General features: G+C 46.4%; 54 protein-coding genes and 1 pseudogene. 27 read left to right on the top strand and 28 right to left on the bottom strand.

Features of this window, described 5'->3' with window-relative positions; translation table 11 throughout:
- Positions 1-32: 32 nt before the first annotated feature.
- A complete protein-coding gene (pflB, locus tag Q9R23_RS10425; RefSeq protein ID WP_214856475.1) occupies positions 33-2282 on the bottom strand; it encodes a formate C-acetyltransferase in 2250 nt (749 codons plus the stop codon).
- Positions 2283-2621: 339 nt separating this feature from the next.
- Between pflB and Q9R23_RS10420 the strand changes: the two genes are divergently transcribed.
- From Q9R23_RS10420 to Q9R23_RS10410, 3 genes are read left to right on the top strand one after another with little or no spacing between them, the layout of a single operon-like run.
- On the top strand, positions 2622-3050 hold the full coding sequence (locus Q9R23_RS10420) for a hypothetical protein (RefSeq protein WP_214856477.1): 429 nt from the start codon (positions 2622-2624) through the stop codon (positions 3048-3050).
- Between the two features lie 28 nt (positions 3051-3078).
- Entirely contained in the window at positions 3079-4251 is a 1173-nt protein-coding gene (locus Q9R23_RS10415) for a DEAD/DEAH box helicase (RefSeq protein WP_214856478.1), read from the top strand.
- Positions 4248-4892, top strand: coding sequence for a hypothetical protein (locus tag Q9R23_RS10410; protein ID WP_035412639.1), 645 nt, complete (start codon positions 4248-4250; stop codon positions 4890-4892). Before Q9R23_RS10415 ends, Q9R23_RS10410 begins: the two co-directional genes overlap by 4 nt.
- Before the next feature lie 53 nt (positions 4893-4945).
- Here Q9R23_RS10410 and Q9R23_RS10405 read toward each other — a convergent pair whose 3' ends face one another.
- From Q9R23_RS10405 to Q9R23_RS10375, 7 genes are all read right to left on the bottom strand, one after another.
- Entirely contained in the window at positions 4946-6733 is a 1788-nt protein-coding gene (locus Q9R23_RS10405; RefSeq protein ID WP_290758052.1) for a GGDEF domain-containing protein, read from the bottom strand.
- 10 nt (positions 6734-6743) lie between these two features.
- Positions 6744-8576 carry a GGDEF domain-containing protein gene (locus Q9R23_RS10400; protein WP_290758218.1) on the bottom strand — a complete coding sequence of 611 codons (1833 nt, stop codon included), beginning with the start codon at positions 8574-8576 and terminating at the stop codon, positions 6744-6746.
- 180 nt (positions 8577-8756) lie between these two features.
- Positions 8757-10658, bottom strand: coding sequence for an ABC-F family ATP-binding cassette domain-containing protein (locus Q9R23_RS10395; RefSeq protein WP_214856481.1), 1902 nt, complete (start codon positions 10656-10658; stop codon positions 8757-8759).
- Between the two features lies 1 nt (position 10659).
- A complete protein-coding gene (locus Q9R23_RS10390; RefSeq protein ID WP_214856482.1) occupies positions 10660-11358 on the bottom strand; it encodes a lysophospholipid acyltransferase family protein in 699 nt (232 codons plus the stop codon).
- A gap of 78 nt (positions 11359-11436) precedes the next feature.
- Positions 11437-11694 (bottom strand): hypothetical protein, encoded by a 258-nt coding sequence (locus Q9R23_RS10385; RefSeq protein WP_023467272.1) that lies wholly within the window; start codon positions 11692-11694, stop codon positions 11437-11439.
- 38 nt (positions 11695-11732) lie between these two features.
- Positions 11733-12038, bottom strand: coding sequence for a hypothetical protein (locus Q9R23_RS10380; protein WP_214856484.1), 306 nt, complete (start codon positions 12036-12038; stop codon positions 11733-11735).
- Between the two features lie 125 nt (positions 12039-12163).
- Positions 12164-12331, bottom strand: coding sequence for a hypothetical protein (locus Q9R23_RS10375; RefSeq protein WP_023467274.1), 168 nt, complete (start codon positions 12329-12331; stop codon positions 12164-12166).
- A gap of 233 nt (positions 12332-12564) precedes the next feature.
- Between Q9R23_RS10375 and Q9R23_RS10370 the strand changes: the two genes are divergently transcribed.
- The 5 genes from Q9R23_RS10370 (at position 12565) to map (ending at position 17722) form a co-directional block, all read left to right on the top strand.
- Positions 12565-13419 carry a CvfB family protein gene (locus tag Q9R23_RS10370; RefSeq protein ID WP_214856486.1) on the top strand — a complete coding sequence of 285 codons (855 nt, stop codon included), beginning with the start codon at positions 12565-12567 and terminating at the stop codon, positions 13417-13419.
- Positions 13420-13751: 332 nt separating this feature from the next.
- Positions 13752-15311 carry a degradosome RNA helicase CshA gene (gene cshA / locus Q9R23_RS10365; RefSeq protein ID WP_214856487.1) on the top strand — a complete coding sequence of 520 codons (1560 nt, stop codon included), beginning with the start codon at positions 13752-13754 and terminating at the stop codon, positions 15309-15311.
- A 106-nt stretch (positions 15312-15417) separates the two neighbouring features.
- Entirely contained in the window at positions 15418-15684 is a 267-nt protein-coding gene (locus tag Q9R23_RS10360) for a hypothetical protein (RefSeq protein WP_311247005.1), read from the top strand.
- Positions 15685-15756: 72 nt separating this feature from the next.
- Positions 15757-16947 (top strand): EAL-associated domain-containing protein, encoded by a 1191-nt coding sequence (locus Q9R23_RS10355; protein WP_311247004.1) that lies wholly within the window; start codon positions 15757-15759, stop codon positions 16945-16947.
- Positions 16948-16960: 13 nt separating this feature from the next.
- Positions 16961-17722 carry a type I methionyl aminopeptidase gene (gene map / locus Q9R23_RS10350; protein WP_023467279.1) on the top strand — a complete coding sequence of 254 codons (762 nt, stop codon included), beginning with the start codon at positions 16961-16963 and terminating at the stop codon, positions 17720-17722.
- Between the two features lie 293 nt (positions 17723-18015).
- On the opposite strand, the gene menC is transcribed toward map, so the two are convergent.
- From menC to Q9R23_RS10320, 6 genes are all read right to left on the bottom strand, one after another.
- Positions 18016-19086: an o-succinylbenzoate synthase gene (gene menC, locus Q9R23_RS10345; RefSeq protein WP_290758036.1), complete on the bottom strand. Its 1071-nt coding sequence runs from the start codon at positions 19084-19086 to the stop codon at positions 18016-18018.
- A complete protein-coding gene (menE, locus tag Q9R23_RS10340; protein WP_311247003.1) occupies positions 19083-20465 on the bottom strand; it encodes an o-succinylbenzoate--CoA ligase in 1383 nt (460 codons plus the stop codon). The genes menC and menE overlap by 4 nt, the downstream gene beginning before the upstream one ends.
- 62 nt (positions 20466-20527) lie before the next feature.
- Positions 20528-21352 (bottom strand): 1,4-dihydroxy-2-naphthoyl-CoA synthase, encoded by an 825-nt coding sequence (gene menB, locus Q9R23_RS10335; protein ID WP_023469886.1) that lies wholly within the window; start codon positions 21350-21352, stop codon positions 20528-20530.
- Positions 21353-21370: 18 nt separating this feature from the next.
- On the bottom strand, positions 21371-22147 hold the full coding sequence (gene menH, locus Q9R23_RS10330) for a 2-succinyl-6-hydroxy-2,4-cyclohexadiene-1-carboxylate synthase (RefSeq protein WP_290784216.1): 777 nt from the start codon (positions 22145-22147) through the stop codon (positions 21371-21373).
- Positions 22144-23787 (bottom strand): 2-succinyl-5-enolpyruvyl-6-hydroxy-3-cyclohexene-1-carboxylic-acid synthase, encoded by a 1644-nt coding sequence (menD, locus tag Q9R23_RS10325; protein WP_214856493.1) that lies wholly within the window; start codon positions 23785-23787, stop codon positions 22144-22146. Before menD ends, menH begins: the two co-directional genes overlap by 4 nt.
- Complete coding sequence (locus tag Q9R23_RS10320) at positions 23777-25162, bottom strand: isochorismate synthase (RefSeq protein ID WP_035412678.1); 1386 nt, start codon at positions 25160-25162, stop codon at positions 23777-23779. Before Q9R23_RS10320 ends, menD begins: the two co-directional genes overlap by 11 nt.
- Before the next feature lie 159 nt (positions 25163-25321).
- On the opposite strand from Q9R23_RS10320, the gene Q9R23_RS10315 reads away from it, so the two are divergent.
- The 4 genes from Q9R23_RS10315 (at position 25322) to Q9R23_RS10300 (ending at position 28755) form a co-directional block, all read left to right on the top strand.
- Positions 25322-26215: a 1,4-dihydroxy-2-naphthoate polyprenyltransferase gene (locus Q9R23_RS10315; RefSeq protein ID WP_214856494.1), complete on the top strand. Its 894-nt coding sequence runs from the start codon at positions 25322-25324 to the stop codon at positions 26213-26215.
- A 179-nt stretch (positions 26216-26394) separates the two neighbouring features.
- A complete protein-coding gene (locus Q9R23_RS10310; RefSeq protein WP_035412684.1) occupies positions 26395-27306 on the top strand; it encodes a guanosine-inosine kinase in 912 nt (303 codons plus the stop codon).
- Positions 27307-27331: 25 nt separating this feature from the next.
- A complete protein-coding gene (locus Q9R23_RS10305) occupies positions 27332-27760 on the top strand; it encodes an NUDIX hydrolase (RefSeq protein WP_035412687.1) in 429 nt (142 codons plus the stop codon).
- Between the two features lie 86 nt (positions 27761-27846).
- Complete coding sequence (locus Q9R23_RS10300) at positions 27847-28755, top strand: YihY/virulence factor BrkB family protein (protein ID WP_035412690.1); 909 nt, start codon at positions 27847-27849, stop codon at positions 28753-28755.
- 54 nt (positions 28756-28809) lie between these two features.
- On the opposite strand, the gene Q9R23_RS10295 is transcribed toward Q9R23_RS10300, so the two are convergent.
- Positions 28810-30759, bottom strand: coding sequence for a heavy metal translocating P-type ATPase (locus Q9R23_RS10295; RefSeq protein WP_311247002.1), 1950 nt, complete (start codon positions 30757-30759; stop codon positions 28810-28812).
- A gap of 185 nt (positions 30760-30944) precedes the next feature.
- On the opposite strand from Q9R23_RS10295, the gene Q9R23_RS10290 reads away from it, so the two are divergent.
- Together Q9R23_RS10290 and Q9R23_RS10285 are read left to right on the top strand one after the other, a co-directional pair.
- Positions 30945-31874 carry a DMT family transporter gene (locus Q9R23_RS10290; RefSeq protein ID WP_311247001.1) on the top strand — a complete coding sequence of 310 codons (930 nt, stop codon included), beginning with the start codon at positions 30945-30947 and terminating at the stop codon, positions 31872-31874.
- Between the two features lie 163 nt (positions 31875-32037).
- The gene (locus Q9R23_RS10285) at positions 32038-32325 is read left to right on the top strand and encodes a hypothetical protein (RefSeq protein WP_023467290.1); all 288 of its coding nucleotides are present in this window, start codon (positions 32038-32040) and stop codon (positions 32323-32325) included.
- A gap of 41 nt (positions 32326-32366) precedes the next feature.
- Here Q9R23_RS10285 and Q9R23_RS10280 read toward each other — a convergent pair.
- The 3 genes and pseudogenes from Q9R23_RS10280 to yfkAB all read right to left on the bottom strand — a co-directional run.
- Positions 32367-33521, bottom strand: a pseudogene (locus tag Q9R23_RS10280) (MFS transporter); the annotation flags it as partial.
- A 68-nt stretch (positions 33522-33589) separates the two neighbouring features.
- Positions 33590-33772, bottom strand: a complete 183-nt coding sequence (locus tag Q9R23_RS10275) for a hypothetical protein (RefSeq protein WP_023467292.1) — start codon at positions 33770-33772, stop codon at positions 33590-33592.
- Between the two features lie 88 nt (positions 33773-33860).
- Positions 33861-34973, bottom strand: coding sequence for a radical SAM/CxCxxxxC motif protein YfkAB (yfkAB, locus tag Q9R23_RS10270; RefSeq protein WP_056063645.1), 1113 nt, complete (start codon positions 34971-34973; stop codon positions 33861-33863).
- A gap of 84 nt (positions 34974-35057) precedes the next feature.
- Here yfkAB and Q9R23_RS10265 point away from each other — a divergent pair, with 84 nt between their 5' ends.
- Both Q9R23_RS10265 and rlmD read left to right on the top strand, forming a co-directional pair.
- Positions 35058-35270 (top strand): SE1561 family protein, encoded by a 213-nt coding sequence (locus tag Q9R23_RS10265; RefSeq protein ID WP_214856501.1) that lies wholly within the window; start codon positions 35058-35060, stop codon positions 35268-35270.
- A gap of 40 nt (positions 35271-35310) precedes the next feature.
- A complete protein-coding gene (rlmD, locus tag Q9R23_RS10260; RefSeq protein ID WP_214856502.1) occupies positions 35311-36696 on the top strand; it encodes a 23S rRNA (uracil(1939)-C(5))-methyltransferase RlmD in 1386 nt (461 codons plus the stop codon).
- A 69-nt stretch (positions 36697-36765) separates the two neighbouring features.
- Here the strand turns inward: rlmD and Q9R23_RS10255 are convergent, their stop codons facing one another.
- From Q9R23_RS10255 to Q9R23_RS10225, 7 genes are all read right to left on the bottom strand, one after another.
- Entirely contained in the window at positions 36766-37644 is an 879-nt protein-coding gene (locus Q9R23_RS10255; protein ID WP_214856503.1) for an aldo/keto reductase, read from the bottom strand.
- Between the two features lie 32 nt (positions 37645-37676).
- Positions 37677-38243: a TVP38/TMEM64 family protein gene (locus tag Q9R23_RS10250; protein ID WP_214856504.1), complete on the bottom strand. Its 567-nt coding sequence runs from the start codon at positions 38241-38243 to the stop codon at positions 37677-37679.
- A complete protein-coding gene (locus Q9R23_RS10245) occupies positions 38240-39634 on the bottom strand; it encodes a sensor histidine kinase (protein ID WP_214856505.1) in 1395 nt (464 codons plus the stop codon). The genes Q9R23_RS10250 and Q9R23_RS10245 overlap by 4 nt, the downstream gene beginning before the upstream one ends.
- Positions 39631-40314 carry a response regulator transcription factor gene (locus Q9R23_RS10240; RefSeq protein ID WP_023467299.1) on the bottom strand — a complete coding sequence of 228 codons (684 nt, stop codon included), beginning with the start codon at positions 40312-40314 and terminating at the stop codon, positions 39631-39633. The genes Q9R23_RS10245 and Q9R23_RS10240 overlap by 4 nt, the downstream gene beginning before the upstream one ends.
- 127 nt (positions 40315-40441) lie before the next feature.
- The gene (locus Q9R23_RS10235) at positions 40442-41002 is read right to left on the bottom strand and encodes a GNAT family N-acetyltransferase (RefSeq protein ID WP_214856508.1); all 561 of its coding nucleotides are present in this window, start codon (positions 41000-41002) and stop codon (positions 40442-40444) included.
- A gap of 230 nt (positions 41003-41232) precedes the next feature.
- Complete coding sequence (locus Q9R23_RS10230; RefSeq protein WP_290758000.1) at positions 41233-42372, bottom strand: amidohydrolase; 1140 nt, start codon at positions 42370-42372, stop codon at positions 41233-41235.
- Positions 42373-42390: 18 nt separating this feature from the next.
- Positions 42391-43299 (bottom strand): TIGR01777 family oxidoreductase, encoded by a 909-nt coding sequence (locus tag Q9R23_RS10225; RefSeq protein WP_311247000.1) that lies wholly within the window; start codon positions 43297-43299, stop codon positions 42391-42393.
- Between the two features lie 133 nt (positions 43300-43432).
- Between Q9R23_RS10225 and Q9R23_RS10220 the strand changes: the two genes are divergently transcribed.
- The 5 genes from Q9R23_RS10220 (at position 43433) to Q9R23_RS10200 (ending at position 49022) form a co-directional block, all read left to right on the top strand.
- Positions 43433-44248, top strand: coding sequence for a RecX family transcriptional regulator (locus Q9R23_RS10220; protein ID WP_214856511.1), 816 nt, complete (start codon positions 43433-43435; stop codon positions 44246-44248).
- A gap of 321 nt (positions 44249-44569) precedes the next feature.
- Positions 44570-46297 (top strand): ABC transporter ATP-binding protein, encoded by a 1728-nt coding sequence (locus Q9R23_RS10215; protein ID WP_214856512.1) that lies wholly within the window; start codon positions 44570-44572, stop codon positions 46295-46297.
- Positions 46298-46311: 14 nt separating this feature from the next.
- Positions 46312-48372, top strand: coding sequence for an ABC transporter ATP-binding protein (locus tag Q9R23_RS10210; RefSeq protein ID WP_214856513.1), 2061 nt, complete (start codon positions 46312-46314; stop codon positions 48370-48372).
- A gap of 60 nt (positions 48373-48432) precedes the next feature.
- Positions 48433-48753, top strand: a complete 321-nt coding sequence (locus tag Q9R23_RS10205; protein WP_056063669.1) for a DUF1811 family protein — start codon at positions 48433-48435, stop codon at positions 48751-48753.
- Positions 48750-49022: a YfhJ family protein gene (locus Q9R23_RS10200; RefSeq protein WP_311246999.1), complete on the top strand. Its 273-nt coding sequence runs from the start codon at positions 48750-48752 to the stop codon at positions 49020-49022. The genes Q9R23_RS10205 and Q9R23_RS10200 overlap by 4 nt, the downstream gene beginning before the upstream one ends.
- A 45-nt stretch (positions 49023-49067) precedes the next feature.
- Here the strand turns inward: Q9R23_RS10200 and Q9R23_RS10195 are convergent, their stop codons facing one another.
- Positions 49068-50051 (bottom strand): metal-dependent hydrolase, encoded by a 984-nt coding sequence (locus tag Q9R23_RS10195; RefSeq protein WP_311246998.1) that lies wholly within the window; start codon positions 50049-50051, stop codon positions 49068-49070.
- Between the two features lie 103 nt (positions 50052-50154).
- Here Q9R23_RS10195 and mutY point away from each other — a divergent pair, with 103 nt between their 5' ends.
- The 4 genes from mutY to Q9R23_RS10175 all read left to right on the top strand — a co-directional run bounded on the left by mutY (position 50155) and on the right by Q9R23_RS10175 (position 54079).
- Entirely contained in the window at positions 50155-51171 is a 1017-nt protein-coding gene (gene mutY, locus Q9R23_RS10190) for an A/G-specific adenine glycosylase (protein ID WP_311246997.1), read from the top strand.
- Complete coding sequence (locus Q9R23_RS10185; RefSeq protein ID WP_035412732.1) at positions 51171-51596, top strand: SRPBCC family protein; 426 nt, start codon at positions 51171-51173, stop codon at positions 51594-51596. Before mutY ends, Q9R23_RS10185 begins: the two co-directional genes overlap by 1 nt.
- Before the next feature lie 116 nt (positions 51597-51712).
- A complete protein-coding gene (gene ntdP, locus Q9R23_RS10180; protein ID WP_023467311.1) occupies positions 51713-52255 on the top strand; it encodes a nucleoside tri-diphosphate phosphatase in 543 nt (180 codons plus the stop codon).
- A gap of 90 nt (positions 52256-52345) precedes the next feature.
- A complete protein-coding gene (locus tag Q9R23_RS10175; protein ID WP_214856525.1) occupies positions 52346-54079 on the top strand; it encodes an ABC transporter ATP-binding protein in 1734 nt (577 codons plus the stop codon).
- 48 nt (positions 54080-54127) lie between these two features.
- Here the strand turns inward: Q9R23_RS10175 and Q9R23_RS10170 are convergent, their stop codons facing one another.
- Positions 54128-55426, bottom strand: coding sequence for a glutamate-1-semialdehyde 2,1-aminomutase (locus Q9R23_RS10170; protein ID WP_214856518.1), 1299 nt, complete (start codon positions 55424-55426; stop codon positions 54128-54130).
- A 175-nt stretch (positions 55427-55601) separates the two neighbouring features.
- On the opposite strand from Q9R23_RS10170, the gene perR reads away from it, so the two are divergent.
- Complete coding sequence (gene perR, locus Q9R23_RS10165; RefSeq protein WP_369792039.1) at positions 55602-56024, top strand: peroxide-responsive transcriptional repressor PerR; 423 nt, start codon at positions 55602-55604, stop codon at positions 56022-56024.
- A gap of 14 nt (positions 56025-56038) precedes the next feature.
- Here the strand turns inward: perR and Q9R23_RS10160 are convergent, their stop codons facing one another.
- Entirely contained in the window at positions 56039-56401 is a 363-nt protein-coding gene (locus Q9R23_RS10160; RefSeq protein ID WP_029340912.1) for a DUF2614 family zinc ribbon-containing protein, read from the bottom strand.
- Positions 56402-56515: 114 nt separating this feature from the next.
- Here Q9R23_RS10160 and Q9R23_RS10155 point away from each other — a divergent pair, with 114 nt between their 5' ends.
- Entirely contained in the window at positions 56516-57385 is an 870-nt protein-coding gene (locus tag Q9R23_RS10155; RefSeq protein WP_311246996.1) for a nucleotidyltransferase-like protein, read from the top strand.
- Positions 57386-57671: the final 286 nt, after the last annotated feature.

The raw sequence follows: 57671 nt of genomic DNA, 5'->3' as shown, positions 1-57671 counted from the left end.
TGCTCACTTCCTTTCACATACTACACATCATTTTAGAGAGAACCGTGGAACGTACGATTGATGACATCAATCTGTTGTTCACGCGTCAGTTTAATGAAGTTGACGGCATAACCGGAAACCCGAATCGTTAACTGTGGATATTGTTCTGGATGCTCCATGGCATCGAGTAACGTCTCACGGTCGAAGACGTTGACATTCAAGTGATGACCTTTTGAAGTCGTACCACCCATATATCCGTCAAGTAATCCGACCGTATTGCGAATACGTGTTGCTTCATCCTTACCAAGTGCTTTTGGAACGATCGAGAACGTGTAGGAGATACCATCGAGCGCATGTTCATATGGTAGTTTCCCGACAGATGTCAGAGCAGCGACAGCACCACGGGTATCACGTCCATGCATCGGGTTAGCACCCGGTGCAAATGGTTCACCCGCACGGCGTCCATCGGGTGTATTTCCTGTCTTCTTACCATAGACAACGTTTGAAGTAATCGTCAGGACAGACTGTGTCGGGAGCGCATTTCGATACGTTGGATGTTTACGGATTTTCTCCATGAACAATGTCACGAGATCAACAGCCATCTGATCGACCCGTTCATCGTTATTCCCGAACTTTGGAAACTCACCTTCGATCTTGAAATCAACTGCAATCCCATCCGCATCTCGGATCGGGCGGACTGTTGCATAACGAATAGCGGATAGACTGTCGGCGACGACCGATAAACCAGCGATGCCGCATGCCATCGTCCGTAAGATTTCCGGATCGTGTAAAGCCATTTCAATCCGTTCGTAACTGTACTTATCATGCATGTAGTGGATGACATTCAGTGTGTTGACGTACAGTTCTGCGAGCCAATCGAGTTGACGATCGTAAGCCGCCATGACTGTCTCGTAATCGAGTACTTCATCGAGCATCAATGGTGTGACTGGGGCGACTTGAATTTTGAGCTTCTCGTCCATTCCGCCATTGATTGTATAAAGTAATGCTTTTGCAAGGTTTGCTCGAGCACCGAAGAACTGCATCTGTTTCCCGATCCGCATCGCGGAGACACAACAAGCGATGCCGTAATCATCCCCATAAACCGGCAACATCAAATCATCGTTCTCATACTGAATCGAGCTTGATATGATCGACATCTTCGCGCAGAATTCCTTGAATCCGCGTGGAAGCTGAGTGGACCAGAGAACAGTTAGATTTGGTTCAGGTGCCGGACCGAGTGTCGAGAGCGTATGCAGGAACCGGAATGAACTTTTCGTGACATTTGATCGACCATCTTCACTCATCCCGCCAATCGATTCCGTTACCCACGTCGGGTCGCCAGAGAAGAGATCGTTATAGTCCGGTGTTCGTAAGAATTTGACGATCCGAAGTTTCATGACAAAATGATCGACGAGCTCTTGTGCTGTTTCTTCCGTCAAGCGGCCGGTCGCAAGATCACGTTCGACATAAATATCGAGGAACGTCGAGACTCGACCGAGTGACATAGCTGCACCATTTTGTTCTTTGATCGCAGCAAGATAAGCAAGATAGACCCACTGGAATGCTTCTTGTGCTGTTTCTGCAGGGCGGGAGAGATCAAAACCATAGCGAGTTCCAAGCTCGGTCAATTCCGTTAATGCGCGCAATTGTTCATTCATCTCTTCGCGGTCGCGGATCATCGATTCAGAGAGGAAGCCGCCACGTGCCTTCAAGTCTCGCTTACGTTCTTCAATCAAGCGTGCTGTTCCGTACAAAGCGACACGACGATAGTCGCCAATGATCCGCCCACGTCCATAGGCGTCTGGTAATCCTGTGATGATACCGGCTTTACGTGCAGCGCGCATCTCAGGGGTATAGGCATCGAAAACCCCTTGGTTATGTGTCTTCCGGTACTCGCTGAAAATTTTCGTGACGGTCTCGTCTGCTTCAAAGCCATACGCAGCTAAGGCATCATTCACCATCCGAATCCCGCCGTTCGGATGAATTGAACGTTTGAACGGTTCATCTGTCTGTAAGCCGACGATTTTTTCAAGAGAGGGATCAAGATACCCTGCATCATGCGAGAGAATCGTTGATGGTGTCTTGGCATCGACGGCATACACACCACCACGTTGTCGTTCTTCATTCGTCAACTGTAGAATTTGTTGCCAAAGCCGTTGCGTCGCTTGCGTCGGACCGACTAAAAAGTGATCATCACCTGTATATTCCGTGCGATTGAGCCGGATGAAGTCTGCAACATCGATTGTCTTGATCCATTCGCCAGACGTAAAGTTTGTCCAGGCACTCGTTTTTTCTAATAACATGGATACCACTCCTTTAAAATTGAGCTAATGATCAGTTCCTTATGTGAATAGTGTAACAAAAGGAGATAGAGATTCCCTTTACGTTCATGTGAATAATTTAACAAGTGAACAAACGTTGATATGAGGGGTTTTCTTTATTTCTGTACTTATGAAAGAGTGAAGATTAAAAAACAGTTGAAGTCTGGTAAATCAAGATTTTCACGAAACTGTATGAGCTGATTTGAAAAAGATCCACTAGCACAGTTGAAACTGTGAGGAATGTCACGTTACGGTATCTTGTGTTTTTAGGACGTATCGTTGACAATGAAAAAGGGAATATAGAACGTGGAGGTGTGCCAAATGGAGTATGTGTCATTAACGCAACAAGGAGATTATCAGTCGGGAGACTGGGTCTCGCTGAAAATCGGATCGGAAGGTTCGACGCGAACTGGGATGATCACAGAATTTGAAGGTGATGGATTCTGGATTCGGTTTGAAGATGATTTTGATTATGAAGACTTTATCGGCTATGATGAATCGTACTGGATTGCGCTTGTTCGCCGTCCCGTGGACGTAAAAGCGATGTATGCGAGTCTTGCCGTGTATCCGGCACTCGCTGCAGAATTACAGGATCGTGTCATCCAAGGCTTCGAGATTTTAAAGGAAGAAGCCGGTGAAGAAGAAGTCCGGTTCCACATCCGATTGCTCGACGCAGGAAATGAATATACACAGACATTACGGGGATACCGTGATGCATCAGGAGATCATGTCGAATACGTAACGGCATGATGGAATTAAGAGAGTAGGAGAAATCGTTATGAAATTTACAAAACCATTTTTACAGGAAGCATGGGAACGGGCGCGCTTTACAGAGTTGATGCCTGTTCAAGAACAAGCGATTCCGTTGTTGCGCGAAGGAAAAGATGTCCTAGCTGAAGCGCCGACAGGTACAGGGAAGACGCTTGCTTATGTCATTCCAGCTTTAGAAAAGATTGAAGTGGAAGAGCCACACGTGCAAGTCGTCATCACGGCACCAACACGGGAACTCGTCATGCAAATTCATCAAGTCATTCAATTATTTGCTCAAGGAAGTGGTATCAAATCCGGTGCATTCATTGGTGGTGTTGAATTAAAGCGACAATATGAACGATTGAAGAAAAAGCCGCAAATCATCGTCGGAACACCGGGACGTCTCGTCGAGTTGATTGATTCGAAGAAGCTGAAGATGCATAAGGTGAAATTGATCGTTTTAGATGAAGCGGATCAAATTTATGAAAGTGGCATGAGTGACTCGGCGACGCGAATCGCAAATAGTGCGCTACGCGATCGACAACTGGCATTCGTCTCAGCGACATTGCCGGAACGGACAGCAGAATGGGGACGGACGCTTGCGAATGATCCTGAGACGATTCGTGTTGAGCGTGTCGTCAGCACACAAGTGACATTCGGTTATTTGGAGACTTCACGTCGTCAGAAACCGGAATTGTTACGTCGTCTGGCGAACATGCAAGGATCAAAAGTGCTGACATTCATCAACAATCGCTCATTCCTTGGACCATTGAATGGCGAGTTGAGTAAATTCTCACTGAAATACCGGATTTTAGACGCTGAAAAAGGAAAACGAGAGCGGATGGAGACCTTGCGTTCTTATAAAAAGGGAGAGTTTCCTTTACTCGTCACGACAGGTCTTGCGGCGCGTGGGCTTGATATCGAAGCGGTCACACACGTCGTCCATTACGATTTACCGGAGTCGCTTGACGATTTCGTACACCGTTCAGGTCGGACGGGACGCGGAAACGCAAATGGGATGGTACTTGCACTTGTCACGGATCAAGATTTAAAACACTTAAAAACACTTGCAAAGCAAATGGGCGTCGAGATGGAGCCAATGGAAATTTACCGCGGAGAAGTCATTCCGAAACGTGAATTCACAGCTCCTCAGACGATTAAGCGACCGGCTACTCCTCACCGGAAAGGGCGATCGAAATGAAGAACGATCGAAAAGTAATTCCATTTCCGACGACGGTTTCTGAAGCGGAAATGAATGCAGCCTTGAAGAAAATGTATCAGGAAGCAGCAACAGCACGCAGTACGGACTGGGTCGCTTTCATTGAAGAGATTGCGACAGAAGGACGTTGGTATTTAAAAGATGCTGAATTGTTCCGGGACTTATTCGTTGACTGGGCGATCTTCTATGAAACGGATGATCAAGGAAAAACACCGCACGGTCGTTTTCTCGAGCAGATAAAAGACGAGCTATCACCTAGTCTCTATCGCGCCTTGCGTGGATTAGCTGACCCGATGCCGTCGCTGTTTCAAGTCGATGCAGATGGTGTTGTTGATTTAATGTCGAAACAGACGTATCAAACGGATTTGGCTGAGATTGAAGTCGAACCGGGGGATCTGTTGATTGGGAAACTGCTCTATATTTCTGGTAAGTGGCGCTTTGCGATTGCCTACATGAAGGTAGCGCGCGCATTAGTACCAGAAGTCCTCGCTTTGTTGACGGACTTCGTGGATGAAGTGGGAGAAGACGCGTTACTTCGTCAATATCCAGAGTTTTGTGCGGAATTAATCGACTTGCTCCTCGATATCGAAGAAGGTAACATTGCACCAAGACCAGAAGAATAACTCAAAAAACCTAGGACACGTTGACTACAAAAAGTCATATGTCCTAGGTTTTTTCATGGGTCCGCTCGATATAAAGCGACATCATTCTTATCCCGATGTTTCACGCGATACATGGCAAGATCGGCTTGCTTTAAACATGTATCAAGATCGGCCTCATGACACGCTGTCACTCCGATGCTTGCGGAAACGAATAAAGATTGTCCTTTGTAGACATAGGGACGTCTTAAAAATTGTAAAAAGGATTTACATTTTCGGCGTAAGGAGAGTTCATCATCGGCTTGTAAAAGGATCGCGAATTCATCTCCACCGAGTCGATACACGGATTCCGAAGAACTTGTATGTTCGCTCAATCGCTTCGCAACTTCAATTAATACATAATCTCCTGCCTCGTGACCATACGTATCATTTACTTGCTTAAATCCATCTAAATCGACTAAGGCAAGATAATTCTTATCGGAGAGTCGATTTGAGAAATCTCGTTCTAAGGAACGACGGTTTCCGATATTAGTCAAAGCATCATGATAGGCATGGTATTCGATTCTCTTTTGACGAATTTTGCTTTCCGTGACATCATGTAAAATCGTGAATCGTCCCATCGAGGTAGCGGCAATTTGAATTGGAATATCAATGATTTCATAGCGTCGACTTTGTTCATCCTCATACTCATCAACGTTCGTTTCGAGCATCTCTAACAAATGACGCATCGTACGAGGAACATGTTCAATCGTCATATCTGGCAAATGAAACAGACGTTGGGCAGCTAAATTCGCGTACAGCGCAGTGCCGGACTGATCGAGTCGAATCATCGGATCAGGATGACCGAGGAAGAGTGGAATGACCTGTTGTTCACTATCTTGGATTTGTTGTTTTCGATGTTCGATGCGTGAAGCGAGTTGTTCATTTCGTTCATGTAATTGTGCGACAATCAACCCATGTTGACGGGCGATCAAGATTTGTCGAACGATTAGTAGGAATAAGATGATAAAGATGTCGAGTTTTCCACCTTCTTGTTCCACCATGTAGTGGATGAACAAAGGGATGGCCAGTAAAGGAAGCCACGAACGGGGAATGACCGTCGTCCGAGCAGTTCCTTCTTCAATATGATCAACATGCCATAGAATAGCTGCGCTTTGCGCCAAACGAATCAATATCGGGAAGAACACCAGATAATTCGCTGAAAAATCAGGGAAGTAGACACTAGAGACTTCATAGATACCACGAATGAAAATGGATAAGAATAATAGAAATAAGGCCATCCGTGATACCCAATGTATTTCTTGGATGAACGTAAAATAGAAAAAAACGAACAAACCGAGTGATGTGTTCGTAATGACGATGATGGCATAAGGAACAGTCTGAAGCCCAGGGTTCGTCAGTTCATTGAGGACATGGAATGCGACAAGTCCAATGAAAATGACGATAATCGCGGCATCAACGAAAGCAAGTACATGTTGTCCGAGTGTTCGTTTTGTGATGATTCGGTAAAAAATCGCGTATAAGAATACGTAATGGGATATTGAAAATAAAATCAGGCTATAAATAGATGGAATTGGAAAGTCTGAATAGACAAAACGTAATGTCTCAAAAATGGAACCGATATAGGATAAAACCAGTGATCCTAAAGCAATCAGCCAGAAATTTCGTCTGGGTACGACTAATATTTGTTCCTTACGATAAGCCGTAAGGATGAAGTAAGCGATCAACCCAAGTGATACATACTGAAGTACCTGTTCGACAATCCCATTAGAGATGGAAGGAGTCCATGTAGTAAGGATCATTAGAATAAAAGAGATGACGAGCATGGCAGGGAACCAACGGATGAAGTAGTTTGATTTAAGCACGGGATCCCTCCTAACGTTTGATGTGGACAGCGAACATATAGTTATTTTTCTCGTTCTTCTTGATCTGGTACATGGCTTCGTCTGCCCGAATCAATAACTGTTCTGAACTCTTACCGTCTTCAGGGTATAAGGAAATTCCGATAGATGGTGTGATACGAAGCGTATACGTGTTGATATAGAATGGATAATTTAGGATTTCGAGAACGTGTTCGGCAAACTGTCGAGTTTCCGAGGCAGATGCCTGAATGAAGATCAAGAATTCATCTCCACCAAGGCGTGCGACGAGATCAGTTGACGTCATCATTGATTGAAGACGCGTTGCTGTTTCTTGTAGCAGTAAATCACCGACATCATGTCCATAAGTGTCATTGATTTGTTTGAATCCGTCCAAATCTATGAATAATAAGGAGCCATAATCTAGCGTTGGCAGAGTTAGATAGAGTTGCTCCTCGAAGTAACGCCGGTTTGGTAAACGAGTGAGTGAGTCATGGTATCCCATACGTTCTAGCCATACTTCCTGTTGATAGTCTTCTGTGACATCCGCTAAGACGACGAAATAGCGTTGCTGATGTGGAATATCGATGATTGTCGTATTCAAAAAGGTTTCTGGATGTTCCTCCGTAGCAGGTACATGTAGGAGGTGAGCAGGATAGGTCGACTGCTTTTGTTGAAGCAACGGGATGAGCCGATCAAGTTGACGGCGTTGACTCGGTCCGAGCGGTAAATCATTCCATCCTGCTTCTGCAGCGGCTGGATTGACGGATCGAATCTGATACATGTCATCGATTTCAAAAACGATTTCTGGATAAGACAAAAAAAGTGACGTCAGTTCTTTTTCACGCAACTGTAGCAACTCTGTTTTTTGATGAACGATGTCTTCTAGATTCGTTTGTAATGCCGTTGTTTCCTGTAACAACCGAAGATTTTCCCGGTATGAAAAAAGCTGTCGTGTTAAAAATAATAAAAACGTAATACCAATAGACAATAAGAAGAAGGTTCGAGAGACAGGGAAAAACGTAATATAAAGAATTAGCGCAGATAATAAGATGTAAACCAACAGAGAACGCGTAAGTGTCTCGACTCGAATGAGATTTGCTTGCTCCTCACGACTAATGGGAAGTGTACGTGTGTTCAGAAAGGCGATGAGGAACAGACCGCTAAGTGGATATAGCGGAAGCAATAGACCCGATATTTGCGGTTCACCGTTTAATAACAAGGTATAAAACACGAAGTTCGTCATGCCGAGAATGAATGTTCCGAGGACAAGAAAGATAAATCCTGATCGTGATACGTTCCGTCTTAACCCAGACGCGTAGAGTAAAAAAAAGAAAAGCGTCAACAAAATTGTCAAGAAGGCATAAAGTGTCCAACTGATTTGCTCGAGTGTCGTTCGCGTATAAGAGGGAACAAAGCGGAAAATAGCGATATATCCAGCAATCATTGAAACAGCGAATAAAGTCAAGGAATCAAGAATCAATAACTTTTGTTTTTTGAATAATGTCAAATCTAATTGTCGGAAAAAGAAAAGGACCATCATTGTCAAATGAATCGTATAAGGTAAATCCAGCAAGACGTTCAAATTGACATCGTTCCATTGAAAGAAACGTCCAATCATATTCAGGAAATCGCCCAAAAAATAAGAGAAGAAAGCGATGGATAACCACTTGTACGGAAGGGAAGGTTGTTTGAAAGCCGTCGATCGACTAAATAAGAAAATCATGAAAGAACCGCTTAAACTAATGACTGCCGAGAGTTGTAACGAAAGATCTTGTGGCAATAGCCAGAGCAGTATGTAAGTAATGACTAAGTAGAATGCGACGATAGGGTAGATGTTTTGAACCATCCGTTTCACCGAAACTCCTCCTTTCGCAAGCCTTCCTCCAAAACGAAATATGCTATAACATTACCCGATATCTAATATGAATTCACATTTATTTTCATAATTAAAAATAAAAGTAAGAGATGTTTTCTATTTCATAAAAAAAGCGGAGCTCTTCTAAGTGAAGAACTCCGTTTATCGGATTTATTGATGAGATTGGCGATGATTTTCAAATGCCTCGATTTTTTCAGAAAGATATGTCCAATATTCCATTCGCTCGTCAAGCGTCGCTTTGGTCTTTTCGATGGCTTGATACAATTCATTGACCTTTCCGAGATCACTTCCTGCTGAAGCGAGATCAGCCTCTAATTGCTCTAGTTCAACTTCACTCTCTTCAATTTGTTGCTCAATGATAGCCCAATCTTGTTGTTCCTGATAACTTAGTTTCTTTGGCGTCTCTGTTTTTGGTGCTGTAGCAACCTCTGCCGTTTTTTCAACGACGATTGAGGGAACGGATGCTGCCATTTGCTCAAGATAGTCTGTATATTGTCCGTAATAAAAAATGATTTTTCCATCTTCAAATGCAATCAGGCGATCGACGACCCGATCGAGGAAGTAGCGATCATGACTGACTGTGATGACAGTACCTGGGAATGATTCTAAATAATCTTCTAGTACGGATAAGGTCTCGGTATCCAAGTCGTTCGTCGGCTCATCAAGGAAGAGGACGTTCGGTTCTTCCATCAAAATCGTTAACAATTTCAGACGTCGCTTTTCGCCACCAGAAAGCTTGCCGATTTGTTTATATTGTGCTTCCGGTTTAAAGAGAAATTGTTCGAGCATCTGACTTGCTGTGATCTCCTCACCGGCGAGTGTCGTAATGACTTTTGCGATCCGTTCGACCTCATCGATGACGCGGCGTTCGGGATGCGTGAATTCGGCGAATTGACCGTAAAAACCAATCTTCACCGTTTCGCCGTGAATGATCTCACCCGTTGTTGGCTCTAAGCGTTTCGCGAGAATTGAAAGAAGTGTCGATTTTCCACTACCGTTTCGACCAACGATGCCATACCGCTCTTTGCGTCCGATCAGAGCGTCAAACGATTCAAAAAGTGTCCGTTCACCAAATCGGTGCGAGACGTCATATGCTTCAATGACTTTCTTGCCGAGGCGGGTCGAACCGACCTGTACTTCAAGTGTCGCTTCTTCTTCCTCATACGAAAGGTCTTGTAAAGCATCCACGCGCTGGATCCGGGCTTTTTGTTTCGTCGTCCGTGCTTTTGCTCCGCGACGCAACCAAGCGAGTTCGCGACGGAGGATGTTTTGACGTTTTTCCTCCATAGAAGCCGTCCGTTCACGACGTTCGGCACGTTTTTCAAGAAACGATTCATAGTTTCCGACATAGAAATAAGCTGTTCCATTTGCGATCTCCATCATATGATTCGTGACACGATTCAAGAAATAGCGATCATGAGTGATTAGTAGAATCGCACCACGGTATTCCTTGATTTGAGTCTCAAGCCAGCTGATCGTCTCGGCATCAAGTTCGTTCGTCGGCTCATCAAGCAGGAGGAGATCGGCTTCATCGAGTAAGGCTTCAGCGAGTCCGACACGCTTTCGTTGTCCTCCGGAAAGAGAGCCGATCAACGCGTTCAAGTCGAGGATGCCGAGTTTGTTTAAGATCATTTTTAAACGCGATTCCGTGTCCCACGCTTGCGCGGCATCAACCTCGGTTTGCGCCGTGATGAAGCGGTTGAGTAACGTCTCACTTGTCGGATCGTGTTCGAGCGCTAGTCGTGCCGTTTCGTAGTGGCGCAACGCGTTGATCGTTGGTGTGTCACCCGACAGGAGTACTTCCATGACAGTCCGATCTTCCGGATAATCGGTCGTTTGCGATAGCAAACGGATCCGATAATCATTTGGATGATGGATCGTACCAGCATCTGCTGTTTCTTTGCCTGCTAGAATGTGCAGGAGGGTCGATTTACCGGTACCGTTGACGCCAATGATACCGATCCGGTCACCAGGAGAGACGGAAAACGTGACATCTTCGAAGACAATTTTATCGGCAAATTCTTTTTTGAGATTTTCTACTTTCATTAACATATTAGACACCTTCTACAATCTGTTTGATTTGATGTTCGACCGTCTGGACGAGTTCTTTCTGTGTCATCGTGCTCGGGTCAATCGACGGCAAAATCGTGACTTCGACTGTAGCCGGACGGATCTTACCCGTTTCCTCCATGACACGATAACTACCTGAAATCGCGACTGGTACGACGCGTGCGCCACTTGATGTCGCAAGGGTAAAACTTCCTGCTTTGAATTCCGCCATCGGTCCGCCTTTTGAACGTGTTCCTTCTGGGAAGATGATCATTGATTGTCCGTCCTTGATCGTGTCGACACCAGAGCGGATCGCTTTTAGTGATTGGCGTCGGTCTTTTCGGTCAATCATGACACACCCCATCAGATTCATCCAGACATTAACGATTGGAATTTTATTCACTTCGATTTTTGAGATGAATGCTTTTGGTTTATCGATTTTTCCAAGTAGAATCGGAACATCGAAGTTTCCTTGGTGATTCGAGATGAACACGACAGGTTCATTTGCCGGGATATGTTCATGCCCCGTCACATGGACACGAACGCCAGCGAGTCGGAGGAGAGAGTTCGCCCAGGCGCTCGCTACACGCTGAACGAATGCGTAGCGCACGAGATGTGTTCGACGTTTTGCGGTTGGTAAAAACGGTAAGGTACAGGGTAAGACAAGTCCAAAATAAATGAACCAAATGACAGTGCGGATCATGGTAAAGTGACAACTCCTTTTTTCATTGCTGATGTTATTGTACAAAAAAAGACCAGGTGTCGCACCCGGTCTCCATGATTATTCCCAGTAACGAGGCTCAGATTCCTCTTCGCTTTCTCCAAGTTCGAAAGTGAGGCGACGTGTCGTCGGATCAACGGAGAACGTAGCGTTCGTGTTGTCAATCTGTTTGATTTCCATCGTCTCTTCATCCAAGATGAGAGTCAAGCGGACCTTATCTTCGTGATCTACGAGCAGTACGCCATCTTCCTTCAACCATAAGTCGATGACAGGTGAGTAGCGGAGTGTCCAACCGTTTGATAAAGGGATTTCGTTCATAATGAATCTGTTCCTCCTAGGTGATGAAATCGTGTTCTTTATTTATCATGCTGGTCTGTTCCGGAGAATGCAAGTGGTGTACTCGAATCTCGATTAGGATAGGCAATTTGAAAAGACTGTTCTCGTTTTTTCATGCGTTCGTACTGTTTTTTGACGCGACGGTATTGAATGTATTCAATGTAAGTCAGATAGGACGTACGGAGTAACTGTCGAATCGATGATAACGATAGGCAAATCGCTAACGTAAAGACGAAAACACCAATCGAACTTGTATAATAACCGGTAACAAAACTTAAGTATGTAGTGATGAGACCCGCAATCGTCGTGAATAAGTAGAAGAGCACGTCCGTTTCCTCCTCAAAATTAAAATATAGGTGTGTTCATCTAATTCGAGGTTGAACTTGATTTTCCTTTATCGTCCTGTAAATGTCCGGAAAAAATAAAAAAATCCACACGGAAGGTGTAGATTTTAAGGGCGATCGATTTGCTGAAGCGCTGGTGTCTTCGGAGTCATATCTGTACTGTTTGATCCTTCTGCAAAAACGATTCCAATCGTAGCAAGGAAAGCAAAAAATGCAAAAACCAATGTTTTCGTGAAGCGTCGAGCGAACGAACGCGATTGAATATTATGAAACATTTTTATCCCCCATATTTACCTAAACTAAACCTTCTTTTTCCTGTTATTTAATCATATATCTTTTTTTCAAAAAAATCACGCAAATGTGTTTCGTTCACAAATATGTCACAACTGTCATCGTGGGGTCGATTTCAGAGGTGAACAGAAAAAGAGTATAGTATGGTAGGGAAAGAACAGAAGGATGGTTCGAATGAACTTAAACCAATTCAAATAGAGAGAGGAGATGACCCGAAATGGGATTACGCGCAGGACAGGTTGTCACATTAAAAGTAGAACGTGAAGCAGAGTTCGGAGTGTTTTTGACAGATGGAAATGAAGATGTGTTGTTGCATAACAATGAACAGACACAAAAAGTAGCTCTTGATGATGAAGTAGAAGTCTTCTTGTATCAAGATAATGAAGGACGTTTGGCATCATCGATGACGATTCCAGAAGCTTCATTTGAGGACTACGTCAAGACGACGATCAATGGGACACGCTATAACACAGGAGTGTTCGCGAATATCGGGATTCAAAAAGATGTTCTTGTCTCACTTGACGATTTGCCGCAACGTCGGATGTTCTGGCCGGAAGAAGGCGATCAACTTTTCATTCGTCTAAAACATGATCAAAAGCTTCGTTTACTCGGAGACCCTGCACCATATGCTTACTTCAACTTACGAGCGAAGCCAGCTCCAGAAGAATGGAACAACATGGACGTCGAAGGTCTCGTCTTCTCACAACGCGAACCAGGCGTCAACGTCTGGGTCAACGATCAGTCAATCGGATTCTTGCATGAACGCGAGATGGAACGTTGGCCGCGTCTTGGAGAAGTCTTGAAATTACGAGTGACAAATGTAAAACCAGATGGTACAGTATTACTTTCAGCACGACCACGTGCCTTTGAAGCCATTGATACAGACGCGGAGTTGATTCTGAACCATCTACTTGAACATGATGGTCAGATGCCGTATGGTGATAAGACAGCTCCCGAGACGATCGATGAAGTATTCGGTCTCAGTAAGGCAGCATTCAAACGAGCGCTCGGTCGCCTGTTGAAAGATAAAAAAATAGAAAAAAATGAAACGGGTATTCGGTTGACGCAATAATCAAACCGAGTAAGCCTGCGTTTCGAATAGATAGTAAGGAATTCATCATTTTGGTGGTTGCGGCTGGTTTGATTACCGGCGACCATTTACTGAATATACCCCATCACTAGTGGGGGCACGCGATGACGTTCATCGCACGGTCCGGGCACTTCGCCTTTCCCTCGCCCTTATGGCAACGATTATGATGGTGACTTCCCTAAACATTATTATGAGAGAAACCACTCTATCTTTATGGGATAGATTCTGTTATAATAGGTAGTCGATTGTATTCGTTACGGTAGCGTCTGTTTAGTGGCAGACGCTTTTCATATGACAAAGGAGAGTATTTAGCATTGACAACATTTCGTGAATTAAATCTTAGTGAGGCACTTATCAAAGGTGTCCTAAAAATGGGCTTTGAAGAAGCAACACCAATCCAAGCAGAAACAATTCCAGTCGGACTCAGCGGCGTTGACTTAATTGGTCAAGCACAAACAGGTACTGGTAAAACTGCAGCATTCGGTATTCCAACAATCGAGCGTCTTGACGCAAAATCACGCAACATCCAAGCGTTGATCCTTGCTCCGACACGTGAGCTTGCAATCCAAGTAGCTGAAGAATTGAACCGGATCGGTGAAGTAAAACGCGTTCATGCACTTCCTGTTTACGGCGGTCAGCAAATCGATCGTCAAATCCGTGCACTTCGCAAAAATCCACAAATCGTCGTTGCAACACCAGGACGTTTGATGGACCACATGAACCGTAAGACGTTGAACCTCGATCACGTTCAAACGGTCATCCTTGACGAGGCAGATGAGATGTTGAACATGGGATTCGTCGAAGACATCGAGAAAATCCTCGGTGCACTTCCTGAAACTCGTCAAACACTCTTGTTCTCAGCAACGATGCCACCACAAATTCGTAAAATCGCAGATCGTTTCATGACGACTCCGACACACATCAAAGTCAAGGCGAAAGAAATGACAGTTGAGAACATCGAGCAGTCATTCATCGAATTGAAAGAAAGCCAAAAATTCGACGTCCTTTGCCGTTTGATCGATACGGATTCTCCGGAACTTTCAATCATCTTCGGTCGTACGAAAAAACGTGTTGACGAAATGACTGAAGGTTTGATCCAACGTGGATACACAGCTGACGGTTTACACGGTGACTTAACACAAGCAAAACGTGACCAAGTCATCCGTCGTTTCAAAAAAGGAACGATCGATATCCTCGTCGCGACAGACGTTGCAGCACGTGGTCTTGATATCTCTGGTGTCACACACGTCTATAACTTCGACGTCCCACAAGATCCAGAAAGCTACGTTCACCGGATCGGTCGTACAGGTCGTGCTGGTAAAACAGGATCGGCTGTCACATTTGTTACACCACGTGAATTCGGTCAAATTAAAACAATCGAACGTGTCACGAACAAAAAAATGTCACGTCGTCATGCACCAACACTTGATGAAATCTTAGAAGGCAACTTGAAGCTTGCTGCACAAGAACTCATTAAACGTGTTGAAGCAAAAGACTCAAAAGAATATACGACACTTGCACAAGAACTCTTAGAAGAGTACGAAGCAGTAGAACTTCTTTCAGCAGCACTTAAAGGATTGACGAAAGAGCCGGATGCAACACCAGTCCAAATCTCTTCAATCGAACCAATCCGCGTGAAACGTTTCGGTAGCAACGGTGGTGGAAACCGTCGTCCTTACGGAAACAAAGGTGGAAGTGGAAGCGGCAACCGCAGTGGCGGATACCGCGGAAACAACCCGCGTGGTGGCGATCGTCGTGAAGGTGGTCGTTCATCTTCTTCATCAGATCGTCGTGAAGGCGGTTATGCTGGACGTAGCAACCGTAGCGAAAGCGATCGTAACCGTGGTGGACGCAAACCACGTTTTGAAAAGTAAACGATTCGAACCGATTTGTCACAGACAAGTCGGTTCTTTTTTATGATTTATCTAAGCGGTCATGATAAAATGAGCCATGAACGATAGGGAGAGGGCTGAATCATTCGTGTATACCATTTATGTAGCAGCATCCGTCTGTCTCGTTGCACTGATCGTCGCGACGAAAAAGATTTGTGAGCGGACGACAAAAGGACATTTTCGTTATATTCCGTTAGCGACCTTATTATTTGGTGGCATCATCTTTCTTGTGCTGGCCATTGGTAAGGGCGGGGCTGTTGGGATTCAATACGGTGTCCTGAGTATCATCTACTTGACGGCGACATTCGGTGTGTATTTGTATATCTCAATGCGGAAAGATACGACGTTATCGTAAAACAGGGGCTCTCTCGTTACAGAGAGGCTCCTTTTTTGTTAAGATAGAACAAGAGTACAAGGGGGGAATAGAATGGACGCATTAGATGTCATCGTTCATCCCGAAGAGATAGAGGCGTGGTTTCAACCGATCGTAGGCGCTGCCCCTTTTAAGGTGGAAGGGTATGAAATCCAGTCCCATTTTCGTGGAGAACCGTTAAAACCATTTTTTCAGGAAGATGATGTTCCGATCGAGTATCAGCTCGAAGTCATGGGACATGTCGTCCGTCAAGCATTCCAAAAAGTACCCTCCGATACACAAGCGTTCATCCTGATCCGTTGTCGTCCGGCTTGGTTGTTTGAGAACGGTGGGGAAGATTTCTTGCATGTTTTACGTACGGTCGACTCGTCGTTTCCAAAAGAACGGATGTATGTTACTTTGACGGATGTTCAAGTCGATGATTTTGATCGTCTGGGCCGGATCGTCGCGTACTATCAGAATTCTGGACTGAAGGTAGCGCTGGATCGCGCGGAAGCAACGAGTCTCGAACGCGTCTTTTCGATGTCGCCGGATATGTTGATCGTCGATCTATCTTCAATGATTGAGAAAAAGACCGTCTCAGCATCGTATCCGCATCTCTTACAGACGATGGAGCACCTTTGTGATCAGCTTGGAGCGCCACTTTTGTATAAAAACATCAGTCATCTTGGTCAACTTCGATATGCGTGGCAGCATGGTGGACGCTATTATATGGGGAATCTTTTAGGAGAGGCTGCGCCGGAATGGGTCATGACTTGTCCTGGAATGGAGGTCTTGATCCATGAAGTCCCGATGTTCTATAAATATGATCGGGAACAGATGAATCGCCTGTTCCAACTGGAGCAAGACTGGACAGTTCGATTTAATGAGTATTGTCAGTCCTTGAAATCGGAGCAAGATCTCGATCAATGGCTGCTAATGCTCGCCCGGAAGATGGAGCCGGAATTCATCCGGTTTTACATCACGGACGCGAATGGCTTCCAACAGTCTTCGAATGTCAGTAAAAAGAGTGGCGAGTGGAAACTGTATTCCTTCTACAAGGGATACAACTGGAGTTTTCGTCCTTACTTTATCCGGACGACGGTAGCGATGGAGAGACGGCATAGCGGATATCTGTCGGAACGGTACGTCGACTTCAGCTCGAGTGAACAAACGCGGACGTTTAGTATGCCGCTCAGCAATGGCATGTTCTTATTTGCGGATATCTCCGCAGATTATCTATACAAAGAACGATTGAGTGAATGAGGAGGAAATGAAAGTGTTAGATTATGATTATGAAGCATTACGAGAAATTGGACGCATCGTCGCGATGGCGCGAGACGAGATGGCGGATGCCGTCAAACCAGGAATCACGACAAAGGAACTTGATGACATCGGAGCACGTATTCTGAAGGAGCAGGGAGCAGAATCTGCCCCGATCGTCATGTATGATTTTCCGGGAGCGACATGTATCAGTGTCAACGATATCGCAGCACACGGTATTCCCGGTAAATATGTCATTCAAGAAGGGGATATTGTTAATGTCGATGTCTCAGCTGTGAAGAATGGCTACTATTCGGATACGGGGAAAACAGTCATCGCAGGAGAAGCAAAACGTCCGGAAGATGTCCGACTCGTTGAAGTATCATTGACGGCGCTTGAAAAAGGACTCGAGAAGGTCAAAGCCGGAACGAAGGTCAATCAGATCGGAAAAGCGATCTATGCTGAAACGCGTAAGAGTGGTTTCACCGTCATCCGTAACTTAGCGGGGCATGGTCTCGGGAAGACACTTCATGGTGAGCCGGAATCCATCTCGAACTACTTCAATCGTGAAGAAAACGATCTGCTGAAGGAAGGGCAAGTCATTGCTGTCGAGACGTTCATTTCAACAGGAGACGAGTTCTGTATCGAAGATGAGCGGGATGGCTGGACGTTATACACACCAAATCGGAGCCTTGTCTCACAGTTTGAGCACACTGTCGTCGTCTTAAAGGACGGGTATGAGATTTTGACGAAAGTCGAAGGCAAAGAATCGTTCTAAGAAAAGCTCATATAGTAAAACACGAGAAGGGGGCTGACTCAAAAGTCAGTTTCCACAAAAGTAAGGGTGGCAGAATGATAATCTGCCACCCTTATCTCATAACAAAAAGAATGACGCGTTTCACGCAACTCCTACAGGAAAAAGCGCATCTTTGCGCTGTCAGAGACAAACAAGACCCGCTTTCCTGCTTGAATAAGGCAGGAAAGCTGGCTTGTGTCTCGCCTGAGGAAAGGGCGTGAAAAGACGCGTCATTCTTTTTTGAGTCAGCCTCCTTTTTCGTCGTAGTGCTCCTATTATAAGGATATCCGGGACGTTGCCAATTTGTTTAACTGTGATTCGGATACGGCTGGAGCGGAATAACGAATGTGTCCGTGTTCGACATGATACGGGGTCTCGAGCAAATCTTCTTCAAAATAATCCTCCGTACTTGCCATATCGATCGGATAAGCGAGCCCTGGAAGTGTCGCGAAAGCAAGGGTCTGACGACGTCCGATGCCGCTCTCGAACATCCCTCCGAGCCAGTAGGGCGCTTTTGTTCGAAGGGACAAAGCGTTCGTCAGCCCACCGACACGTGCCGGCTTGATATTCAGAATCTGACCAGCGTGAAGCGTCTTCATCAAATCGGCATCCGCTGGAGCGACGATGGATTCATCTAGACAAATCGGTGTCTGCAAGAGTTTAGCGAGACGTTGATGTCCGGACCAATCCGACGCTACGAGCGGTTGTTCCATCATAACGAGACCGAATGAATCCCAATGCTGTAATAAAGGAAAGTCTGCTTCTATGAAGCTGCCGTTAGCGTCAAACATCAAGGGCGCATCAGGGAAAGCCGCACGTACTTGCTCAAGAACGACAGTATCCGTCGGAGCGAGCTTCAGCTTGATCCGTCCATATCCGGAGGCGATCGCTTGTCCGACGGCTTCGACGGTCTGCGTTGCAGAAGCCCGTCCGAGTGCTTTCCCGCAAGGTACGAGGGATGATTCATCACCTCCGAGATACGTAGCGAGCGATTGTCCGGAAGCTGCTGCGAATAATTCATAAATCGCTCCTTCAAACATCGCTTTTGCCATCGGATTGCCTTGCACGATGCGGAAGCGGTGCGTGACATCTGCTGGATGATGGAGCGGTTGGTCAAGTAACTGGTACAGCAGTGAAGCGATTCCTTGCAGAGAATGTTGTGTTTCGGACGTATACCACGGTGTATCAAACGCGACTCCTTCCCCGTAACCGATTCTTCCTTCCGAATCGGTCAGGCGCAAAATCGTCGTCCGGCGTACTGTCAACGTCGAGAGTGCTGTTTGCATCGGACGACGAAAGACGAGTGGTACATCGAACAATTCGGCAGACCGGAGGGTGATGCTCATAATGACTCCTTCAGTTGTTTCCGCAATAATTTACCGTTCGCATTGCGTGGCAAAACGCTATGATAGATGTAATCAACCGGACATTTATATTTGGCGAGCAATTGACTGATTTCCGTTCGGATGATGGCTTCATCGAGTGAACTTACGATGAAGGCAACCGGAACTTGTCCCCATTTAGCATCGAATCGTCCGACGACACCTGCTTCTTGAATCCCATCAATCGAGAGAAGTGCTGATTCGACCTCAGCCGGGTAAATATTTTCCCCACCTGAGATGATGAGATCACTTCGACGATCGAGGACATACAGGTATCCATCGGCGTCCAAACGTCCTAAGTCACCAGTCTTGAAAAAACCGTCTGCTGTAAAGGCGTCTGCCGTTTTCTCTTCATCATGAAAATAGCCTTTCATGATTGTCGGTCCTTTGACTTCGATTTCTTGGTGGCGCGTGATGCGGATTTGCGTCGGATAAATGGCTTGTCCAGCTGATCCGATTTTTCGTAAGGCATCCTCAGGCAGAAGAGTCGCGATTTGAGAAGCTGTTTCCGTCATCCCATATGTCTGCATGACGGGAATATTGCGGTCGAGTGCACGCGTCAGAATCGGTAATGGAACAGGACCACCCCCTGTCAGTACGACGCGAAGCGCGTGACGACGTAGTCCGGCTTCGAGCAACCGATCAAGCATGACTGAGACGAGTGAGACATGTGTAATTTTTTCCGTCGTAATCCAGTGTAAGGCGCGTTCTGGTGAAAAATGTGGCTCGAGAATGATCGGTACTCCATAGATGACCGCTCGATAGACGACGGCTAACCCACTCATATGAAACAGTGGTGTGACAATCAAAAAACGATCCTCTAACAGTGATCCGATATGACGAGCGGCATTCGTCGCACTCGAGAAATGATTCAACATCGTTTGTTCCACAGCTTTCGGATGTCCGGTCGTACCACTCGTAAAGAGCATTGATTGGACGTATTGTTTAGGCATATGGCGTATTAACAGATCGGGTGCTTCTTTTTCATAAGAAAAAGCTCGACACGGAATCGCTGTATCGAGTATCCGGTCTGTTACGACGAGCCGCACATCTGCCTGTTTGAATTGGCGCAGCACTTCATTTTGCGTTAGTCGAGTGTTGATCGGGACGACGGTTAATTCAAGCAATTGAGCAGCGTGAAGAGCGACGATATACTGTGCACTGGATGGACCGTAAAGAGCAATCCGGTCTCCGCGTGTCACGATCGTCGCCCACGTACTCGCCAAACGATGCGCGCGTGCATATAGTTCAGACCACGTCCAACGCTCCGTTTCCGTAATGAGCGCGATGTCATCCGGTTGCTCTTTTGCCCGTGTATAGATCCAAGGATACAAAATAGTCACTTCCTTTTTGATGAATATACGAAAAAGGTTCAATGTCGTAAGACGATTGAACCTTTTTTTCATTATGGGAAACGCGGAAACTGTCCGAAGTCAGGATTGCGTTTTTCTTTGAACGCATCGCGTCCTTCTTTTGCTTCGTCTGTCGTGTAGTACAGCAATGTTGCATCTCCTGCGAGTTGCTGAATCCCTGCGAGACCATCTGAATCGGCGTTGAATGCCGCTTTGAGGAAACGAAGAGCCGTTGGTGAATGTTGAAGAATTTCGGCACACCATTGAATCGTTTCTTGCTCGAGATCCGCGAGTGGAACGACCGTGTTGACGAGTCCCATATCAAGTGCTTGCTGTGCGTCATATTGACGGCAGAGGTACCAGATTTCACGCGCTTTCTTGTGTCCAACGACGCGCGCGAGGTAACCAGAGCCATATCCAGCATCGAATGAACCGACTTTTGGACCTGTTTGTCCGAAGCGGGCGTTGTCTGCAGCGATCGTCAAGTCACACACGAGGTGAAGGACGTGTCCGCCACCAATCGCATAACCTGCGACCATAGCGATGACTGGTTTCGGGATGACACGAATCAAACGTTGAAGATCAAGGACGTTTAAACGTGGGATTTCATCGTCGCCGACATATCCACCATGTCCGCGTACCTTTTGGTCTCCACCAGAGCAGAATGCGAGATCGCCTTCACCTGTTAAGATGATGACGCCGACGTTTTGATCGTCACGTGCACGTGAAAATGCGTCGATGAGTTCATGGACCGTGTGTGGTCGGAACGCATTGCGAACTTCTGGACGGTTGATCGTGATTTTTGCGATCCCGTTCCATTGTTCATATTTGATGTCTTCATAGCTACGGGCTGATACCCATTCCGGAGCGTATTTCATTTGAATTCCCCCAATATGTTAGTGATGAATAAGTAGATTCTTTACCATTGTAACAAACTTTTGCGGTTGGTCGATATGTGGGGCATGCGAAGCATGCAAAATCACGTGAATTTTTTCAGGTGATGCCGCTCGTAAGGCGATGGCGCGGAATTTTTCGTCCTCTTCCCCGACAATCCAATCAATCTCTTTCGGAAGGCATGACCAAAGAGAGGGCATGCTTCCTGTACCTTGTGCTCGAAGAGAAGCGCTCAGACCTTCAACCGTTTGAGACATACGCTCCTGCCGCAGTCGCGTGCGTTGTTGTTCTTTGAGAAGCGCTTGAGGTTTAAATAATCCAAGTGTCTCCCAATGATCAATGAAAGCTTCGAGTCCATCCTTTTCGAGTCGCTCCGCTAACATACGATCGGATGCACGACGTACTTTTCGCTCCACTGCCGTCTTGATACCTGGTGTTGTACTAACAGCGATTGTTCGAGCGATTTGCTCAGAGACGACACTCAACATTAAGGCGATTCGTCCGCCCATCGAATAACCGAGGACAATCCATGGCTCGGATCGCATAGCGAGCAGCGCCTCAAGATCCTTGACTTGTTGTGTCAAACGCATTCGTTGATTAGACGCTGGTATCGTTTCTCCATGTCCCATCAAATCGAGGCGATAGACGGTGAAGTGAGTCGATAAATGCTCACTTAGCATGTCCCACGTCGAGAGGGAGCCTGTAAAACCGTGGAGTAATAAGAGCGGTGGACCAGCTCCCTCGATTTTCACATGATAGGGATGACCGCGTAAAATCATCGGAATACCTCGGCTAACGCTTGATTCGTCACGTCCCAAATCGAACGATGCATCTGTACGTTTTCGATTCGTGTTGTCTTGACTTCAAGTATCCGAGTGACATTCGTCTCTTCCGCAAGTGCTTGACGTAACGCAGCAATCGAATCAATCGCCTGATAGGTCACACCGTAGCCGGAGGCGAGGGAGGCGAAGTCGAGATGCTGCGGTGTACCGAATAGTGGCTCGAACACCGCTTGCTCGAGTTGCTGTTGCGGTAAGAAGCTAAAGATGCCGCCACCCGCATTGTTGACGAGAATGATCGTTAACGGAAGCGTGCGCGCTGTCATCAGCCCGTTGATATCATGAATGAATGCCAGGTCACCAACGAGTAAATAGCGGTGTTTGGCATCAAACGTTGCCCCGAGAGCACTCGAGAGGATGCCATCAATCCCATTTGCTCCACGGTTCGCGAGTAGACGAAGGGGTGTTCCTGTAGGCAAGAACGTATCAATATCTCGGATCGGCATACTGTTCGAAACGAATAGGCTTCCTTCTTGTAACGTCGTTAACGCGCGGACGACGTTATACTCCGTCATCTCCTCTTGATCGATCGTCGTAAAGGCATCGGTGACGCGTCGCTCTGCCTGTTGTAACAGATTGAGGTACGTAGGGTCATGCGGAACGGGCTCATGATGTTCGAGTTGTCGCGCGTGACCAATCACGAAATCCGAATGGAGTTGGGGATCGCGCCAATTCCCTGGATGACCAACGACTGTCGTCGGAATATCCCGAGACCAAAGCAGATAAGGTTTTGACGTCGGCATGGCGCCGAAACGAATGATTCGATCCGGTCGGACGTGCTGAGCGGTGGCCGGATGTTTTAGCCATGTATCGTAGTAGGCAAAGACGTGATCATCATGCGATTGCCGTCCTTGACTGAGTGGATCTGCTAAGACCGGAATCCCTGCTTGTTTTGCATACGAGATGACAATCTGACTGTCCGCGGCAGCAAGTTGTGGTCCAAGTACAAAAAGAAGGCGCTCTTTCTGAAGCACGATCGCTAAGGCGTTATTTACTCCCGATGTCGGTTCAGGTAAAACGCCGACAGAACGACCTGTTCGTAAAAGATCGAGTTCAGGCACGAGTGGTTCACGTAATGGAACGTTGATTTGAACTGGTCCCGCCGGTTCCGTCAGGGAGAGCAGGGTTGCACGTTGTGCGACATGAGCGACGTAAGGAAGACTCGCTTCTTCCGCTAAGGGAAGATCAAATGCATGATGAACCTGCTTGCCGTATAGTCCGACCTGATCGATGGCTTGAGGTGCCCCGACATTACGTAATTCATGAGGTCGATCGGCAGTCAAAACGATCAATGGAAGTTCAAAAATATTAGCTTCGGTTACTGCTGAATAATAGTTCGTCGCAGCGGTACCGCTTGTACAAATTAGCGCAACGGGACGAACACGCTCTTCCGTCCGTGTTAAACCTAAAGCAAAAAAACTAGCCGACCGTTCGTCAACCAGGACGTGGGTACGGCTAGACGGATGCAGAAAAGCTGCAATAGCAAGTGGTGTTGAGCGGGAACCGGGACTGATGACGAAGTCCCGGACACCAGACGCGACGAGCGTATCAATTAACGTGTGCATCCACTTAGTCAACATAAATATCATCCTTTTCAATCGAACCAATGTGTGAAAGAGCTTGTAACATCGGTGATAGTTTAGTTTCCGTCTCTGCTAGCTCGCTGTCGAAATGAGAACCTTCAACAAGACCGCAACCGGCATAAAGAATGACAGCCCGTTCCGTAAATAATCCAGAGCGAATGGCAACGATGAATTCCCCATCATCCTGTCCATTCATCCAACCGACGGGTGAACCGTACCAACCCCGTTCGAACGTTTCAATCTCTTGGATCGCATCGACCGCTAATTGCTTTGGCTCGCCACCAAGTGCAGGTGTCGGATGAAGTTTCTCAATCAGTTGGAATAACGTGACATCTGCTTTTAAACGCGCCGTGATCGGTGTATAGAGATGTTGGATATGACGATTTTTTAAGAGAATCGGGGTATCCGGACAATCCAGTTGCTCTGAAAAAGCAGATAACGTCCGTTCGATCGAATCAGCGACAATCCCGTGCTCCATTCGGTTCTTTTGATCTTGTAATAACGATTGACCGAGTGCCTCATCCATCTCATCCGTCGCGTGGCGCGGTGCAGAACCGGCGACGGCTGCTGTCTCAAGGCGACGTCCACGTTTTTGGACGAGTCGTTCCGGTGTGGCTCCGATAAAGGCCTCTTCCGGATTCGGCTGGAAGCAGAAGACATAGCTACCGGGCTGTGTATCTTCGAGTTCAGCAACGACAGCGGCTACATCAAGTGGGCGGTCCAGTTCGTAGACGACTTCCCGCGCCAAAACGATTTTTTCAAGTGTTGTCTCCAAGTAATGCATCGCTTGTTGAAACGAGGCTTCAAAGGCTTCATTTCCATCCCGAGATAGACGTAAACGCGTGACGCCTGTCGAAGTCGGTGTTTGCGGTTGATTAACTTTGGCGAAATCAAGTGCGAGCTGATTTAAGATTGAATCGACTTGATCCATCGGTTCAACACGGGCGAAGATCGTCACGCGTGTCTTACCATCTTGCTCTAAGAATAAAAACTTCGGAATCGTCATCGAAGCGTCTCCAAAGGAAGACCAGCGATAATCCGGTTGGTTAAGTTCAGTGAAAGAGAATCCGCTGAACGCAAATAAATCATGACCGACATGGTCGCGATTCACATTTGTCCATTGCGATTGAATTCGTAAAAAACGATCCGTTCCTGAAGCCTGAAGTTGTTGTACGATGCCAAACCCAATGGCCCGCATCGAGCGATCAGGTGTCGCGAAATAAAATCGTTCCTCGATACCCTGTTCGAGAGAACGCATGTCAGTTGCTTCGATTTCCCATGAATACGAAGCAAGTATAGGTCGTTGTGAGGCATTCGCCTGACTGACGGCCTGTTCGATACACTGTTTTAGCTCTTGTTGAGCGTAAGCCATACCGCTCATTGCCCCCTAGTCTGTAGATACTGTGATATGTTTCACTTATTCTAAGTGTAAACTTTTTGCGGACAAAAAAGAAGGAATAAGCTATCTTGGATTGAACATTGACATCAAAAAACGAAACCCGCTACACTTAGACAGGAAAGGGGTTATTATATGAATAAATCAATCGCTGTCTATTGGCGAATGACACGACCGCATACACTGACAGCAAGTTTTGTTCCGGTCGTCGTCGGTACGGCAGTTGTCGCACCACGTGTGGAATCGATACGCTTGGATTTGTTCGTAGCGATGTTAATCGCATCGATGTTGATTCAAATCGCAACGAATCTGTTCAATGAATACTACGATTACAAACGTGGTTTAGATACAGAGGAATCGGTCGGAATCGGTGGATCAATCGTACGTGATGGATTCAAGCCAGGTACGATTCTTGCATTTGCACTTACGTTGTATGGCATTTCCGCACTACTCGGTGTGTATCTATGCATCGAGACTTCGTGGTGGTTACTTGTCGTAGGACTCATCTCGATGTTCGTCGGATATATTTACACCGGAGGACCACTACCGATCGCGTATACACCTTTTGGGGAAGTGGTTGCTGGCTTTTTCATGGGATATATCATCATTGCAATCTCTGCCTACTTGCAAATTGGTTATGTACCAACGGAAGCCGTTGCGATTTCGATACCTGTTGCCATCTTGATCGGTTCAATCCTGCTTGCAAATAATATTCGGGACTTGGATAATGACAAGGTCAACGGACGAAAAACGATTGCCTGTCTTGTAGGGCATCGCCGTGCCGTGTACGTTTTGATCGGATTTTTTGCGGCAGCTGTCCTGTCACTCATCATTGCTGTACTGGCATTCGAAGTCTCTTGGTTTGCCTTACTCGCGTTGTTGAGTATTCCGCTCATGATTAAAACGGTCCGTCTCTTCTGGGAGGACTTGCCACCAGAACAACTGATGCCTGGTATGGCGCAGACTGGTAAAGTAAATACGATTTTCGGATTATTACTCGCAATCAGTCTCGTGATTGCGAACATCTAAATTCAAACAAAGCAGCAGGCGATTCGCTTGCTGTTTTTTTTATGAGAAGATAGCGAACAGTTAGAAAAAAAGTGCTTCGGTTGTCACTGATTTAAAATTTTACTATAATTGAAGCAATGTGCCTGAAAGATCAATTCAAGGATCGGGAATCAGGAAATATGGTTAGAGGTGGAACTGGAATGAATAAAATCGCGGTAATCGGAAAAGTATTCGTCGACATAAAAGGAACTTCGTTCGCTCCTTTGCACAAGGATGCGAAAAACGTAGGAGACATCACGTTTTCGAATGGAGGAACAGGACGCAACGTAGCACAAAACTTAGCCGTCCTCGGGAATGAAGTTCGCTTTATCTCGACGGTTACGAATGATCAGATTGGCGTGGGAGTGCTCGATGAGCTGAAATCTTACGGTGCGAATGTGGATCATGTCGAAATGTTAGAAGATCATGGTATGGGTATGTGGCTAGCGGTCATGGATAACGAAGGTGACTTGCAAACCTCAATCTCGAAACAACCGGATGCGAAGTTGCTCGAAGAGGCGATTTTACGTCAATCAATCTATGCGCTCGATGGAGTCGATGCCGTTGCCATCGATCTTGATTTGTCTGTTACAGTCTTGGAACGTTTGATTCATCTATGTCGCAAAATGGAGTTGCCATTGTTTGGTGTTTGTGGTCACTTGAGCGTCATTGAACGGAATCGTCATCTGTTACAAGGATTCACTGGATTCATTTGCAGTCGCGAAGAAGCAGAAATTTTGTCTGATCTGTCAATCGTGACGGTAGAAGATGCGATTCATGTAGCAAATGAGCTAGCGAAAAAAGGTGCTCCATTCACGGTCGTGACGATGAGTGAACTAGGGGCGGTCTACGTCGATCGTCGTACGGCGACGTCAGGTCATGTTGGAACGAAAAAAGTAAAAGTCGTCGACTCAACGGGAGCAGGCGATTCCTTCTTCTCTGCTGTCTTATCTGAATTGACAAAAGAAAAACCAGCAGAAGAGGCATTAAAGCTTGGCATGAAAATCGCGGCAGAAGTCATCGCTTCGACAGAAAATGGACTCGTTCCAGAAATGCTGGATGCCATTCAATGAATTAATTTTGAAAAGGGGTGGCGTCATGCCGATTCAACGAAGTGCGATCATTTTACGAAATGAACAGGATGAAATTGCGTTGATTCGACGGGATAAACCGAACGAAACGTATTATGTCTTTCCAGGCGGTGGAAAAGATGATGGAGAATCACTAGAAGAGACAGCGATTCGTGAAGCACATGAAGAACTCGGTGTCGACGTGGAGTTGAATGGCATTGCTGCCATCGTCCGTTTTAACGGATTCGATAACCCTTATTTTTGGGCGAAAGCAATTGGCGGTCGCTTTGGAACAGGTATGGGTGAAGAATTCGAAGAGGAAGGGTCTGGTTATACACCAGTCTGGATTAAACGATCCGAATTGCCATCATTGCCGATTCGTCCACCGTCTCTTGCCAAACAATTGGCAGAAATGACAGAACCGTTCTATAAATTGATTCTTTCTGAAAACGAATGAGGTTTTAGTTGAAATAAAATGGGAAAAGTATATTAAAACAATGAGGTGGTCTTTGACTGCCTCTTTTTCAGGAAGGAGAGATGACGATGGCGCATTCACGCGATCCTAAAGGGCTTGCCTTGAACTTAAAGCAGCGAATGTCCGATCACAACATTACGGATTATGCAGGGACACTCGCCTATTACTGGTTTTTATCCATTTTCCCAGGTATCATTTTCGTCATTTCCGTCTTGTCGTTCTTTGATATTGATCGTCAGACACTTGAGTCGCAAATCCGGGACTTAGCACCGGGTGGGGCCGTCAATACATTCACGGATACGATTTTTCAAGCCATCAAGGATCCGCAGGGGGGATTGTTATCGATTGGTGCGATTCTTGCCATCTGGTCCGCTTCAAAAGGTGTCGATCGCTTGATCACGACAGCGAACCATGCCTATGGTGATTTCTCGCCACGTGGTTTTGTCGCAGCACGCGGGATTGCTTTACTACTCACGATTGTTCTCGGAATCGGGATGTTATTATTGATTGTCTTGAACGTTCTTGGTGGTCCAATCATCACGTATCTTGCGAATTTCGTTCTCCCGATCGATATGGGGCAAAAAATCTTATTAACGGTCTTGCGTTACGTCGTTTCAACGATTCTATTGATTGGTATACTGTCGATCTTTTACCGCGTCGCACCAAAACGCCCGATTACCTTTAAGGAAGCGATCCCAGGAGCCGTCTTTGGTGTCATCGTCTGGCAATTACTATCGGTCGGATTTGGATTCTACGTCTCGAACTTCTCAAACTACAATCAGACGTACGGTTCGCTCGGTAGTGTCGTTATCTTGTTATTATGGCTTTATTTCACAGGATTGATCATCTTACTTGGTTCTGAATTGAACGCGTCATGGGAACGATTCATGAAAAAAGCGGATCCGAAGAAGATGGAAGAAAAGCGCTTGAAGGAACAAGCAGAACTCGATTCGATTCCGACGAATACGTTCGGATGAAGAGACAAAAAAACGTCTGACTGCCGTGTGGCAGTCAGACGTTTTTTTTAATGATTAAGCGGCTAATCGTTTTTCGGATACACGCTGTGGGAGAGTTGGTAAAGCATCCTGTTGAAGAAGACGTAAGCCATTCAGGATGACAAGAATCGTCGATCCTTCGTGTCCGACGACAGCGAACGGCATGATTAGGAACTGTGACAAGTTGGATGCGATCAATAGAAGGATGACACCGATCGCAAGCGTGATGTTTTGTTTGACGATCCGGTTCATCTTCCGGGCTTTATGCACGGCGTAGGCAAGACGACCTAAATCGTTTTTCATCAAGACAACGTCAGCAGTCTCAAGCGCAGCATCCGTTCCTTCACCCATTGCAATCCCGACATGTGCCAGTGCGAGCGCCGGAGCATCATTGATACCATCACCGACCATCGCAACGGTCCGACCTTCTGTTTGGTATTGCTTAATATAGCGCACTTTATCTTCCGGTAAGCATTCAGCGACGAAGTCCGTTAAACCCGCTTCACGCGAGATGGCTGCTGCCGTGACCGGATTATCACCTGTCAACATGATCGTCGCGATGCCGAGATTGTTTAAAGCGGCGATTGCTGTTTTAGCTTCCGGACGAATCGTATCACGTAATGCATAAAGTGCTACGATTTGTGATCCATTGCTGACATAAACGATTGTATGCCCTTGTTCTTTCAGTGACTGTTCAATCGTTACGAATGGATCGTCTAGACCATCGTGGAATGCTCGCTTGCCAATACGATACGTGACGCCATCGACAGTTGCTTCAATCCCGTATCCTGTCACATCTTTGAACGTTGACGGTTCGCGAACATCGGTTTTTAAGTGATCAACGATCGCTTGTGCGAGCGGGTGGTTCGACTGTGCTTCGATGGAAGCAACGGCTTGTTCGACGGCTCGGATATCGATTCCTTCCGCGTACCGACTTTCAGTAACGACGGGTTTACCTGTTGTCAGAGTCCCTGTTTTATCGAAGACGATCGTGTCGACTTGTCCGAGTGTCTCGATGTGTGCTCCACCTTTGAAGAGAACGCCATTTTTCGCAGATGCGGCGATTGCGGACAAGGCAGCAGGGGTAATCGACGCGACAAGCGCACAAGGCGAAGCAACAACGAGTAAAATCATCGCCCGATAAATGCTTGTCTCGAATGTCCAGCCGACGACGTAATGAGGAAGGACCATCATCAGGGCAACGACGAGGAGGACGATTTTGACATAACGACTTTCAAATCGTTCGATGAACTGAGCAGAGGGAGACTGCTCACTTTGTGCGTTTTGGACCATATGAATGATTTTTTGGAACAATGATTCATCAGCGGCTTTCGTCATTTCAATCGTCAAGACACCATTCATGTTGACGGTCGAGTTATAAACGGTATCGCCCGTTTGTTTTTCAACCGGAATCGATTCGCCTGTAATCGATGCTTCTTCGATTGCTGCTTGACCGCGAATGATGACACCATCGACCGGAATGCGTTCCCCGGGACGAACATAGACGAGGTTACCGATTACTAGTTGCTCGATTCCAACGACTTCAAGTTGACCGTTTGCATTCAGACGCGTTGCTTCCTCTGGCTGTAAGGACATTAAACTTTGTAAAGCCCGTTCATTTTTATTCATCGTATAGGTTTCAAGAGCACCGGATAACGCGAAGATGAAGATAAGGATCGCACCTTCCATCCAATAGCCGATGGCAGCAGCACCAATCGCTGCTAAAATCATCAACAATTCGACGTTCAACGTTTTTTCTTGATACGTCTCCGTCAAGCCTTCCTTCGCTTTCGCATATCCTCCGATCACATATGCTGATAAGTACAACGTGACATAAACGGCAGACGCCGTATTGAATTTTTCGAGTCCGTAAGCAACTAAAATCAATATTCCGCTAAACAATGCTAGAATCAATTCGTGATGCTCATCCCAAGCATGACGGAATACGGAACGCTGTTGAACATCGGTAGTAGTGGAAGTCGTCATATTAAAACTCCTTTCAAAATGTAAATGAGAAATGAAATCATTATAGAAAGAGAATGAGAATGTGATATATCAATGAGTTTAACTGATTGATAATGAGTTTCATTTTCTCTAGATTATAATTATTATTATCTGTAAAATTACTATATCATGTTTCAGTGAAAAGGAACAGGAAAGGAACTAGAAAGATGCAAAAAATTTTAACCCATCGGATTGGACTCGTCGTCTTTGCATTATTGACGACTTTTTTGTGGGGAAGTGCGTTTCCCTTCATTAAAAAAAGTTATGACTTATTACAGATCACATCTTCCGAATATGGAGAGCAATTGCTGTTTGCGAGCTATCGTTTCTTTTTAGCAGGTGTGTTATTACTTGTCGTCAGTGTCTTCGTCTTCAAACAGACGATCACATTGAAGGAGCGGACTTACGCCTATAGTCGTCTCGGCTTCTTTTTGACGTTCTTGCAGTACGTCTTCTTTTATATCGGTCTATCTTTGTCAACTGGCGTACAAGGATCAATCATTGCCGGATCGACTTCGTTCTTCCAGATGTTACTGGCACATTTTCGATATGAAGACGATCGTCTGAATCGATTTAAAGGACTCGCCTTATTCCTTGGATTCACAGGTGTCATCTTGGCCAACTGGCCACAAGGTGGGCAAGGTGTTTCGTTTGGAGTAGGGGAAGGATTATTGATCGCAGCAATGGTTTCCGGGGCGTTCGGTAACTTGGTTGCCAAAGAATACTCGGCACGTTATCCGGTGGCACCGATGACTGGATGGGCGATGGTCATTGGATCAATCGGTCTCTTTATCGCAGGAGTCATTCTCGATGGTCACGTCGCACCATTCACCTTTTCAACGACAAGTGCTTGGATGCTCGTGTATCTTGCCTTCTTATCAGCGACTGGATTTACGCTTTGGAACTTACTAATGAAATATAATCCAGTCAGTAAAGTGTCGTTGTTCATGTTCTTCGTACCAATCTATGGTGTCAGTTTATCGGCCTTGATTCTCGGCGAGACGATTCCACCGCAAGCGTTGCTTGGGTTACTCTTCGTTGTCAGTGGTATTTTAGTCTCGACGTACCTTCCGTTATGGTTTCAAAAGCGAGGTTGACGAAGATTCAGAATCGTGCAAAAATAGTTTCAATCAAAGTAACTCCCAATCGTTCGTTGCTCAAGCCGACCCGTTCGGCTTTTTTCTGTACGGTCAAGTGAAGACCGATTCGGCCTTGTCTGAAAGGCTAGTGCGACTATAAAACGGAAGGAGATGAAAACGAATGGAACGGAATGAGATCGTTCGAAAGATCATCGCCACTCGTCGTCCACGTGATGAGTTTGCCCGGTTCGTCGTAACGTGCGTCAGTCAGCAGTTGAAGGAAACCCATGGAGATGTGGATGTGGAAATCATCGAGGCGGAGAGAGGTTACGATTCAGTGTGGTCAATCAACGGTCGAGAGGTCGTCGTGCTGCTCGAGACAGAAGAGCTGAAGCGTGCAAAAGAACAGCCGTATGCGATCGACGATAAGCTCTGGCGGAGTTTTCGGCAAGAAGGAATCGTGAAATGAAAAAAACGGATCTTGCGCATCGATGGCGCAAGGTCCGTTTTTTAGATTCGGGGTGTCTCATGACGTTTGGCATACCGCAATAGAAGCGCAAGCGTCGTCAAGACAAGAACGAATAAACTGAAATACAGCATGGAAGGGAGTATGACGAACAGACTACCGGCAATTGGACCAAGAATCGAACCGAGACTGAAGGCAATCCCGGCAAGTAAGTTACCCGTCGGTAGAAGATGACGTGGTAGCTGTTCTGTCATATAGGCAACACCGAGCGAATACGTCGAGCCGAGTGCCATTCCACTGACGGCAAAAATCGCGAACAACCAACCGTAACGTTCGAAGGCGAAGCAAGCAGTGAGAAAAGCGACGGAACCAATCGACAGTACAGTGACTAACGTCCGACGTTTTCCGAAGTGATCGGCAAGTCGCCCCAGTGGTAGCTGCATGATCAATGAGCTGACGACGAATGTCGTGATTAAGGTACTTGTCTCGGATAAACCATATCCGTTACGCGTCGCAAAAACGGGAAAACTGGCATTCAGTGTGGCTTCGAGAAAACCGTATGTAAAACCAGGAAGTAATGTAAACCAAGCAGTCGATAGGACGAGTCGATACCGTGAAGCAGCACTTTGCAATTCCTCTGGCATAACGGACGACGGTTTTTCATTTGGCATACGGAATAATAAAATCAGAACGATGACGGTCAAAGTTCCTGTTAACACGAACGGTAACCAATCGATCACATCGACGAGCGGTGCAGCAAGAGGACCTAAGGCAAAACCGAGACCGAATGCCATCCCGTATAACGACATCGTTCGTCCTAACCGCTCGTTTGGTGTAATGGACGTTACCCAGACTTGTGACCCATAATGTAACGTCTGATCACCGAAACCGACGAGGAAGCGGAGAATTACCCAAGCGATAATGCTTGGGAGTAATGGGAATAAGAAGACAGCCACTGCGACAAGGGCAAGACCGAATGAGATGACAGGAATATAACCACGCCGTCGTAACGGACCTTCCATAAGAGGTGCGGCAACGATGACACCGATATAGAGGACGGCGGCACTGAGTCCGTTAATGAAAGCAGATGTCCCTTGACGTTCTAACAAGATGGACAGTAATGGAATCAGTAATCCTTGTGTGAAACCGGAAATGAAGACGATCGATAAGATGAGAGCAAAACGACGTGACACAAGTAACGACGACCTTTCTTTTTTCTTTTAGCATAACACGCCCCGGACTTCGAAAAGGGAGACCGGGGCGTGTTTCATTTATTTTCTTGTTCAAACCGTGTCGGACGAGGCATGTGCAGGAGATGTTCATCCCAATCTGTCTGATCGAACACTTCATCATGTTCGATACTGTGTGAAGCACGAATACCAACCATCATGACGAACAAGACCATACTGAACGTACCGATGATTGCGACAATACCTACGAGCCATTCCATCCCGGTCACCCCTTTTTATAAAACAGAATGTGTCTACTTTGTGACATTTTTCCCGGGACGCCATTGTTCAAAACCTTTTTTTTGATTCTTAAAGCCGACTCGATTGTTTTGTGAAATCAATCTCAGGGTAATATGCGTTTTTCACAAGCGCGTTCGGTCCAAGACACTGCACCGCAGGACAGTGACATGACAAGCTTTTATTCAGTTCTGTCTCTTGCCACTGGGCATACGCATCATTGAAGGACGTCTCGTGAATCGTACCGAGCGAAGCGAGTTCGTCACCGAAATCGGTTACGATGATTTCACCATCAAAGATGTTGACGTTAAGACGAGAACGACCATCAGGGTCATTGCGAACCGATACGTTTTTTTCTTGACGCAAGCGACGGTGCAATTCTAAATCTGCCTCTTCCATCGAACATGCGTAGAAAGGAAGTGTTCCGAACAACATCCAGACGTTCGGATCGCGGACGTCGAGCAAACGATGGATTCCATTGCGAATTTCGGATAAGCTAGCGGCTTCGATCATCGACGCGAAGTCAGCTGGGTACATTGGATGCACTTCGTGACGGACACAGCCCATATCGACGATTTCCTTATGGATCGCTTCAAGATGTGGCAACGTCCGTTTATTGATCATCGTTTCGGCAGACACGATGACACCACGTGCATTCAAGACACGAGCATTCTCTTTCATCGTTTCAAATAGTTTCGTTCGTGCTTCACGTGACGGTTTTCGCTCCATCATCGCAAAGCCACCATCGATGAAATCATCGGCTGTTCCCCAGTTATGTGAGATATGCAAGACATCGAGATAAGGGATAATTAATTCATAACGAGATAATGGAAGTGTTAAATTTGAGTTGATTTGGGTTTTAGCGCCACGTTCGTGGGCATACTTAAGTAAAGGGACGACGTACTCCTTGACGGACTTCATTGAAAGCATCGGTTCGCCGCCTGTAATGGAAAAGGCGCGTAGGTGTTCGATTTCATCCAGACGTTGAATAAGCAGTTCGACAGGGATTTCAGGTGACTCGCTACTGGATAACATGTAACCGACGGCACAATGTTCGCAGCGCATGTTACACAGTTTTGTCGTCGTGACTTCAATGTTCGTCAAACGGACCGTGCCGTATTGTTCAATGTCGCGATAAGCTTCCCACGGATCGTTCGCGATCGTGATGGGTGATGAATGTGACATAGATACTCCTCCTTTTTAGTTCTCCACTTCGTATCGTATGCTAAAATAACGTCGGAATCCAGCGGAAGAAAGGAAGTCTGAATAATGGGAAAAGCAAGAACTGATAAACTTGGTCAAATGAATGTGCTAAAATCAAGAATACAGCTTCTCTGTCATACAATCGATTCACTCGATGAATCATCAGATATCGAAGATTTGGAACGACTGATCGTATCACTAGATCAACTCAAGGCAAAAGTCGTTCGGTATGCGAAGGATATGAAAGAACAAGAAGAAACGAAAAAAGCGGTAGATTGAGACCGCTTTTTCATTTGCACAAACGGAAAGGATGAAATCGATGGCAACAAAAATCAAATTAAAGACAGGTGAGGTCCGTTCAGTCACGTGTCTACGGATGGGCATCAACGGTGAAGGGATCGCGACGCTCGAGCGACAAATCGTCTTCATCCCAGGATTGCTTGTAGGTGAGACGGCACAAATCGAGATCACGGAAATTCATGCGAACTATGCGAATGCGAAAATCTTAAAGCGTGACGATCGTTCACCAGACCGCGTGACACCACTTTGCCCAGTCTATAGTGTCTGTGGTGGCTGTCAATTACAACATATGAGTTACGATGGGCAATTGCGTTATAAGGAAGAGATGCTTCGCAATGCGTTCTTAAAATCAACGAAATTGAATGTCGAAAAGGCCGATATCCGTCCGACGATTGGTTCGAAGGAGTGGGGTTACCGCAATAAATCACAATTCGTCGTCGGGAAACAAGGCAATGAAATCGTTAGTGGTCTCTATTCTGCGAATTCGAATCGTCTGGTCGCAATCGATGATTGTGTCGTCCAAAATAAGGATACGCTTCGTGTCAACCAAGCTGTCACGAAATTACTCAACGATTATAAAGTACCTGTTTACCATGCAGCAAAACAAGACGGTGTCATGCGCCATATCGTCGTCCGGACAGGAATCAAAACGGGTGAAATTCAAGTCGTGCTCGTTGCCTTTAAAGACGGCTTCCGTGATCTAGAGGGTTTGTCGCGCGATATCATGGACATTCCAGGTGTCGTCTCGGTCGCGCTGAACATCAATGATAAGTTAACGTCACGTGTCTTTGGAGAAGAGACGGAAGTCTTGCGTGGTGTCGAACGGATTGAAGAAGAGATGGGCGAGTTCACGTATCAACTGTCGCCACGCGCCTTCTTCCAGTTGAATCCGGAACAAGCAGAGCGGATGTATGAAGAGATCGCGCGTGCTGCTGCTTTGACAGGCGAAGAACGTGTCGTCGATGCTTACGCAGGTGTCGGTTCAATCGGACTTTGGATTGCTAAGGGTGCAAAAGAAGTCCGTGGTATGGAAATCATCGAAGAAGCAGTTGAAGATGCGAATGCGCATATGAAGCAATATGGCTTTGACCATGCGCATTATGTCGTCGGTAAGGCAGAAGCATGGATTCCACGTTGGGTGAAGGAAGGCTGGATTCCAGACGTCTTTATCGTCGATCCCCCCCGTTCAGGTTGTGATACGCAGTTATTGAACGCAATGATTTCGTCTAAGGCGAAAAAAATCATCTATGTCTCGTGTAACCCGCAGACGCTTGCACGTGATTGCGATCATTTGATGAAAGCGGGATATAAGGTATCGTACATTCAACCGTATGATATGTTCCCACAAACAGCGCACGTCGAAGCGATCGTCGTGCTCGAAAAGAAGAAAAAGAAAAAGTTCTAAGCGCGAAAAAAGCCCGTATGCACTCCTTGAACGAGTGGACATACGGGCTTTTTTTCTGTGACTGCTCACTTACGTTTGCGAAACATAATCGAACGTGGCATCACATTCGGAAAAACGTTCCTTCAATTGACTGACGCGGTCAGCTGGGAGTGGACCACGTTCAATCAATTGCTGGTTCAAAGCGAGGTGTTCTGGTCGAGACGTTCCGATGATGGCCGTCGTGATTCCTGGTTCGAAAATTGTAAAACGTAACGCGGTCTCAAGCCAGCTAGATTCCTCGAGTGGATAAGCCAATTGTTGTGCTCGTTCCCAGTATGGTTCAACATATTGTCCGACCGGACGATCCGTGAAGCGCCACGGTGCATTACCGATTGGACGTTTGGCGATGACCCCGTGATTCAAAAGTGTAGGTAAGACTTGATCGACGCGTTGATCAAACAGATTGAAGGATGTCTGGAAACTATCGAAGCGTTTCGTTTTGATGGCATACTGCAAATCTTCTCGGTCACCAGAATAAGCGATGACTCGGACTTTCCCAGCTTGTTTTGCTTGTTCAAGCGCTTCGATGACGTCACTTTGAGCGAGGATTTCTCGACTACAAGAATGTAAGTGTACGATGTCGAGATGATTCGTTTGCATCGTCTGTAAGGCTTGATCGATGCCACCATGGACCGCTTCAAAGGTCCAGTCCTGCGTACCGGGAACATCATAGCCGACTTTCGTCGACAGAATGACGTCGTGCCGACGATTCTTTAGAAATTGTCCGACGCGTTGCTCCGATAAGCCATAGCCGCGTGCTGTATCGATCAGATTGATGCCAAGATCACGTGCTTGTTCGAGTAAATAAACTGCTTCGCGATCCGTCATCTGTTCTGCGCCGATGTGACCAGCTCCGAACCCAAGCGGGGATACGAATAGATCGGATGTTCCAAAACGTCTTAACTCCATGAACGATACTTCCTTTCAGACAACCTGTAGTTTTATATCGATGATGCTCGTTTTTGGCGATTACGATAAATCAGATAACCAACGAGTGCCACGCCTGCTATCGACCATTGGACGATGGACGAGAATTGCAAGAATTGATGGACAGCGAGCACTTCGACTAACATCGCTGGAATTTTTCCAATCGTACTCGCAGTTAGGAAGAGTAAGACGGAAATACCACTAGCAGCACTGACAATGTTGACGATGCCTGACGGGACAAATGGTAACAGCCGTAACAAGATGATCGTCCAAAAAGCTTCATGTCCTTGTTGTGTTTGGAGCTTTTGTTGCAAACGATTGACTCGATCTGGAAGCGGGCGACGAAGGGCATACTGCAGTCCTTGTCGGTAAATTAGGAACGCACAAACCGCACCTAAGACTTCACCGGTGAAAGAAAGCAATGTGCCGATCCATAATCCGAAATAGACGAGATTCGCAGCGGTGACGAACGTACTCGGTAGGACACCAAGTACACTGACGACGACGCCGATCAAGACACTAACGAACGGAGCGAACGGTCCGAAGAGTTCAAAGGTTTGGATGACATGTTGTTCCATCATTCAAATCCATCTTCTTCATCCGGAAGAAGTGGTAACTCGATGTGAACAGTCGTTCCTTCTCCAAGAACGGAGTCGAACCGGATCGTTCCATCATGACGATCGATGATGTGTTTCGTGATCGCAAGACCAAGACCGGTTCCGCCATCTTTCCGCGTCCGTGATTTATCGACGCGATAAAAGCGTTTTGTCAATCGATCAAGATGCTCTTCCGGAATGCCTTCTCCTTCGTCCCGGATAAGGCAATGCGTCCGGTCGCCGATCGTTTCAGTCGACAAGAAAATCTGTTTGCCAGGCGGCGTGTACCGTAAGGCGTTATCGAGTAAATTGCCGAAGACTTGCTCGAGACGGTCTGTATCGCCTAAGACGATTTGATCCGGATCGAGATGCATCACGAACGTGACCCCTTTCGACTGAGCAATTGGTTCCATCCGGTAGATGACATCCTCAAGTACTTGACTGAAGACGAGCGGTTGCTTCGACATCGGGTAGGAATCGCGCTCAAGTTGAGCGAGATCGAGCAGATCATTGACGAGACGTTGCAGACGTTCCGTTTCCCGTTCGATGATCTGGTAATATTGCGCACGCTTTTCTTCCTCCAGCGAATCATCCTGCATCATCTCTGTATAGCCACGAATGTAGGAGAGAGGTGTCCGCAATTCATGACTGACGTTCGCAAGGAACTCCTTCCGCTGCTCGTCGACTTCCCCAAGCGATTCCGCCATCTTATTCAGAGTTTCTGCGAGTTCGCCAATCTCATCATCCGATTGAATCGGAATCCGGTAATCAAAGTCACCTTGCGCGTAAACCGTTGATGCGCGCTTCATATCGATTAACGGACGAATGATTGTATCAATAATCTGACGACCAAAGATGACGAGATTCAAGACGATCAGCCCAATCATGAAGAAGATCATCAGGCGGAGTGGACGGAACGGTTCACTGATTTGTCCAAGTTCCAGGTACAAGATTAGCGTACCGACCAGTCGATTGTTTTCGATGATCGGAAATCCGGTCATTAGAATATCCGTTCCTTCAATCGGATGGGTCCGGCTCGAGACGACAGTCTCACCATTACGAAGCTGTTCGATGTCCGCATTCGTCAAAAAACGGAGTCCTGCCGGATTTTTCTTTAGAAAATCGATGAAGAAGACTTTCGATTCCGTCAATTCATTCGTATAAGTCATCCCATCATAAAAAGCACCAGATAAGCCTTCGGATTTGTAAATGTTGATTAGCTTTTCCCCACGGTTCAATAAGATATCTTCTTGCGTCTGAAGATAGAACCGGTCGTAGAGATAAAACGTCAGCAGGACAAATAAAATGGCAGAAAAAACGCTTGTAAACCAAATCGTAATCCAAATCCGGCGCCGGATCGTATAGCGCTTAATCATACTTCCTCGAATTTATAACCGATGCCCCAGACGGTTTGAATCGAGCCACCGGCTTCCCCGAGCTTTAAGCGAAGTGTTTTAATATGCGTATCGACCGTCCGTAAGTTACCGATATAATCCGCACCCCAAATTTGATCGAGTAGCTGTTCGCGAGAAAAGACCTTATCATTGTTTTGAGCAAACAGATGTAACAAATCAAATTCCTTACGCGTCAGACTGACCGGCTTGCCATTGACGTGGACACTCCGACTTTCAGTGTCGAGTTCAAGCATACCGAGCGTTAAAGTAGCCGATTGATCAACTGTAAAACGGTGAGAACGACGAAGAGTCGCTTCGATACGAGCAAGCAATTCTCGGGGACTGAATGGTTTTGTAATATAGTCATCAGCTCCGATTTTCAGACCGTGAATCCGATCGAGCTCGTCCGAACGTGCCGTCAGCATGATGATCGGAACATTTGAGAACTCACGGATGCGCATACAGGCTGTCAAGCCGTCCATTTCCGGCATCATGACATCGAGTAGAACGAGATGGAATGTATTTTGTTGAATGAGATGGATCGCTTCTTGTCCGTTAGAAGCTGTCATCGTCGTGTAGTGTTCTTTTTCGAGATTCGAGACGAGAAGGTCACGCATTTGTGCTTCATCATCTACTACGAGAATATTAAACGATTCTGGCATTAGTCTTCGCTCCATTTCCTGTAGAAGAAAAGGTTTCTTCCATAAAGATAATTTTTCTTATTTATCATACCATTTCAAACTTTATAAACGCATGCGTGGACGCAAAAAAGCATGAGAGACAAGGCTCTCATGCTTCGAGTTGTTGATGATCGTATAGTGTTTCGAGTTCCCGACCATGAATGTACATGTGGAAACTAGATTTTGAGACTTCATATAGCGTGAACTGCGTCTCGCCAGCATTCAATTGCTCAAGAAGCGCAGGGCGCAACTCATCCGCACAAAATGCATACGGCAATTTTTCAGCTGCTTTTTGTGACCGAATGTTGCTTTTGCGAATTTTCATGAAGACACTCTCATATCCAAGATCGAAGAACAGCTCAGAGAAAAAGGCTTCTTTCGCTAAATGATTGTATCCTTTACCATGATACGGTTTACCTAACCATGTACCGAGAAACCCATATTGTCCTTCGATATCGAGTAAACTGATCGTACCAATCGGTTGATCGAATTCATCTAGGATAGTACGTGATACGATTTCGCCACGTTCTTCCTCTTCGATTGCCTGCTTTGTAGTAAACAGAAATTCATCAAAGTACCGTGTTTTTTGGCGGACGTACGGATATACGTCTTGATGCTGCATCAGTTCGAACAAATCAGCGCAGTCGCTCAGCTCCCGTTGCTTGAGCATACTTCCATTCCTCCTTTTAGGACCGCAAGAATGATTGTCGAAAGCTACCTGTCTGACTCGTTTGAACCGCGCATGGTATGCCTTCTTCAGTTGTCGGATAAGATAATATTACCTTCTTTTTTTAAAATTGCAAGAAAATAATTTTTGTGAAAAAAGATACAAAAACAAGATGTTTTCCATAAGCGTTTAAAACCCCCGCTAGGTGTAAAAAACACCTAGCGGGGGGCGGATTAAGTCAAGTTCAGTTGAGCGTGTTCAAAAATGATTTTTCCATCGATCATCGTCATGAGCGGCTTCGCTAAATAGTCGAGTGGGAAGTGACTCCACAAGACGAGATCCGCGTCTTTTCCGATCTCAATCGATCCGACCCGATCGTCCACACCGAGCGAACGGGCTGGATGAATCGTGATCGCGCGTAAAGCGACATCGACCGGTAGACCTTCTCGTGCGGCAAGACCGGCGCAAAGGTTCAAGTACTGGACAGGTGTGTACGGATGATCGGTCGTAATCGAGATTTCAAGACCATGTTCGTGAAGAACTCGATACGTTTCCCATGTTTTATTCTTCAGTTCGATTTTAGATTTTCGTGTAAAGGTTGGACCGACCGTCACTTTTTCGATCGGTAGCTGTTCCATCTCTTTTGCAACGAGATGACCTTCCGTACAATGTTCGATGCGTAAATCAAGATCAAACTCTTCCGCAAAACGGATAGCAGAAAGGATGTCATCTGCTCGATGCGCATGTACACGAAGCGGCATTTTGTGATCAAGGACCCGTTTGATCATTTGATGGGCGAACGTTTCAGAAACGGGCTGCGTCCGAACTTCCAGAAAGGCTTCGCGCAACATCCCCATGATGCCCATCCGTGTCAGTTCACCAGCACGACCAGCACTATGGACACGTTTCGGGTTTTCACCGAGTGCCACCTTCAGACCCGCGTACTTTCGCAGGATCATATCATCGATGAACCGTCCGTGCGTCTTGATGACACTCGTGACGCCACCGATGATGTTCATGCTACCGGGCATGACTTGAACGGTCGTGATCCCATGTTGAACGGCTTCCTTAAAGCCTTCATCAAGCGGGTAGACGCCATCAATGGCACGAAGATGAGGTGTCATCGCGAAAATCGTCTCATTCGCATCATTTCCGACTGTTCCGGTACCTTCATCATATAATCCAAGGTGTGTATGGGCATCGATAAAACCGGGCAATAAAAAGTGACCTTCTGCTTCAATGACTTGATCGCTTTCTAAATGATCCAGTAATTCACCGATTTCAATGATTTTCCCATCACGAATGCGGATGTCACCGTAAAAACTGTCCGAAGTAATCGGATAGATATGTGCATTTCGAATCAAGATATCCAAGTATCGTCCACCCCTGTACTAGTTTGAATGCTCGATTGCTCGTAACGCATCCTTTAGTTCAGCATACCGAAACTTGTATCCGTTTTCGAGCGCTTTTTTCGGAACGACACGAGCTCCTTCTAGTACAATCGTACTCTTTTCGCCGAGTGCGAGTTCTAACACGAAGCGTGGCGCCGGGAGCCAGTGTGGGCGATGTAAGACTTTTCCGATCGTCTGTCCGAAACGCCGCATCGTTTCCGGATGAGGAGCAGTGATGTTCAGCGGTCCTTCGACTGTCGGGGTCTCGAGCGCGAATAGGAATAACTCGACTAGATCATCGATGTGGACCCAGGAGACCCACTGCTTTCCGTCGCCCATCGTCCCACCACCAAACAAGACATAAGGGAGACGCATTAACGGATAAGCGCCACCGGCTTTCGTCAAGACGACCCCGATTCGTGGATGGACGAGACGAATGCCGGCGTCAGCAATCGGGCGAGCAAGGTCTTCCCATGCGACACAGACATGACTTAAGAAGTCAGCGGTCGGTGGAAGTGGTTGATCTTCAGAGAAGGTCTGATGCCGATCCTGTCCGTAAATGCCAACCGCAGAAGCAGATAAGACGACGTCTGGTTTTTGGTCGAGTGCTTCAACGATCCGGACGAGTTCCTTCGTCGTGCTGACGCGACTGTCGAGAATGGCACGTTTGCGTTCATCCGTCCAACGTCCATCGTTGATCGAAGTACCAGCAAGATGAATGAAGGCATCGACGCCCTCTAAGTGCTGTTCCGGCTTTGCGTCTTTTGTCATCCACTTGATATATGTGATATGCGCATCGTTCGCTTTCGGATGACGCGTCAAGATAAAGATGTGATGTCCTTGCTCGAGCAAACGCTTCGTCAAGGCTTGACCAATCATACCGGTTCCACCGGTAATCGCAATGTTCATGTAATCCATCCTCCTTGAAATAAGTAAAAGTAGCTTCTTTCCATTTGTTCCCGTTCCATGGTTTCACTCAAACATAGACCTGCCTGTTCATGATATCGTAGAACTACCGAATCAGGTTAGGGGAGGGAACGACATGAAGATCAAACGGATCTCGACGCAGAAAAAGAACAGCGAACGATTCAATATCTATGTCGAGCGTGATGGCAAAGAAGAGTATGCCTTTGCCGTAGACGTCGATATCTTAATTAAATACAATCTGCAACGCGATAAGGAACTCGATGACGACTTCGTCAAGGAAGTGTTGACGGCTGAAGAACAGCAAAAAGCATATCGTCTCTCGTTGAATCATCTATCGTACCGCATGCGGGCGACGAGTGAAGTCGTCGCCTATTTAACGGAGAAAGAGACACCGGAGCATGCGATCAAACATGCAATCGAGCGATTGACGGAGCAACGCTATCTGGATGATCAACAGTTCGCACTTGCTTATACGGCAACGAAAAAAGCGACGACACCTCAAGGACCGGGACGGATTCGCCGCGACCTTGAGGCATTGAAGATACCAAAGACGGCGATTGATGAAGCGATCGTGACGTTTACTGATGAAGAGGAATACGAAAAAGTCCTGAAGTTTTTGCGGCAAAAACAAAAAGAGCTTCAACGACGATCCGTGCGGGAACTGACACAAAAATTACAATTAACGCTTATGCAACGTGGTTTCTCGTCCGATTTGATTAAAGCGGGCATAGAAGAGGTGTTTTTAGCTGAAGAAGGTGACGAAGAAGAACAGGCGGCCCTTTATCAAGCGCGTAAGTATTATCCGAAATATCGGCAACTTGAACCGTTCGAGCGTGAACAAAAGGTGAAGCAAGCACTTGTTCGAAAAGGATTTCCATACGGTTTAGCAGCTCAAGTCCTTGAACAAGTCAAAGAAGAAGAGGCGGAATAATAAAAGCAAGACGAAAAATTGACAATTATCCGACAATTGTGCTATTCTACGCACAGACTAAGAAAAGGAGGAACCGTCCTATGAAAAAGCCAATTGGTTTCACTCATATCCAACAGCTGAATACGACGGAGACTCTTGAGCGCGTTTAAGTAATTCATTTCATGTGCGAGCAAGGGGATTCGTCTCCCGAGCGCGCAGACGAACAAGAATGGATCATGCCCATTTCAAGGCATACTGATTCTCGGACTGCATCCGGAAATCCGTATGCCTTTTTGCGTGCTCGGAAAAAGTACTTCATTTTACAGTAAAGGGGGGACCCTCATGCGTTTATTTAAGCAATTGAGTTGGTTTCTTAAAGAACACAAATCATCGTATCTCGTAGCAGTCATCTTGTTAATCATCACCGGCTTCATCGATTTAACGCCACCGTGGCTGATCGGTAAGGTCATCGACGGTTTACGATCAGGATCGATGGACCGGACGACACTCTTACAGTATGTCGGCGGATTAACGGTCATCTCCATTGTGTCCTTCATCTTGACGTATCAATGGTTAGCGAAATTATTCGGAACGGCCTTTTTATTAGAACGGACACTTCGGAGCCGCTTCTTTACGCACTTATTGAAACTGACGCCGACGTTCTATCAAAAGAATCGGACGGGAGACTTGATGGCACTCGCGACGAACGACTTAAAGGCGGTCGAGCGGACAGCCGGATTTGGTGTCTTGACGCTCGTCGACTCGTTGAACATGACGGCAATCACGCTCGTCGTCATGGGGGTAGCGATCGATTGGAAGCTGACGCTTGCTGCCTTGTTACCGATGCCACTTCTCGCTTACGCGATGAATAAGCTCGGGAGTCAAATTCACGGACGTTTCATCACGGCTCAGGATTCATTCGGAACGATGAATGACCAGGTCGTCGAATCGATTTCCGGCCTGCGTGTCATCCGCTCATTCGTACAAGAACCAGTCGATGTTAAACGGTTCGATGATGTCACGACGGATGTTTTTGAGAAAAATATGCACGTCGCAAAAATCGATGTCTTATTTGAACCGATCATCAAGCTGCTCGTCGGGTTCAGTTACTTGATCGGCTTATCGTTCGGGACATATCTCGTCTTTACGAACGACATCACGCTCGGACAATTGGTCGCCTTTAACATCTATCTCGGGATGCTGATTTGGCCGATGTACGCCTTTGGTGAATTGATCAATGTCATCCAGCGCGGAACAGCAAGTCTTGATCGTTTAGAAGCAACGATGCGAGTCAAACCGTTGATTGCTTCGACACCGCGGAAACACGTCGATCGCCCTGAACGGATCGAGATGAACGATTTGACGTTTACGTATCCAGAGACAGCGCATCCGGTCTTACGAGATTTGAATATGACGATTGAACAAGGAACAACGATCGGTATTGTCGGACCAACAGGATCCGGGAAAACGACGTTCTTGCGTCAATTCTTACGTGAGTATCCAATCGGACGGGACATGTTGACAGTCAACGGCGTACCGTATGAAGATGTTGCGCTAGAGACGGTTCGCGGATGGACCGGTTACGTCTCTCAAGAACATTTGCTGTTCTCAAAATCCGTCCGGGACAATATTCTGTTTGGTGCAGGTGAAGCGACAGAAGCTGAATTGCAGGAAGCGATTCGTCTCGCATCGTTCGAAAAAGATATCGAAACGCTGGAACAAGGACTTGAGACGATGGTCGGTGAACGTGGCATCACGTTGTCGGGAGGACAAAAGCAACGTCTGTCAATCGCGCGGGCGATGTTAAAAAAACCAGAGTTGCTGTTGCTGGATGATTCATTATCAGCGGTAGATGCGAAAACGGAATCACATATCATTGATTCGATTCGATCGAATCGCCACCAATCCACGACATTAATTGTTGCCCATCGCTTATCGGCAGTGGCACATGCGGACGAAATCATCGTCTTACAAGACGGAATGATTTCTGAACGAGGAACACATGACAGCCTGATGGCACAAAATGGCTGGTACGCTCAACAATTCGAGCGACAAAGTGAAGAGATGTAAGGAGGTGCCTTTGCATGAATGAATTGGAATTATATCAACTCGATCCGGCACGTCGGAAGACGACGATCCGTTCGTTAATCCGCTATGCGATGCATGAGAAAAAAGCAATTTTCTTAGGATTGTTTCTACTCGTATTAGCAGTCGGAGCGGAATTGACAGGTCCGTATATCGCCAAAGTCATCATTGATGAACATATCGTTGCGATTGAAAAGGACTGGGTTGAAGTTAAAGCGGACGGTGCGGTCACGTATGATGGTCGTCAGTTCGCCAAAGCACAAGACGTATCTAAAAGTGAAATCGTTCAATCCGTCTCGATCGTCCAAACGGCTAAGGGATACTTGTTCGTACCAAAACAAGTCGTCAGTGGAGGAGAACGGAAAATTAGTGGGAATACGCTGACGGTCACGCGTGGAAACGATGTATACACGTATGACGGTATTCAAAAGCTGACACAAGGGCAGGTCTATGATTTTTATTCAAAGGACTTAAAAGCGATTGGCTGGTTATCGTTGATCTACGTCCTTTTGCTGCTTGCAGCAGCTGGTTTGAACTGGATTCAACAAATTTTGCTCCAACGCTCTGCCCATAAAATCATTAAACGGATGCGTCTTGATGTCTTTACGCATCTGCAACGGTTACCGGTCCGTTATTTCGATCAGACGCCAATCGGGAAAATCGTTAGTCGAGTCACGAATGATACGGAGACGATTCGCGATCTTTATCTCGGTGTGCTCGCCCGGGTCTTCTCGGGGATCATCACGATGGCAGGGATTCTCGTCGCGATGTTCTTCCTCGATTATCGCTTAGGACTCGTCTCGCTGATCATCATTCCGATCGTCTATTTCTGGATTCAGCTGTTCCAGAAACTCGCGACGAAGAATAACTTCAAGGTCCGCTCCCTCGTTGCCGACATGAATGGTCAACTGAATGAGAACATCCAGACGATGCCAATCATTCAGGCTTATGCACGTGAGAAGGAAGTTCTTGCTGAATTCGAACAAAAGAATGAAGAGAACTATCAGACACGGGCAAAGTTGTTACGACTTGATGCCTTGATGTCACACAACTTATCCTACTTTTTGAAAAACTTGACGCTCGCCTTGTTGATTTGGGTCGTCGGCGGAAAAAGTCTGACGAATGGATCGTTTTTATCACTCGGGATCTTATATGCGTATATCGATTACGTGTCCCGTTTATTCGAACCGGTCACTCAAATCATGAATCAGCTGTCACCGCTGCAACAAGCGCTCGTGTCAGCGGACCGAATGTTCCAGTTGCTCGACGAAAAGGGCGAGCCGGTCGAACAAGGGCGCGTTGCTCGGTTTAAAGGAGCGGTATCCTTCAAAGACGTCGAATTCAGTTACGAAGCGGGAAATCCCGTATTACGTGAAATTCAAATCGATGCTCGTCCTGGCGCGACGATTGCCCTCGTCGGTCATACGGGTAGCGGGAAAAGCTCCATCATGAACCTGCTGATGCGTTTCTATGATCCGTCAAAAGGACAGTTGTTGATTGACGGACAGGACGTGACGACTTTACCGAAACAAGCGGTTCGTGAGCATATGGGGATCGTCTTACAGGATCCGTTCCTCTTCACAGGAACAATTCGCTCGAACATCACACTCGGCAATCCTGATATTTCCGAAGAACGGGTACGACAAGCGATCGAAGCCGTCGGCGCGGATCGATTCATTGATCGTTTACCGAACGGGCTCGATGAACCAGTCATCGAAAAAGGTGCCACGTTATCAGCGGGGGAACGACAGTTGATCAGTTTTGCCCGTGCGCTAGCGTTTGACCCTGCAATCCTAGTTCTTGACGAAGCGACAGCGAGTGTTGACTCGGAAACGGAAGCGGTCATTCAAGATGCCTTGCTGACATTAACGAAAGGACGAACGACGTTCATCATTGCCCATCGCTTGTCGACGATCAAGGATGCGGACGAGATTCTTGTTCTCGATCATGGTCAGATCGTCGAGCGAGGATCCCATGATGTACTCCTCGCGATGTCCGGGATTTATGCGAAAATGTATGCATTACAAAGTAAGCGGAATCTAGAATTGAAATCAAGCTAATCCATCCAGTTTCTCCTCCTTTTCGTTTATACTGAAAAACGAAGAGGGGGAGTTTTTGTAATGGAGACACGGATGAGTCAATTATCGAAATACGAACTTGAGATGTTGATCACGAAATTAAGTGAACAAAAACGAAAAGCGGAGCAACACGGGAACGTCAGTGAAGTGGAAGTCGTGACGCGAAAAATCGCTATTGCGAAAAGTTATTTGATCGATCCGAAACGATTCGAACGGGGAGCCTTTTACCGAATTGAAGGAGAAGAGGCGCGATTTGAGTTACACTTCGTCAATGGCGTCATGGGCTGGGGACATTTTGAAGGAACTGCTCAAGAAGTCGCGATTCCGCTCGCATTATTCACAGGAGAGGGGGAGCAGGCATGACGAATCGAGAACAAGCACTAAAGCAACTGGCTGAAGAATTACTACAAGTAAACGACGTACTGACCTCTGACGAGGCATTAACATGGGTCGAAGTCTTATGGGAAGATTTCGAAGCAACACTCGCGCGCGCAGGTGAGAAGTATCAAGGTGAAGCCGTTGCAGTTCATTTCGTCGAGCAACAGATTAAACAGCATGGGGCGATGTTACACCGATTTAATACGACGAACGAAAAATTCAAGCATTTGATGACAGGTCGAAACGTCGAATGAAAAAAGCTCCGCACATCGGGATTTCCGTTGCGCGGAGCTTTGTCTTTATAATGCAGGGATGAACAGTTTTTTCTGCAAAGTCCGTTCGCTGAACACCCAGCCGGTATAGGAGCTGACGATTTCTTGTGTAGCAGCGTCGATTCTGACGACGGCAACGAATGGATAGACTTCCTTCGTGAAATAACGAAGGTTGGTGAAACGGTATTCGACAATGCCATCTTTTCGTGAGACCGTATACGTATGAATCTTCGAGAACTCAAGAAATGCTTGCAAGTCCGCGTTTTGTTTAACAATTTCGTACAAGGCGTCACCATGCGGTTCGTCCTTGATCCGGAAGTTTCCGCATTCGACGACGGTTCCACTGTTGATCTTAACGACGGAATACTCATCGCGTAAACGTGCTGCGACATGCCACTCATCCCATTTCATGCCAGGTGAGATGAAAAGCTTGTGTGCGCCGCGATAATAGCGCGCTGCGGTCGCAAGCGCGTCATTTCGTAACTTGAATTGAACAGCGTAGTAAATAATGACGATGGCAATTAAAATCGGGAAGATGACGATCGTCGCTTTCGTCAATAACCAAATCCCGAACGCGGCATAATACATCGTGAACAGATACGGATCAAATGTGTTGATGACACCCCAACCAATCCAGGATTTTTTGAACGGGTGTAAGGCTTGTGTTCCGTAAGCGTTAAACAGATCGACGAAGACATGAAGAGCGACAGCGATCTGCGCCATCAGCCATAATGAAGTCGGAGGTATACCGAATAACGTACCGATGACGATCGAAAGTAATAACGGCCAGGCGAGTAAGGCGATCAATCCGTGTGATTTTCCGCGATGTTGGCGCAAATAGGCGCTGTTTCCTTTGAACTTAAAGACAGTGTCGAAGTCCGGTGCGTGTGAGCCGACGAGCGCCGTCGTCGTCACGGCAGCAAACAGCGTCGTGCTCGCTGCGACGTCAGGGTGTAGCGTCGAGATGGCGGCGAGACAAAGTCCCATGCCGATATGCGTACCAGTATCCAATGCGAATTCGCTCCTTCTATAAAATCGTGATGGTGAATCCATCGAGGTTCTGCCGAGTAATTTTTAATAAATATATCGTATCCAAGAGAAAAGAGGTAACCTTTTGACTGTCGTTCAAGAATATTTCACAAACTTTAATAAAACACAATTTACCACAGAACTGATTGCCTGGTTCCTTCGTGAACAGCGGGATCTCCCGTGGCGAAGAACCAAAAACCCATATCATATCTGGATTAGTGAAATCATGCTTCAACAAACGCGCGTTGATACAGTCATCCCGTATTATGAGCGCTTCACGAAACGTTTTCCGACACCGCATGATTTAGCAGAAGCGGATCAAAGTGAAGTGCTCAAACATTGGGAGGGCTTAGGGTACTATTCCCGTGTCAAGAATCTTCAAATCGCGGTTCAGGAAGTTGTTGAAAAATATGATGGGATCGTTCCGGACGAAAAGGAATTGTTCAGTCAACTGAAGGGTGTCGGTCCGTACACGACAGGAGCGGTTCTATCGATTGCTTATGGGCAAGCAGAACCAGCAGTAGACGGAAACGTGATGCGCGTCCTCTCACGTGTACTTGGGATTTATGAAGACATTGCTGCACCGAAGACACGGAAATTGTTTGAGGCGGCGGTACATCAATTGATTGATCCAGCTGATCCGTCCAGTTTCAATCAAGGCTTGATGGAACTCGGCGCGATGGTCTGTACACCGAAGTCTCCGATGTGTGGACTTTGTCCTGTTCAAGACGTTTGTTTTGCATATGATCGAAATGCACAGGAAGAACTACCTGTGAAGACGAAGAAAGGGAAGACGCAAATTATTCCGTATGATGCTCTTGTTTATGAAGCAGACGGAAAAATCGCAATTGAACAACGGGCGGAGACCGGTTTGCTTGCTGGCATGTGGCAATACCCACTTCGAGAAGCAGAAGAAGAGCGTGACGGAACGCTTATCGGACATGTTCGACACATCTTTTCGCACCGGATTTGGGAGATTGCTGTCTATCGCGTGACGGAACAGCCGGACCAGACGATACTAGTTGATCAGGAAACGTATGCGACGCATCCGATATCTGTCGCCCAAATGAAGATTGATCGACTATTAAAGGGGGAGATCTAATGCATACTTTTCGATTTGAGACGCGTGTCGATACATCAAAGAAGCAAGCGTGGGATTTTTTAAGTGATGCCAAGGCATTGAGTCGATTGACGGTATTTCCGCAAGTGAAGACGTCGGGTGATACACGGACGCGAGCCGGGAATACGATTCGTCTACGTGTCGGAGTTTCACCACTATTTGTTTCGTGGACGTCTTGGATTCCTTTCGTAGAAGAATATGTCTTCGTCGATGTTGGTACAAAAGTGCCGTATCCGTTTCGTGCCTGGTGCCACGTGCACCGAGTCGAAGAACGTGAATCTGGCGTCTATTTCATGGATGAAGTGACGTATGCCTCCTTCTTACCAGCCTTCGTCATCGAAGCATTCATCTTGAAACCGATGTTCAAACAGCGAAAAAATGCGATTTTGAATCACTTTCAAGGCTGAATTCCGTCATTTTTCTGAAAAAATACCCTTTCGTTTTTCATGTGTTCTGAAAATGGGTATAATAAGCACGAGAGTATAACAGAATGGAAGAAAAACGCTTTAGAAAGGAGTAGCACATGAGTCGATTCCCAAAAGAAAGTAGCAAGATTGAGATTCAAAGTTTCAAACATAACGGGAGCTTACACAGAGTTTGGGAAGAAACGCTCGTGCTGAAATCGACGGAAGAAGAATTGATTGGGTTCAATGATCGCATCATGGTCAGTGAATCGGATGGTCGTCAGTGGCGAACGCGAGAGCCTGCAATCTGTTATTTTTCAACAGAACTCTGGTTCAATGTCATTTGTATGATTCGGGAGGATGGCATTTACTACTACTGCAACCTCGGATCACCTTCTACGTTCGATGAGAAAGATCGAGCAGTCAAGTACATTGATTATGATTTAGATATCAAAGTATATCCGGATATGTCCTACATGATCCTCGATGAGGACGAATATGAGAAACATCGCCGCGAGATGAATTATCCGAAGGCGATCGATCGTATTTTGAAAGACAATGTCCAAATCCTGATCCAGTGGATTCGTAGTCGCAAGGGTCCATTTAACCCGGCTTTCGTGGATATGTGGTATCGTGAATATGAAACAAGATATCGGAGATGATGGTTCGCCATCGTCTTTTTTTAGTTGAAGGAAGTGAAACACGTGGCAACACAAGCAAAACGTAAGCACCAAGGCTCGATTCGCCGCTATATGGCGTTTGTCAAGCCGTATCAAAAACAGATCCTCTTGACGGTCTTCGTCGGGATCATCAAGTTCTCGATCCCGCTCGGACTTCCATTGTTGTATAAGTACATCATCGACCATATCCTAACCGGGAACACGATGCCAATGGCGGAAAAAAGTAAGCAATTGGCGTATTTGATCGGAGCAGGTGTCTTCATCTTCTTGATCGTCAAGCCGCCGCTTGAATATGTCCGTCAATATCTCGCACAATGGTCAGCGTCGAAGATTCTATTTGACGTACGGAACCGATTGTTTGATCATGTTCAGAAATTGTCGCTTCGTTTTTATTCGAATACGAAAACCGGAGAAGTCATTTCGCGGATCATCAATGATGTCGAGCAGACGAAAGACTTCGTCGTCACAGGATTAATGAATCTATGGCTTGATATGATCACGATTTTTATTGCCATTGCCATCATGTGGACGATTGATCCGAAGTTGACACTCGTCGCCATCATTCCTTTACCCTTCTATGCCCTTGCCGTTAAGTTCTTTTACGGTCGCTTACGTGGATTGACACGGGAACGTTCGGCAGCCCTTGCGGAACTACAAGGTCATTTGACGGAGCGGGTCAACGGGATGGCAGTCATTCGTAGTTTTGCACTGGAACCACACGAGAACAAAGCGTTCAAACATCAAAATGACGGCTTTTTAAAAGCAGCGCTTCGTCAAACGAACTGGAATGCGCGGACGTACGTCGTCGTCTCGACGATTACGGACTTCGCACCAATCCTGATCTTCGGAACGGCGGCGTTCTTCGTCTTGAACAATCAAGTGACACTTGGGACGATGGTCGCGTTCATTGGTTATATCGACCGTCTGTATGCACCGCTCGGTCGTCTCGTCAACTCTTCAACGACGTTGACACAGTCGATTGCCTCGATGGACCGGATGTTCGAGTTTTTAGATGAGCCGTATGACATTACGGAAAAACCGAATGCGCGTGAACCGAAAGATGTCCGCGGAAACGTTCAATTTGAAAACATCAGTTTCGCTTACGAAGAAGGCGGTGAGCTGGCGATCGATCGCTTGACGCTTGACGTTCAGGCAGGCGAACGGATTGCTTTCGTCGGGATGTCAGGTGGCGGGAAATCAACGCTCGTCAGTTTGATTCCGCGTTTTTATGATGTGTCTGCCGGTCGGATCACGCTTGACGATGTTGATATTCGTGACTTGAAGTTGCGAGGTCTTCGCGATCAGATCGGGATGGTCATGCAGGAATCGATTCTATTTAGTGAGTCGGTCCAAATGAACATCAAGATGGGGAATCCGGACGCGACGGACGAGGAAGTCATCGCAGCAGCAAAAGCAGCGAATGCCCACGAATTCATCGAACGATTACCAAACGGTTATCATACGCCGGTCGGAGAACGAGGCGTTAAGCTATCGGGTGGTCAAAAACAACGTCTTGCGATTGCGCGGGTCTTCTTGAAGAATCCGCCGATTCTAATCTTAGATGAGGCGACGAGTGCGCTCGATTTAGAGAGCGAAGCGATGATTCAAGATTCGTTAGCACGTCTTGCAAAAGGGCGGACAACGTTTACTGTCGCGCACCGTTTATCAACGATTACCGATGCCGATAAGATCGTCGTCATTGAAAATGGTCAGATTACGGAAATTGGCACACACGAAGTTCTCATGCAAAAACGAGGCGCTTATTTTGAACTGTATGCCATTCAAAATCTGGAACTCGTCGAATAACAAAAAACAGCGCCCCTTGCGAGGGCGCTGCTTTTTTAGTGAAGAGACTTAAAGTCGAGCAAAGGCACGATCGACTGCTGCGATCGTCTCTGTGATGTCGGCTTCCGTATGTTCTGTCGTCAAGAACCACGCTTCGTATTTCGAAGGAGCGAGGTTGACGCCTTCTTCCAGCATCAATTTGAAGAAACGTCCAAACATCTCGCTATCTGCACGTTCTGCACCATCGTAATCGATGACTGTTTCATCCGTGAAGTAGACCGTCATGGCACCTTTTAGACGGTTGATCGTAATCGTGACGTCATGACGTTTTGCTGCTTCCAGTACACCTTGTTCGAGTAAGGCACCGAGGTGATCAAGTTTTTCATAGACACCAGGCTGCTCAAGTAATTCAAGACAAGCGATACCGGCAGCCATGGATGCTGGGTTCCCTGCCATCGTACCTGCTTGATAAGCCGGACCGAGTGGCGCGACGTGTTCCATGATTTCTTTACGACCACCATAAGCACCGATCGGTAAACCACCACCGATGATTTTGCCGAGCGCCGTCATATCGGGGCGGATATTGAGTAGTTCTTGTGCACTGCCGTATGTGAAACGGAATGCAGTGATGACTTCATCGTAAATAACAAGTGCGCCGTGAGCATGCGTGATTTCGTTGACTGCAGCAAGGAATCCAGGTTGCGGTTCGACGATACCGAAGTTTCCGACGATCGGTTCAACGAGTACACAAGCGACTTGATCGCCCCATTGTTCCATGATTTGACGATAGGATTCGATATCATTGAACGGTGTCGTGATGACTTCTTTTGCCGTCGCTTTCGTGACACCTGCTGAATCGGGAGAACCAAGTGTCGCTGGACCACTTCCTGCTGCGATCAGCATCAAATCCGAGTGACCGTGGTAACAGCCACTGAACTTCACGACAAGCTCACGACCTGTATATGCTCGTGCGACGCGAATCGTCGTCATGACGGCTTCCGTTCCGGAGTTCGTAAAACGTACTTTTTCGAGCGAAGGAATTGCTTTTTGTAGTTTATGTGCAAAGTCGATTTCTAGACGGTGGGGCGTGCCATAAAGAAGACCGTTCTGGGCAGCGTGTGTGATCGCTTCCGTAATGTGGGGGTGACCGTGTCCTGTGATGATCGGACCGTAGGCCGCTAAGTAATCAATGTAGCGATTGCCATCGACATCATAAAAGTAAGCACCTTTTCCGCTTTCCATATAGACAGGTGCACCGCCGCCGACGGCTTTGAATGAACGGGATGGACTGTTGACGCCACCAACGATACACTCTTGTGCGATTTCATATAACGCCTCTGAAGTAGGGCGAGTAGTATGGGTAGACATGAAGATTCCTCCAATCGATGATTCGTGAAAAATATCACGATATGATTGTATCATGGACGTCAAATCCGGTGCAGAGCCGTTGACGGAATGCCTATTTGTAGGTAGACTAATTATAAAGATTACAATCTGATAATCAATGAAAGATAGAAATGAGGGGATGGACGTGGCTAACGAAATGCTGGATGACGCCGTGAAGTCACTTCGGGAATCAGGCGTTCGAATGACACCACAACGTCACGCGATTTTGGAATATTTAACGACGGGACACACGCATCCGACAGCGGATGAGATTTATCGTGCACTCGAACATCGTTTTCCAAACATGAGTGTGGCGACTGTATATAATAACTTACGCGTGTTTCGAGAAAAAGGAATCGTTGAGGAAATGAATTACGGAGACGCTTCAAGTCGCTTCGACTTCGTTACGACACGCCATTACCACATGATCTGTGAAAATTGCGGAAAGATCGTTGACTTCAACTATCCTGTGCTCGATGATGTCGAAACGGTTGCGGCGCACTTAACAGGCTTTAAAGTCGATCGTCACCGATTAGAAGTGTACGGAACTTGCCCGGACTGTCAATCGAATGTCCAATAAAAAAACGAGCTGCCTTAGCGGGGAGCTCGTTTATTGTGTTTATTATATTTTTCATCGAATTCTTTACCTTCAAGAGATGGATCCATCGTCAGTGGTTCATCGCAATGCATACATAAGTCGACGCGACCAAGAACTTTTGTTTCTTTTCCACAGTTCGGACAAGTGACGACAGCTGCCTTCGTTGATGTCAGACCAATCAAGAAATAGAGTGCCGTACTGGCGAGAACCATGACGAAACCGAGAAGCATGAGTAAGACCATGATGATCTCGAATTGTTTGAGTAATAGACCGCCATACATGACGAGCATCCCACCGAAGACGAGAAACATAGCTAAGTTTCGCGCGCGGTTTATTTTATTTTTACGTTGTTTTTTCAAGTGAATTCCCCCTGTTGTCAGTCTAGCATAAGAAGTGGGATTGCCTGAAGAAGGAAAGCTTGTTTTTTTGTCGAAAATGGTAACGACGAGTTCGTATAGAAGGGTGAGAAGTAAATGGAACAAGCAACACGAACGATTTATTCGGAATACGCGGCTTATCGTGAAACTCAAGGAATCATTGCGGTCGAAAAACGACAACCACGGGATTCCCTGACGGATCAATTTGATACACTTCTTGTTGTCATCACAAGAGATCCGGAAGTCGAATGGACGATTAAACATTACCGATTGAATACGTTGAAAGTATCTTTACATCTTGTACACGAGGATGTGTTATCGCGTTGGATTTTATTGAACGCTAATCGACGAGCAATTCATTGGATTGCTGAAGGGACGATCGTATTCGAACGAAACGATTACTTAGTTGACTTAAAAAGACAATTACTCAATTTTCCTGATGAGGAACGATATTTACAGATGACGATTTCCTTTGCTAAATTGTTGCGTCGTTTCCAAGATGGAAGAAACTTGTTTAGTCGCGGACATCATTATGATGCCTATACACATGTCCATCATGCGTTACATCACCTCGCACGGTTATCCGTCCTCGAAAAAGGAAAACATCCTGAAACGGTCGTTTGGGAACAGGCGCGACTCGATGACCCGGATGTCTATAAACTATACGAGCAATTATTGATGAGTGAAGAGACACTAGATCAACGTATTCATCTTGCTTTGATTGGGCTTGAGCACCTTTTGCAGTCCAAGGTTTTATCGGGAGGACGCTATTTATTCGAAATTATGCGTGAACGGACGGATCCTTGGACGATGTATGAATTGATGGAAGAAGAACGACTGCAAGAAGTTAAAGTAGATTTGAGCAGCTTAATCGATTTCTTCATGCGAAAAGGTTTGATTCGTATCTCATATCAAACGACTAAAGGGGCGGGAGTCGAACTCGTGACGTATGAGCCGGTCGTATGACGATCGGCTTTACTTTTTCCTAGAATTGTTTTTGCTATATATAGAAGAAAAAAGATTTCAAAAGTTTTTTTAGAAAAACTATTGACGATATTATACCGAGATAGTATATTAATACATGTCGACAGGGCAACACGCGCTGGACGGTGACGGGAAAGAAAAAAGATTTCAAAAAAGGATTGACGCTTAAGTTATTCCGTGATATCTTATTAAAGTCGCTGAAAACGACACGACGAACTTTGAAAACTGAACGATGAGGCAAAAATCGTATTCTACGGAATACAAACAT

The organism is Exiguobacterium sp. BRG2 (assembly GCF_031844245.1).
GTDB lineage: Bacteria > Bacillota > Bacilli > Exiguobacteriales > Exiguobacteriaceae > Exiguobacterium_A.
This window is presented reverse-complemented; position numbering and strand designations above follow the sequence as displayed.

Bases quoted from the DNA above. Each gene is read 5' to 3' on its own strand.
- pflB (WP_214856475.1), bottom strand. From the start codon at position 2,282: ATGTTATTAGAAAAAACGAGTGCCTGGACAAACTTTACGTCTGGCGAA.
- Q9R23_RS10420 (WP_214856477.1), top strand. From the start codon at position 2,622: ATGGAGTATGTGTCATTAACGCAACAAGGAGATTATCAGTCGGGAGAC.
- Q9R23_RS10415 (WP_214856478.1), top strand. From the start codon at position 3,079: ATGAAATTTACAAAACCATTTTTACAGGAAGCATGGGAACGGGCGCGC.
- Q9R23_RS10410 (WP_035412639.1), top strand. From the start codon at position 4,248: ATGAAGAACGATCGAAAAGTAATTCCATTTCCGACGACGGTTTCTGAA.
- Q9R23_RS10400 (WP_290758218.1), bottom strand. From the start codon at position 8,576: ATGGTTCAAAACATCTACCCTATCGTCGCATTCTACTTAGTCATTACT.
- Q9R23_RS10395 (WP_214856481.1), bottom strand. From the start codon at position 10,658: ATGTTAATGAAAGTAGAAAATCTCAAAAAAGAATTTGCCGATAAAATT.
- Q9R23_RS10390 (WP_214856482.1), bottom strand. From the start codon at position 11,358: ATGATCCGCACTGTCATTTGGTTCATTTATTTTGGACTTGTCTTACCC.
- Q9R23_RS10385 (WP_023467272.1), bottom strand. From the start codon at position 11,694: ATGAACGAAATCCCTTTATCAAACGGTTGGACACTCCGCTACTCACCT.
- Q9R23_RS10375 (WP_023467274.1), bottom strand. From the start codon at position 12,331: ATGTTTCATAATATTCAATCGCGTTCGTTCGCTCGACGCTTCACGAAA.
- Q9R23_RS10370 (WP_214856486.1), top strand. From the start codon at position 12,565: ATGGGATTACGCGCAGGACAGGTTGTCACATTAAAAGTAGAACGTGAA.
- Q9R23_RS10355 (WP_311247004.1), top strand. From the start codon at position 15,757: ATGGACGCATTAGATGTCATCGTTCATCCCGAAGAGATAGAGGCGTGG.
- menC (WP_290758036.1), bottom strand. From the start codon at position 19,086: ATGAGCATCACCCTCCGGTCTGCCGAATTGTTCGATGTACCACTCGTC.
- menB (WP_023469886.1), bottom strand. From the start codon at position 21,352: ATGAAATACGCTCCGGAATGGGTATCAGCCCGTAGCTATGAAGACATC.
- menH (WP_290784216.1), bottom strand. From the start codon at position 22,147: ATGATTTTACGCGGTCATCCCTATCATGTGAAAATCGAGGGAGCTGGT.
- menD (WP_214856493.1), bottom strand. From the start codon at position 23,787: ATGTTGACTAAGTGGATGCACACGTTAATTGATACGCTCGTCGCGTCT.
- Q9R23_RS10320 (WP_035412678.1), bottom strand. From the start codon at position 25,162: ATGGCTTACGCTCAACAAGAGCTAAAACAGTGTATCGAACAGGCCGTC.
- Q9R23_RS10315 (WP_214856494.1), top strand. From the start codon at position 25,322: ATGAATAAATCAATCGCTGTCTATTGGCGAATGACACGACCGCATACA.
- Q9R23_RS10310 (WP_035412684.1), top strand. From the start codon at position 26,395: ATGAATAAAATCGCGGTAATCGGAAAAGTATTCGTCGACATAAAAGGA.
- Q9R23_RS10305 (WP_035412687.1), top strand. From the start codon at position 27,332: ATGCCGATTCAACGAAGTGCGATCATTTTACGAAATGAACAGGATGAA.
- Q9R23_RS10300 (WP_035412690.1), top strand. From the start codon at position 27,847: ATGGCGCATTCACGCGATCCTAAAGGGCTTGCCTTGAACTTAAAGCAG.
- Q9R23_RS10295 (WP_311247002.1), bottom strand. From the start codon at position 30,759: ATGACGACTTCCACTACTACCGATGTTCAACAGCGTTCCGTATTCCGT.
- Q9R23_RS10290 (WP_311247001.1), top strand. From the start codon at position 30,945: ATGCAAAAAATTTTAACCCATCGGATTGGACTCGTCGTCTTTGCATTA.
- Q9R23_RS10285 (WP_023467290.1), top strand. From the start codon at position 32,038: ATGGAACGGAATGAGATCGTTCGAAAGATCATCGCCACTCGTCGTCCA.
- Q9R23_RS10275 (WP_023467292.1), bottom strand. From the start codon at position 33,772: ATGGAATGGCTCGTAGGTATTGTCGCAATCATCGGTACGTTCAGTATG.
- yfkAB (WP_056063645.1), bottom strand. From the start codon at position 34,973: ATGTCACATTCATCACCCATCACGATCGCGAACGATCCGTGGGAAGCT.
- Q9R23_RS10265 (WP_214856501.1), top strand. From the start codon at position 35,058: ATGGGAAAAGCAAGAACTGATAAACTTGGTCAAATGAATGTGCTAAAA.
- rlmD (WP_214856502.1), top strand. From the start codon at position 35,311: ATGGCAACAAAAATCAAATTAAAGACAGGTGAGGTCCGTTCAGTCACG.
- Q9R23_RS10255 (WP_214856503.1), bottom strand. From the start codon at position 37,644: ATGGAGTTAAGACGTTTTGGAACATCCGATCTATTCGTATCCCCGCTT.
- Q9R23_RS10250 (WP_214856504.1), bottom strand. From the start codon at position 38,243: ATGATGGAACAACATGTCATCCAAACCTTTGAACTCTTCGGACCGTTC.
- Q9R23_RS10245 (WP_214856505.1), bottom strand. From the start codon at position 39,634: ATGATTAAGCGCTATACGATCCGGCGCCGGATTTGGATTACGATTTGG.
- Q9R23_RS10240 (WP_023467299.1), bottom strand. From the start codon at position 40,314: ATGCCAGAATCGTTTAATATTCTCGTAGTAGATGATGAAGCACAAATG.
- Q9R23_RS10235 (WP_214856508.1), bottom strand. From the start codon at position 41,002: ATGCTCAAGCAACGGGAGCTGAGCGACTGCGCTGATTTGTTCGAACTG.
- Q9R23_RS10225 (WP_311247000.1), bottom strand. From the start codon at position 43,299: ATGAACATTGCGATTACCGGTGGAACCGGTATGATTGGTCAAGCCTTG.
- Q9R23_RS10220 (WP_214856511.1), top strand. From the start codon at position 43,433: ATGAAGATCAAACGGATCTCGACGCAGAAAAAGAACAGCGAACGATTC.
- Q9R23_RS10215 (WP_214856512.1), top strand. From the start codon at position 44,570: ATGCGTTTATTTAAGCAATTGAGTTGGTTTCTTAAAGAACACAAATCA.
- Q9R23_RS10210 (WP_214856513.1), top strand. From the start codon at position 46,312: ATGAATGAATTGGAATTATATCAACTCGATCCGGCACGTCGGAAGACG.
- Q9R23_RS10205 (WP_056063669.1), top strand. From the start codon at position 48,433: ATGGAGACACGGATGAGTCAATTATCGAAATACGAACTTGAGATGTTG.
- Q9R23_RS10200 (WP_311246999.1), top strand. From the start codon at position 48,750: ATGACGAATCGAGAACAAGCACTAAAGCAACTGGCTGAAGAATTACTA.
- Q9R23_RS10185 (WP_035412732.1), top strand. From the start codon at position 51,171: ATGCATACTTTTCGATTTGAGACGCGTGTCGATACATCAAAGAAGCAA.
- ntdP (WP_023467311.1), top strand. From the start codon at position 51,713: ATGAGTCGATTCCCAAAAGAAAGTAGCAAGATTGAGATTCAAAGTTTC.
- Q9R23_RS10175 (WP_214856525.1), top strand. From the start codon at position 52,346: ATGGCGTTTGTCAAGCCGTATCAAAAACAGATCCTCTTGACGGTCTTC.
- Q9R23_RS10170 (WP_214856518.1), bottom strand. From the start codon at position 55,426: ATGTCTACCCATACTACTCGCCCTACTTCAGAGGCGTTATATGAAATC.
- perR (WP_369792039.1), top strand. From the start codon at position 55,602: ATGCTGGATGACGCCGTGAAGTCACTTCGGGAATCAGGCGTTCGAATG.
- Q9R23_RS10155 (WP_311246996.1), top strand. From the start codon at position 56,516: ATGGAACAAGCAACACGAACGATTTATTCGGAATACGCGGCTTATCGT.